The sequence below is a fragment of the Cedecea selenatireducens genome, assembly GCF_042138895.1.
Classification (GTDB): domain Bacteria; phylum Pseudomonadota; class Gammaproteobacteria; order Enterobacterales; family Enterobacteriaceae; genus Cedecea; species Cedecea selenatireducens.
This window is the reverse complement of the sequence record NZ_JBHIKW010000020.1, coordinates 1-42,773: the sequence shown is the minus strand read 5'-3', so window position 1 is coordinate 42,773 and position 42,773 is coordinate 1. Positions and strand designations below refer to the sequence as shown.

Here is a 42,773-nt window from a genome sequence, read left to right as displayed (position 1 = left end):
AGAATTCAGGTTGCTATACCTGCCTAAAAGGGAGAGGGAGAATTCAGGTTGCTATACCTGCCTAAAAGGGAGAGGGAGAATTCAGGTTGCTATACCTGCCTAAAAGGGAGAGGGAGAATTCAGGTTGTTATACCTGCCTAAAAGGGAGAGGGAGAATTCGGGTTAGTCTCCCCGCCCCTTCGGGGAGAGTAAGAACACCGTTCTGGTTCCCTCTCCCCTTTGGGGAGAGTAAGAACACCGTTCTGGTTCCCTCTCCCCTTTGGGGAGAGGGGTAGGGTGAGGGGCTCTTACTGATAATCCCTGAAGCTATAAATCCCCGCCGCCAGCACCAGCTGCTGCGACACTTCATGAGCCTTCTCGCGGCTCACCAGCAGGTCGATAATCTTCAACGCAAAATCAATCGCGGTTCCCGGCCCCTGGCTGGTGAGCAGGTTGACGCGTGGATCCCAGACAACGCGTTTATCCTGCCATTGTCCTTCCGGGATGGTGTCTTTCAGGCCAGGAAAACCTGTCATGTTGCCTATCGGGAACAGCTCGTGCGGGACCAGCACCGTCCCCGCTGCCGCGCAAATCGCCGCCACAATACGGCCAGACAGATGAAACTGGCGTACGGTTTCGACCAGTAATGGGCTGTCGCGGAAGCATTCAGCGCCTTTAAGGCCGCCGGGCAGCACGATGATGTCGAAGTCACCGTCGGCAACCTCAACCAGCTGCGCATCCGCCAGCAGCTTCACGCCGCGTGAGCAAACAATTTTCAGGTCGCCGTCGGGGGCTACGCTTGCCGTCGTCACCTTGATTCCGGCCCGGACCAGCAGATCGATAGTCGTAACCGCTTCGGTCTCTTCAGTGCCAGGTGCCAGGCAGACCAGCGCTTGTGCGCTCATATTCATTCTCCTTACGTTTAACCTGCTCATAGAGGCGGGCGTTCACCGGCACAGGGATGCCGTGTGCTCTCGCTCTGCGCAGCAGGTAGCCGGTGATATAGTCAATTTCCGTGTGGCGCTCCAGGAGGATATCCTGCAGCATCGATGAGGTATTTTCTGAAGTACTATCAATGACCTGCCAGACGTAATCAAGAAGGCTTTCCTGCGAGGTATGGTGCCCCTCACGCTCCATCACCTGCGCCACTTCTTCACAGATGCTGGCAATTTCTTCTGCGTGGTTTTTCAGTTCGCCATTAGGGCAGTCGTACAGCGCGGTCAGGGGGTTGATCGCGCAGTTTACCGCAAGTTTGTTCCAGCTCGCCGGCTGGATATTATTGTGCCATGCGACGTCCGGCAGCGCGGCATGCAGCATATCTGCAAGGTAGCTGTAGTCGCTGGCTTTCGCGTTGCCTGGGCCGATGTGGGTGGTGCCTGTGGCCACATGAACAATCACATTGCCGTCTCTTTTGGCCGCCTGAGTCGTTAACCCGAGCAGCAAGGGCTGAGGCAAACCGCCTAGCTCATCCAGCGTCCCCATGCCGTTATGCAGCAGCAAAATAGGGCAGCTTGAAGGTAGCTGGGAGGCCAGCGTGCGCACGGCATCGGAAACCTGCCAGGCTTTAAGCGTCACTAATAAGAGATCGCTGGTGGCGAGAAATTCGGGATCGTTAGCCGTGAAGGACTCGTTAAAAACGCTACCGTTAGTATTATCAAGCAGATTGACGTGGCAGTACGGCTGCGGTACGCGCAGCCAGCCCTGAAGCTCATGGCCTTGTTTATGTAGTGCGGCCAGCCAAAGCTGACCCAGCGCACCGCAACCCAGCACGGTGATTTTCATCATTGCCTCCCCATTCGCCGACTTCGCGAATGCTAAACTTACTTTCTATTATAGCGTTATCGACTTTCCAGCTCTTTAACAGGTTGTTTTGCGCCGTCCAGCGGGTATTATGCAACGCAAACCAGAGAGGGAGAAAACACATGCCATCTTTTGATATCGTTTCTGAAATCGACCTGCAGGAAGTGAACAACGCGGTAGAAAACGCCGAGCGCGAGCTGGCCACCCGTTTTGACTTCCGCAACGTGCCGGCAAGCTTTGAGCTGAATGAAAAAAATCAGACCATTAAAGTCGCCAGCGAATCTGACTTCCAGGTAAACCAGCTGCTGGATATCCTGCGCGCCAAGCTGCTTAAGCGCGGCATCGAAGGCAGTTCTATTGATGTGCCTGAAGAGTTTGTTCACAGCGGCAAAACCTGGAGCGTGGAAGCTAAGCTGAAACAGGGTATTGAAGCAAGCGTTGCTAAGAAAATCATTAAGCTGATTAAAGATAGCAAGCTAAAGGTTCAGACCCAGATCCAGGGCGAAGAGATCCGCGTCACGGGTAAGGCTCGCGATGATTTACAGGCCGTAATGGCGCTGATTCGTGGCGGCAATCTGGGGCAGCCGTTCCAGTTTAAGAACTTCCGCGACTGACGGTTTGAGGGGCGTTTACGCCCCTTTCACCACCTGCTCAATCTCATACCTGTTCGTCAGCTTGCTGTCGATTTTCACGTACGCGCTGCGTTCTTCTGGAATGATATTCGCTTCGCTCACGCCCGGCTGAGCCAGCAGCCTTTCCCGCAAATTCTCGTCGTTCACGCTGCTTTCCGGTAGCTCAATACGCAGGCTACTGACGTACGGCGGTTCCTGCATCGTCCAACTGACGAATAGCCAGACCATTGCCAGCACCGCGCCCGCCAGGAAGACGGTTTGTGAATCAAACAGCCCGTTCAGCCAGCCGCCGAGCGACCCGCCGATAGCCACGCCGATAAACTGGCTGGTGGAGTAGATCCCCATCGCGGTGCCTTTATAGCCCGCCGGAGATTCTTTGCTGATAAGCGAGGGCAGAATAGCTTCCATCAGGTTGAACGCGAGGAAGAACAGCTGCACGCCAATCACCAAATCCCAGAAATGCGGGCCTGCGCCCCAAAGCACGATCTCGGCAATCAGCAGCACCGCCACGCAGCCAACAAACACGTGCTTCATGCGGCGTTTAACTTCGGCATAAATGATGAAAGGCACCACCGAAACAAACGAAATCAGCATGGTGCAAAGGTACACTTTCCAGTGCTGAGCTGCTGGAAAACCAGCCTGCTCGAGCTGGCCCGGCAGGGCGACAAAGGTGGACATCAGCATGATATGCAGGCACATGATGCCGAAATTCAGCTTTAACAGCTTCGGCTCCATCATCACTTTGCGGAAGCAGCCCTTAACCATCCCCGACTCGCGGTTTAGCACGTGCGTTTCGGTATTCGGCACCACCCAGAGAGTGATCAGAATGCCGCAGCTGGCCAGGACGGCAATCATCCAGAACAGCGCCTGCAGGCCAAGCGCCTGGGTAATGATCGGGCCGAGCACCATGGCGATAGCGAAGGTTACGCCGAAGCTGACGCCGATAAAGGCCATGGCTTTGGTGCGGTTCTGTTCGCGGGTTAAATCGGACAGCAGGGCCATCACCGCGGCGGCGATAGCGCCGGAGCCCTGGAGCGCACGGCCTAAAATCACGCCCCAGATGGAGTCGCTAAGGGCGGCAATAATGCTGCCGAGCACAAAGATTGCCAGCCCGCCGACGATCAGCGGTTTGCGCCCAATGCGGTCTGAGAGCAGGCCAAACGGGATCTGGAAGACGGCCTGCGCCAGGCCATAGATACCAATGGCAAGGCCAATAAGCGCTTCGCTTGCGCCCTGCAGCGCCATCCCCCAGGTGGTAAGAACCGGCAATACCATAAACATGCCCAGCATGCGCAGGGAAAAGACGGTGCCTAAACCCCACGTCGCTCGCAGCTCGACGGGCGTCATTTTGTAATCGTTCATTACCACCTCAGATAAAAAGTCGGCCTTAGTGTAGTGCGAGGGCAGGGGAGGGTAAATCGTTAGTTATTTAACAGATATTACAGCGCGGATGCTTTGATGATACTGATAAAAAAGGGCACCGAGGTGCCCTTTCAGAGCGTTGACAGAATTCTTTATGCCTAAAAGCATTTTTCGCCAACGACTATACAATAAAGGATTCAGTTTTCTGGCGTTAACCAAACAAGTCAAAACCACGTTTTTGGCTTGTTTGCTACCAAATTAAAAAGGGCACCGAGGTGCCCTTTTATGCTTTTCGTGACTTACCAGACGTAAGTCAGCAGATTATGTGAGTCTGGCACCATAAAGTCGACCGACATCATGACGCTGAGCGAGGTAATGGCCACGATAGAGAAGATGAACAGCTTGCGCGCCCAGACCTTATCGTCTTCCACCTTATAGCCTCGCAGCGCCATGCCCAGCCACCAGACGCTGACCGCCGCGGCGACGATCAGGTATTTGTATCCGGCATAGCCGCCCAGAGAGAGCATCAGCGTTGCCACCGCAAAAGCGATGATGTACAGCGTGATGTGGTTCTTGGCGACGGAAATGCCTTTTACCACCGGCAGAACCGGGATGTTGGCGGCCTGGTAATCTTTAAAGCGGAAGATGGCAATCGCGTACGAGTGCGGCATCTGCCACAGGCTAAAGATAGCCAGCAGGATAGCGGCGCCGGTGTCGAACTCGTTGGTTACGGCGCAGTAGCCAATAACCGGAGGAGCCGCGCCGGACAGGCTGCCAATCAACGTGCCGTAGACAGAGTGGCGTTTCATGTACAGGCTATAAACCCCGACATACACCACAAAGCCCATCACGGCCAGCCACATCGCCAGCGGATTAGCGCCAAACCACAGCAGCATGAAGCCAGCAATACCCAACAAGGTGGCGTACACCAGCGAAATTTTCGGTGAAATCAGGCCCTTAACCAGCACCCGATTCTTCGTTCTCTCCATCTTCTGGTCAATGTCGCGGTCGATAAAGTTGTTGTAAACACAACCCGATGCGACCACCAGTGACACGCCAACCAGCGTATAGAGGAACAGCGGGTAATTAATGCTGCCCTTCGAGGCCAGTAAAAATCCCCCAATGACAGAAATTAAATTACCGAAAATAATTCCTGGTTTCGTTACTTGCAGGTATTGCTTAATCATACATGCCGCTCTTAGTGAACCATCATGTTCAGGTTGAGGTTCCACATAATCCAGATCGAGCCGATCACCAGAATGGCAATAATCAGCACCGTAAAGGCGAAGGCCACCAGGTTCCAGCGCTCACTCGAAGAGGTGTTCAGATGCAGGAAGCACACGAGGTGCACCAGAATCTGGACGACTGCAGTCACCAGGATCACGGCAAGCATGGTGCCGTGAGAGGCCGTCCCTTCCATCACAATCCAGAACGGGATAGCCGTCAGGATGATGGACAGGATGAAGCCTGTCATGTAGGTCTTCACGCTACCGTGGTGGGCGCCGCTATGTTCAGTTGAATGACTCATTACATTGCCCCCATCAGATAGACTACGGAGAATACACAGATCCAAACCACGTCAAGGAAGTGCCAGAACAGGCTCAGGCACATCAGACGCGCACGGTTGGTGTTGGTCAGGCCGCGACGGGAAACATGAATCATCATGAATGCCATCCACACCAGACCGGAGGTGACGTGCAGACCGTGGGTCCCAACCAGCGCGAAGAACGCTGACAGGAAGCCGCTGCGATCCGGCCCGAAGCCTTCCTTGATCAGGTGATGGAATTCATAGATTTCCATCCCTACGAAGCCCGCACCGCACAGGAAGGTCAGCGCCAGCCAGGAGATAACCTGGCTTTTGTTGCCTTTGTTCATGGCGATGATCGCCATGCCGTAGGTGATGGAGCTGACCAGCAGCAGGGCAGTTTCGACCATCACGAACGGCAGTTCGAAGATGTCTTTCCCTGACGGGCCGCCTGCGGTGCCGTTCACCAGAACGGCATAGGTCGCGAACAAGCAACAGAACAGAATGCAGTCGCTCATCAGGTAGATCCAGAAACCAAAGACCTTATTGGTTCCGGCATCGTGGTGCCCGTGCTCCGCGGCGTGGGCGTTATTTACAGTCTCAGTTGCCATTTTTCAGCCCTGCTTTGGTGAGTTCTTCGAAATGCTGATTTTCCAGTTTTTCGACTTCAGCCACCGGAACATAGTAATCCACATCTTCGTCGAAGCTTTTCGCAATCCAGGTGATGATGATGCCGGCAAAGCCAACGATCGCCAGCCACCAGATGTGCCAGATCATGGCAAAGCCAAACACGGTGCTGAATGCAGCGATGATAATACCGGCAGCGCTGTTGCGCGGCATATGAATCTCTTCATAGTGCGCAGGCTGTTTGTACGCTTCGCCTTTCTCTTTCATCTCCCAGAATGCATCACGCTCGTGAACGTGCGGCAGATGGGCGAAGTTATAGAACGGAGGCGGAGAAGAGGTTGCCCACTCCAGCGTACGGCCACCCCATGGGTCACCGGTCAGATCGCGGTTCTGCTCGCGGTCACGGATAGAGACGTAGAACTGAATCAGCTGGCACAGAATGCCCAGAGCGATCAGCGCCGCACCACAGGCCGCAACAACCAGCAGGGTGTGGAACTGTGGATCGATCTGCTGGCTCAGACGACGGGTCATACCCATGAAGCCCAGCACGTACAGCGGCATAAACGCCACGAAGAAGCCGATAATCCAGAACCAGAAGGCGCGTTTGCCCCAGGTTTCGTTCAGCGTGAAGCCGAACGCTTTTGGCCACCAGTAGGTCAGACCTGCGAAGCAACCGAAGACTACGCCGCCGATGATAACGTTGTGGAAGTGTGCAATCAGGAACAGGCTGTTGTGCAGCACGAAGTCCGCACCCGGCACCGCCAGCAGAACACCGGTCATGCCACCGATAGAGAAGGTGACGATGAAGCCAATGGTCCACAGCATCGCGGAGTTAAAGACGATGCGGCCCTGATACATGGTGAACAGCCAGTTGAAGATCTTCACCCCGGTCGGGATGGCGATAATCATGGTGGCAATACCGAAGAAGGCGTTTACGTTCGCACCGCTGCCCATGGTGAAGAAGTGGTGCAGCCAAACGATGAACGACAGAACGGTAATCGCGATGGTCGCCCACACCAGAGAGGTGTAACCGAACAGACGCTTTTTAGAGAAGGTTGCAACCACCTCAGAGAACACGCCAAACACCGGCAGCACCAGGATGTAAACTTCCGGGTGGCCCCAGGCCCAGATGAGGTTGATGTACATCATCATGTTGCCACCCATATCGTTGGTAAAGAAATGGGTGCCAAGGTAGCGGTCGAGGGTCAGCAGCGCGACGGTCACGGTGAAGATTGGGAACGCGGCGATAATCAGTACGTTAGTACACAGCGAAGCCCAGGTGAACACCGGCATTTTGAACATAGTCATACCCGGGGTACGCATGTTCAGAATGGTCACGAAGAAGTTAATACCTGTCAGCGTAGTACCGATACCGGAGAGCTGGAGACTCCAGATCCAGTAGTCGACCCCGACGCCCGGACTGTACTCAATGCCCGAGAGCGGTGGATAAGCCACCCAGCCGGTCTGTGCGAATTCGCCCACGCCCAGTGACAGGTTAACCAGCACCACGCCGACAACGGTGAACCAGAAGCTCAGGTTGTTCAGGAACGGGAAGGCAACGTCACGTGCGCCAATCTGCAACGGCACAACCAGGTTCATCAGGCCGATAACAAAAGGCATCGCCACGAAGAAGATCATGATAACGCCGTGGGCGGTAAAGATCTGATCGTAGTGGTGAGGTGGCAGGAAGCCGGCTTCGCCCGCGGAGGCCAGCACCTGCTGGCTACGCATCATGACCGCATCGGCAAAGCCGCGCAGCAGCATGACGATAGCGACGATAACGTACATTACGCCAAGGCGTTTGTGGTCAACGGAAGTTAGCCACTCTTTCCATAAATATTCCCACTTACCGAAGTAAGTGATAGCCGCAAGCAGCGCCAGTCCCCCGACGATGATTGCCGCAACCGTAACCATGACAATTGGCTCATGGTACGGGATTGCATCCAGTGTAAGTTTTCCGAACATCGTATTATTCCTCGGCCCCTTAGTGAGAGGTTTCCGCGTGACTCATGTCCATGCCTTCCATACCTTCCATGCCTTTCATATCGTCATGGGAAGCCTGTTCACCTTCCGGCCTGGCCATGTGCATGCTCCCGTGTCCCATGAATTTGTTAATAACGTCTTTAAACAAATCAGGTTTAACACTGGAGAAGTATTCGACTTTGTTGTATTCGCTTGGCGCGGCCAGTTTCTCGTAGGTCGCCATATCGTTCATGACTTCTGGAGACTGTTTCGCTTTAGCCACCCATTGGTTAAAGGTGTCCATGTCCGGCGTGGCAATTGCCTTGAACTTCATGCCGGAGAAACCTTTACCGCTGTAGTTTGACGAAATACCGTCGTAGGTGCCGGCTTCATCAGCAATCAGGTGCAGTTTGGTCTGCATGCCTGCCATTGCGTAGATTTGGCTACCCAGGCGCGGGATAAAGAAGGAGTTCATCACCGAGTTAGAGGTGATTTTGAATTCCACTGGGGTGTTGGCCGGGAAGGCTATCTCATTCACCGTAGCGATACCCTGCTCCGGATAGATGAAGAACCATTTCCAGTCCATGGCGATAACTTCGATGGTCACCGGCTTCGCTTCATGTTCCAGCGGACGGCTAGGTTCAAGAGCGTGAGTGGTTTTCCAGGTCAGTACCGCGAGGAAGATAACGATAAGGATAGGAATCGTCCAGACGACAGCTTCAACCTTGTTCGAGTGCGACCAGTTTGGGCTGTATTTGGCGTCTTTGTTTGAAGCCCGATACTTCCAGGCAAAACCGATAGCCATTGCAATTGCAGGGATAACGACAATCAACATCAGGCCGATGGCCGTCAGTATCAATGAACGTTGTTCCAGTCCGATCTGTCCTTTGGGATCCAGGAGTGCAGAATCACAGCCACTAAGTAAAAATGCGCCTGCGATTAATGACAACCATCCCAAACTTTTATTGTATTTCCTGAGTCTCATTTAACGACCTCAATTCCGGGGAGCTCTATTGTCGTTTAAAGTGTGCCGGCATTTTACGGGAAGGTTACATTACTGTAAACATGAATGGCGCAGTGTCAGTAGGGTGTTACCGGGTTCTGCCGCCGATGTCACACAGAATGCAACAAACTGTAAAATCTAGCGTTGGCACGCGGGCCCTGAAGGTTATAACGAAAACCTATGTTTGCGGAAATAGACCGGGGAAATTGGTATAACCAATCAGTTTGAAATACATTTGGTTAACAATGCGGCAGCATTTGTCACATATTTCCAACAAATATTAATTTCGCACCGGGCTGAATCGTTAAGGATAATCTTTTAATGCTTATTGAACAAAGTAATTAAAGAAAACTGTATTTAATTACGATAAATAGTCCTCGACGGTAACACTTATAGACCTGAGTAATTAATAGACAATAAAAGTAACTACCCGGTATTAATTACTTCATCTTAATGAAAAACATCGATGAATACGGCGGGATTGAGGCCGCTGAATATCCATCACTCTTTACAGGGATAAGGCAATGACAGGACACGTATCACCCATTATTGGCATCGATCTCGGCACCTCCAATAGCGCAGTCTCCTGGTTCAGCGAGGGCGCAGCGACGCTGGCTTTAGGCCAAAAAGGTGAGCGCTTAACGCCTTCCGTTGTCGGGCTGGATGATGAAGGGCACCTGCTGGTGGGCGAGGCGGCAAAGGCTCGACTGGTTAGCCATCCTCATCTGACGGTTGCCAGTTTTAAGCGCTATATGGGCACCGAGAAAGTTTTCACCCTCGGCAAACAGTCATTTCGTGCCGAAGAGCTTTCCGCATTAGTGCTGCGAAAATTAAAAGCCGATGCCGAAGTTGCGCTTGGTTGTGAAGTCACGCGTGCGGCTATTACCGTTCCGGCTTATTTCAATGACTCCCAGCGCAAAGCAGTTAAAGCCGCAGGGCAAATGGCCGGGCTGGAGGTTGAACGCCTCTTAAACGAGCCTACTGCGGCAGCACTGGCCTACGGATTAGCCGACAGCCGCGAGCAAAAATTCCTGGTCTTCGACTTAGGCGGCGGTACATTTGATGTTTCCATCGTGGATATGTTCGAGGGCGTGATTGAAGTCCGCGCCAGCAGCGGCGATGCCTGGCTTGGCGGCGATGATTTTACCGAAGCCCTGCGCCAGTGGATGCTGAGCGGCTATCCCCAGCTGACGCTGGATAACCCAGAGCTGGCCGCAGACCTGACCCGCCAGGCCGAATCCCTGAAACAGCAGCTCAGCAGTCAGGACAGAGCCAGCGCGAAGCTGGTTTATGCAGGGGAAGAATTTAGCTGGGATCTCAACGAAGAGACTTTCCAGGCGTGCTGCAGCGCGCTGCTGTCCCGCCTGAAAAAACCGGTTGTTCAGGCGCTGCAGGATGCGCAGTTCGACGTTGCGCAACTCGATCACGTTATTCTGGTCGGCGGCGCAACGCGTATGCCTCTGGTACGCCAGCTGGTGACCCGAATGTTTGGTCGCTTCCCGCGTAATGAACTGAACCCCGACGAAGTCGTGGCGCTGGGGGCAGGCGTTCAGGCCGGACTGATTGCAGAAGACAAAGCTCTGGACGACGTGGTGCTTACCGACGTCATGCCTTATTCACTGGGCATTGCCGTATCGCGTCGAAACGGCGACAGGGTAGAAGAAGGCTTTTTCTCGCCGCTGATCGAGCGTAATGCTTTTGTGCCGGTAAGCGTAATGCAGACCTTCAGCACCATGAACGACAACCAGCGGCAGATAGATATTGAGGTCTACCAGGGGGAATCGCGCAAAGTCAGCGACAACCTGCTGCTGGACAGCATGTCGATTAAGATCCCGGCGCGAAAAGCGGGAGAGGTGAGCGTGGACGTACGCTTCACCTATACCCTCGACGGCATTCTGGAAGTGGAATGCAAGATTAGCGGCGAGCAAAGCGCCTCGACAATGGTGATTGAAAAAGCGCCGGGCACGCTCAGCGCCGAGGAAATTGCGAAGCGTTTAAAACAGCTTGATGCCCTTAAACAGCATCCTCGGGATGTGCCCGAAAACCGCCAGCTGACTGCCGAGGCGGCAAAACGCTATGAGCAGACGCTGGGAGAAAGACGCCAGATTATCGATCATTACGCCACGCAATTTGAACAAGCGCTGGAGCGCCAGGACCTGCGAATTATTGCCGCCGCGCGGGACGAACTGCGCCGGGTGTTAGACCAGCTTAACGACGGACTGTAAACATGGCGACGATATGGGATGTGCTGGGCATTGAGCCCACAACGGATGAACGTGAAATTCGTCGCGCTTATGCCCGCGAGTTAAAGCTGCGGCGGCCGGACAAAGATCCGCAGGGTTTTCAGGCCCTGCGCGAGGCGTTTGATAGCGCCAAACGCTATGCCAGTTCGGCGGTCGTCCTGTATGAAGACGCTGAAAGTCTGCCGGAGAAACCAGAACCTACGCCTATGGTGGATTATGTTCGGCAACTGATGCAGGAGCAGGCATCTTCGCCAGAAACGCCCTGGAGCAAAAATGAACTCTGGGAAAAAGCGCAGGCAATTTCGGCGCTTTTAATCAGGGATGAACTCGAAGGCTTGGGTGAGCTGCACCGCTATCTTGATAATGAGATCCCCGATGCGCTTGAGGCCAGGCATGCGTTTAGCCTGATGCTGGCCGAATCACTAAGCGAGCAGCGGTGGCTTTACCGCAGCCTGTTAAATGAAGTTTCTGCGGTAATGGACTGGCAAATTGATAACTACCGTTCATCTCAACTACCGGACTGGATAGTTCATGCTCTTGAGCAGCAGATTGCTATTACCGACCAGGAAAACTATTGGCAATATCTGGCCCGGCAGTACGGCGGCAGCCGTTATGGACAGTTGAAATGGCGTTTGCTGACGGAAAAGGGCACGGAGATTTCATGGTGGGTCAGGCTGATTCCGGATCTCCTCTCGCAGCTGGCGGGTCAGGTGGGGGAATTACGCCAGCAGTCCCCTGCATTGCTGGAGCGCCTTAATCCATCGCTTCTTGAGGTACTACAAAAACCAACTCTGGCGCTTAGCTGGGGAGCCATCATTGCCGTATTTTTCTGGGGATATACGGCCTGGTTGCCGGGCCATGAGTCACCGAAAATGGCGCTTCAGGCCGGCGTCATGCTGGCCGTAGTGGCGACTTTTCTCTGGGGATATCCATTTCTTGAGCGCCGGTTTGAATCCGGAGGCGCGGCAGGCAAATGCGTTCATGCTTTTTTCTGGCTGGCGTCGGGGCTGCTTCTGGCGATGGCTTTCTATAGCGCCTGGCGTGGGGCGAGCGCATGGCAGGGAAAAGATGCCATAACGATGCGGGCGCTGGTTATCATGATCTTCCTTATTGTCCCGGTCGGGTGGGCGCTTTGGCAGCGGCGCAGGGACTGGCGTAACTTGCCGATCAGAATTGTGGTGGTGGTCCTGATGTTCCCCGTTTTGTTTATCCGCCAGCTTCCTCCACTGGTGAATATCCTGGGCATGATATTGCTGCCGATGCTTTACGGCATCATTATCGAAATGGTCTATTTCATAAAATAAAAAAGCCCCCGGTATACGCCGGGGGCTTTCATGTCAAAAGCCGTGCATCAGAACATCAGCACCATCCACGGGTAGCTGATAAGCATCAGTGAACACAGGAAAATGGCGCCAAAGATGGTGCCCATTCGCCAGTAGTCTTTGGTTGGCAGATAGCCGCTACCGTAGTAAATCGGGCTTGGGCCGGTGCCGTACGGGGTGATGATCCCCATTACGCCGAGCGACGTGACCATCATCAGGCAGAAGACCGGCATATTAATCCCCGGAATAGACGCGGCAATGGTCAGGGTCGCTGGCAGCAGGGCGGTGGTGTGCGCCGTGGTGCTGGCAAACAGATAGTGCAGCAGGTAGAACGCAACCAGCAGCATCACCGCCGACACCTGCGGATCGAAGCCGTGCAGCAGCGCGGCACCTTCTTTCCCAAGCCAGGCGATAAAGCCCACGCGTGCCAGGCCATCGGCCAGCGCCACCAGGGTGGCAAACCAGGCGAAGGTATTCCAGGCTGGTTTATTGCTGATAATGTCGTTCCAGTTCAGTACCCCGGTCCACAGCATCAGGATAATCACCAGCAGGGCAGCCATCGCTGGTTCAATCCACGCGGCAGCGAAAATCCACATTAGCAGGGCGCTACACACGAACAGCAGCAGCAGGATTTCGTTGCGAGACAGTTTGCCCAGTTTTTCCAGCTCAGCGGCAGCCCATTTCGGCACTTCGTCATTGACCTTCACTTCAGGTGGATAGAACCAGTAGGCCAGCAGCGGCATCGTCAGGATCAGCAGCACGCCCAGCGGCAGGAAGGCCAGGAACCACATCCCCCAGGAGATCTCGAAGCCGATGATGCTTTTCACCAACGCCAGCGCCAGCAGGTTAGGCGCCAGCGCGGAGAGGAACATCGAGCTGGTGATACAGGCGGCGCTGATTGCGACCCACATCAGGTAAGAGCCAATTCTGCGCGAGCTTGGATCGTTCGGCAGAGAGCCATAAAGCGGCGGCAGGTTGGCAATAATCGGGTAGATGGTGCCCCCGCTGCGCGCGGTGTTAGACGGCGTGAACGGCGCAAGGAGCAGGTCGGCGAAGGTAATCGCGTAGCCCAGCGTCAGGCTGCGGCGGCCCAGATACTTCACCAGAATCAGCGCCAGTCGACGGCCAAACTGCGTCTTGTCGTAGCCGGCGGCAAACATAAAGGCGCCGAAAATCAGCCAAACGGTGGAGTTGCTAAAGCCGCTGACTGCCCACTGGAACGACTGGCTGGCCAGTTTGAACTTAGGATCCGCCAGTTCCGCCGGGCTGAACAGCAGCCACTGGCTAAACAGCGCAATCACCACGACGCCCGTTAGCCCGATCACCGCCCCCGGGAGCGGCTCGAAGATCAAGCCGACAATCACGCCAACGAAGACGGCGAAGAAGTGCCACGCATACGGCTCTAATCCTGCGGGAACCGGAAGCAGTAATATAATTATGCTGATCAGGATCGGTAAAAATAGCAATATAAAGCGCTTTTTATTCCCCGCGTTTGGGGGCGGGGATTTCGCCGTCTCGCTTATTGTTGAGGTGTTAGTCATAGCCTGTGCCTTAAAGTTATCATGATGAATTCGATTAATATTCCCTGCGAAACCTGTTTCCTGACTTTTATTTCTACCTAATCTTTTATAGGCAGAATTTGATGCATTCATGATAGTTTTTTTTAATCGGTGCAAATCTAACCGCTCATCGCACCAGATTCCAGCCTCCCTTTAACCTCATATTTAATGTGTGATCACCTGCTGTTTCTTGATTTCGTCATCATACTGAAACAACAGGTGATTATCCCTTATTCTACGCATTGCTAAACCTTGTCAGGTATTTGATTTTGGTTTTTGTTAAGCAAAAAACCAACGTTTTTATTTAACTAAAAAAATTGCTCTGTTTATATCCATAGTCTTTACGCGGTTAAAGATCAAATCGTAAGCTGATGTCAATCTACCGCTTCGCTTACGGCCAGGCCGTATTCAGCCAAAGTGGCTTCATATAAAACCTTTTATTATTTATGGTTATTATTTGTATTTGCTTTTTTTAAGGCGTTGACTAACATTCGAAAAATATATTCCGCGAAATAGCCGTTTCTGTTCACTAATTCAAATTACGTTACTCCCTGATAATTGTGTTGCCTGCCGGGGCTATTCACCGAGTGCCGGACAATGTCGACCTCACCTGCTGGAATGATAAAGAATGAACTCCAAAACCCCGATCCTGAAGCCGCTAACCTTGCCCAACGGCGCGGTGCTGAAAAACCGCCTGATCATGGCGCCAATGACCACCTGTACCGGTTTTTACGACGGCAGCGTGCCGAGTGACCTGGTTGAATATTATCGTGAACGCGCCGGCACCATCGGCACCGTTATCGTCGAATGCTGCTTTATCGACCCTAAAGGTCCCGCTTTCCCCGGTGCTCTGGCCATCGACAGCGATAACAAAATCCCCGGCCTTGCGCGCATTGCCAGCGCGATTAAATCCCAGGGATCGAAAGCGATTCTGCAGATTTACCACGGCGGCAGGATGGTTGAGCCTGAGCTGATTGGCGGCAGGAAGCCCGTTGCGCCGAGTGCTATCGCCGCGCCGCGTGAGGGAGCCACCACGCCTGAAGCGTTAACCGCGGAAGAAGTTGACGTGATGATCACCAAATTTGGTGACGCCGTGAACCGTGCCATTAAAGCCGGGTTTGACGGCGTGGAGATCCACGGCGCGAACACCTACCTGATCCAGCAGTTCTACTCGCCAAACTCGAACCAGCGTGACGATAAGTGGGGCGGCAGCCGTGAAAACCGCGCCCGCTTCCCGCTGGAAGTGCTCGAGATCACCCATAAAATGGCGAGCCGCTTCGCAGATGCTTCCTTTATTATCGGCTACCGCTTCTCGCCGGAAGAGATTGAGGTGCCGGGCATTCGCTTTGATGACACCATGTACCTGCTGGAAAAGCTGGCTGAAAGAGGTGTGGATTACCTGCACTTCTCCGTGGGCTACTTCAAGCGCGCCTCAATAGTTGATACCAAAGACCCAACGATGCTGATCGACAAATACCAGGCGATGCGCTCAGAAACGCTGGCGAAAGTACCCGTTATCGGCGTAGGCGGCGTGGTTAATCGCAGCGACGCCGAAGAGGCGCTGGGCTTAGGCTATGACCTGATTGCCGTCGGCAAGGCCTGCATCGCTTATCCGGACTGGGCCGATCGCATCCTGAAAAATGAAACGCTCGATCTGTTCATCGACAGCACCAGGCGTGAAGAGCTGCTGATCCCTGAGCCGCTGTGGCGCTTCTCGCTGGTCGACGCCATGATCCGCGACGCCAGTACTTCTGGCCGTAAATACAAGGCCGGGGTCTTCCAGGAAAAAGTGGAGGCCGAAGCGCTCAAGCTTAAAATCAGCGTCACCCTCGACACCGACCGTATCACCGACATTACGCTGGTGCAGGACGATTCAGTGGATGTCGATTTCACCCCAAGCTTTGAGATCCTGCGTTCTCGCATGCTGGTGGCCAACAGCCCGTATGTTGATGCGGTGACCGGGGCTACGGCGCAAAGTGAGGCCTTGAAGAAAGCGGTATCCCGCGCGATGACCACCTCCAGCAAAGAGCACGTTATTGAAGAAGGCGGCAACCCGGATGCGCCGCAAAGCTACGATGTGGCGGTAATCGGCAGCGGCGGCGCAGGACTTGCGGCGGCTATTCGTGCTTCTGACGCCGGCGCTCGCGTGGTGATTATTGAGAAGATGCCAACCATCGGCGGGAACACCATCAAAGCCTCCGTGGGCATGAACGCCGCAGAAACTCGCTTCCAGGCGATGAAGGGCATCAAAGACAGCAAAGAGCTGTTCTACGATGAGACGCTGAAAGGCGGCAAGTTCAGAAACAATACCGAGCTGCTGAAAGAGTTCGTCGAGCGCGCGCCCGGCGCCATCGACTGGCTGGCAAGCCTGGATATTGTGCTGAACGACATCACCATCACCGGCGGGATGAGCATCGATCGTACCCACCGCCCTGCAGATCGTTCGGCGGTCGGCGGCTTCTTAATCAGCGGCCTGGTGAACAACGTTAACCAGCGCAGCATTGACGTTCTGCTGGATACCACCGTGGAAGATATCCTGCATGAAAACGGCGTGGTAACCGGGGTTAAGATCGCCAACGAATATAATGAACACCATGTTCTGCTGGCGAAAAGCGTAGTTGTCGCCACCGGCGGATTTAGCGCCAACCGTAAAATGGTGGTGCATTATCGCCCTGAGCTGAAAGGCTTTGTGACCACCAACCATAAAGGGGCGACCGGCAGCGGCATCGCTCTGCTGGAAAAAATCGGGGCGGGCACGGTGGATATGGATCAGATCCAGATTCACCCAACCGTGGAACAAACTACCTCTTACCTGATTTCCGAGTCCATCCGCGGGGGCGGGGCTATCCTGGTGAGCCAGGAAGGGCAGCGTTTCTACAATGAGCTGGAAACCCGCGACAAGGTGTCCGCCGAAATCATCGCCCTGCCGGAAAAGAGCGCCTGGATTGTGTTCGACGAGCAGGTGCGCCAGAACAACAAAGCGGCCGACGAGTACATTGCCCGTGGCTTTGTCCTCAGTGCCCCAACGCCGGAAGAGCTGGCCCTGAAGCTGAACATGGACGGTCACGCACTGCAGCAAACGCTGGATCGTTATAACGGCTTCGTGGCGCAGAAAAAAGACGAAGACTTCGGGCGTACTACCGGCATGCGTTTCCCTCTGAATACCGGGCCTTACTATGCAATCCGCATTGCGCCAGGGGTTCACCACACGATGGGCGGGGTGACCATTAACACCAGCGCAGAAGTGGTGACTGAGCAGCAACAGGTTATTCAGGGCATCTGGGCTGCGGGTGAAGTGGTGGGGGGTATTCACGGCGCTAACCGCATCGGCGGTAACGCGGTGGCCGATATCATCATCTTCGGCACGCTCGCCGGGCAAAATGCGGCGGCACACGCGCTGGCTTAAGGCCTTAAAAAAGCCGGAAAGGATCTCCTCTCCGGCTTTCTCAGACCGGGCGGTAATCTGCCCGGTTTTTTATTCTTTTAGATAAGCGCCGTTTTGCGCAGGGCCAGGAAGTCCAGCACGCCGCCAAACAAAATGCCGCCGATGGCAAACAGCGCGCCCCATTCCAGAAGCTGCAAACCAAACGTCCACTCGGTAAGCCCCAGCGCATTACAAATAATCACCACCAGCCATGCCGCCAGCAGCAGGCAACCAAAGCTCAGAATACGCAGCGCCAGGCGATAGGCCGGAGCAAATTCACTGCGAGACATAAAGGTTTCGGTTTGCTGGGTAAATTCCAGCGTGCTTTTACACACCAGCAGTAAAAGGATCCCCGGCACCGCCGCAACGACCGAAAACAGGTAGAAGGTTGGCCAGCCGTGCGCCTCAACAAACCAGCCGGCAATCGGGCCGACATAGACGCGCCCCACGGCGGACAGCGCAGAAAGCAGCGCAAACTGGGTTGCAGAGAAGGATTTATTGCACAGGGTCATCAGCAGCGCCACAAACGCCGCGGTGCCCATGCCGCCGCACAGATTTTCAAAGAACACCGCGCTCGCCATGGTGAGCATGTCTTTGTCCGTCACCGACAGCAGCCAATAGCCGGCGTTAGACACGCCCTGCAAAATGCCAAAAATTAGCAGCGCGCGGAACAGCGTCAGCTTTTGCATCAGCATCCCGCCGAGCAGCGCCCCGATAATGGTGGCACACAGCCCAAGGGTTTTATTCACCATGCCCACTTCACCGGCATCAAAGCCGACGCCGCGGATCAGAAACGTGGTGGTCAGGCTCATGGCAAAGGCATCGCCCAGCTTATAAAGCACGATCAGCAGCAAAATCAGCCAGGCGTTGTTGCGGCCAAAGAAGTCGCGCAGCGGCTCAACGACGGCGCGTTCCAGGCTTTTAGGCACCGGGATTGCGTCCGTTGGCTCAGGCGCTAAAAAGGTCGCAATAATACAAGGTATTAGCAGGGCTGCCATCAGCCAGTAGGTTGCCTGCCAGCCTAAATAGCGGTCCGCAATCCACAGCGCAAGGCCGCCGGAAACCAGCATCGCCAGGCGGTAGCCCAGCACGCTGATGGCGGCGCCGGTGCCGCGCTCTTCGGCAGACAGAACGTCGGTCTTCCAGGCATCAAAAACGATATCCTGAGAGGCAGAACAGAAGGCGATGATTACCGCCAGAGCCGCCATCCAGCGCAGCTGGGAGGACGGTTCAAGGAATCCCATGGCGGCAATAGCCACCAACAACAGAATTTGCGTAATTAACAGCCAGCCACGGCGACGGCCGAGCAGCGGCGGCGTGTAGCGGTCCATCACCGGCGACCAAAGAAACTTAAAGACGTAGGCCTGGCCCACGAGCGAAAAGAAACCGATGGTTTTCAGGTCGATATTTTCGACGGTCATCCAGGCCTGTAGCGTGCCGGAAGTCAGGGCCAGGGGGAGGCCGGATGCAAAGCCCAGAATCAGCAAAATGGCTGATTTCGGCTGCTGAAAGATGCGCAGATAATGATTGGACATAGGGGAATTGTGCAAACTCTGTTGTTGGCCCGCGCGAGCAGGCCAACGGGGTAAAAATTAACGAGCGTTCTGTTTGATGAAGTCGTGAACGCTGGTGTCCTGAGCCATATCCGCAATGGTATCGGTCAGTACGGAGTTAACCGCGTTAGCGATATTCTTGTTGGTGGCCTGGAACGCGCCTTCAACGTTGTAGTTGGAGCGGTAGTTCTTGGTCATCTTGTTGCCGTTCTTCGCGGTAGCAATGATGGAGATATCTGCTTTGGTGGCGATGTTGTAGCGCACGTTGCCCTGGGAAACGTCGGCGTACAGCTGGTTAACGATGATCTGCAGGTCAACCGGGCTGTTCGGCCCAATCATATAACCGCGCGCGGTCATCTGCTTCTCCAGCACTTCCTGCAGCAGGAAGCGCAGATCGCGTGATGGCGTCAGCGTGACCAACTGGTTATCACGGGTCACTTTCGCCAGCGCCTGGTCGGTACGCTGATCGGCACCGTTGATGCTGAGCGTAACGCCCATCAGGCTTGGATCCTGCTGTGGCAGAGTGATTTTTGGCGCAACTTCAATGGTGGTTGGCGGTGTTGCACAGCTGGCCAGCATAAACATGGCAACCAGCGGGAAAAGTAATTTTTTTAACATGTTCGCTTTCTCAATGTACTCAAAGGGCAGGCTGATAAAAAATCACGCCATCATAACACTGCGGCTGTCCAGGGGAAGTGCCTGACGCACGGAATTTCATCGCGTTGCCTTTTTTCTGGGCCGCAGCAAAACCTTCTGACAGTTTTATGCCGGTTTAGTGCCTTAACTGCATGAGACTTCAGGCAACTGGGTAAAGAACGGCCGCCGAAAGCTAAATTTTTGTTGTGTTTAGCGTAAAAGCTGGCTAAAAGCGGCTAATATTTAAAGGGATGAGTGGCATCTCTACGTTGTCGAGGAGAAAGTTCATGCTGATACGCGAGCAGATAGAAGAGAAGTTAAAAGCAGGCTTTACCCCCGCGTACCTGGAAGTCGTGGATGAAAGCTATCGTCACAATGTCCCGGCGGGCTCAGAAAGCCATTTCAAGGTTGTGCTGGTCAGCGATCGTTTTACCGGCGAACGTTTTTTAAACCGCCATCGCATGATTTATGGCACATTGAGCGAAGAACTGGCCGGCCCTGTGCACGCTCTGGCGCTGCATACCTATACCATTAAAGAGTGGGAAGGGTTGCAGGATACGGTGTTCGCTTCACCGAACTGCCGTGGCGCGGGCAGTATCGCCTGATTTACCGCTAAGCGTTTGCAACTAAGGGAACTTTTCCGTTATGTTGCGGTATGTATACTGCGTTTTCAAAAACGGCCTGCGGGCCGTTTTGTTTTGTCTGGCTCTTCCAGGGAGGCGGGCAAAGAAAGAATAAATGACAGAGAAGTGTGAAAAAGGCCGCAGCCGTGCGCTATTGCCGTTCTCGACTCACCCCAGCGATGCCGCTATAATGCTGCGTCTTATTTTTCGGAATGTCTTCGGGATGATTCTGACGACAAGGAATGTGTTTCTGTTTCAGAGAACATCCTGGTTCTGTGAAGCCACCGGGCTTCCGGAGTTGACCGAGCACTGTGATTTTTTGAGGTAACAAGATGCAAGTTTCAGTTGAAACCACTCAGGGCCTTGGCCGCCGTCTCACGATTACTATCGCTGCAGACAGCATCGAAACCGCTGTAAAAAGCGAGCTGGTCAACGTGGCAAAAAAAGTTCGTATTGACGGCTTCCGTAAAGGCAAAGTGCCGATGACCGTCGTTGAGCAGCGCTACGGTGCTTCCGTTCGTCAGGACGTGCTGGGCGAGCTGATGAGCCGCAACTTTATTGATGCGATCATCAAAGAGAAGATCAATCCAGCTGGCGCACCTAACTACGTGCCGGGCGAATACAAACTGGGCGAAGACTTCACCTACGCGGTAGAGTTTGAAGTTTACCCAGAAGTTGAGCTGCAGGGTCTGGACGCTATCGAAGTTGAAAAACCGGTTGTTGATGTGACCGACGAAGACGTTGACGCGATGCTGGACACCCTGCGTAAGCAGCAGGCGACCTGGAAAGACAGCGACGCTGCAGCGACTGCAGAAGATCGCGTCACCATCGATTTCACCGGTTCCGTTGACGGCGAAGTGTTCGAAGGCGGCAAAGCCTCTGACTTCGTACTGGCAATGGGCCAGGGCCGCATGATTCCGGGCTTTGAAGACGGTATCGTTGGCCACAAAGCGGGCGAAGAGTTCACTATCGAAGTGACCTTCCCTGAAGAATACCACGCTGAAAACCTGAAAGGGAAAGCGGCTAAGTTCGACATCGTGCTGAAGAAAGTTGAAGCGCGTGAACTGCCGGAATTCACCGAAGAGTTCATCAAACGTTTCGGCGTTGAAGATGGCTCCGTTGCAGGTCTGCGTACCGAAGTCCGCAAAAACATGGATCGTGAACTGAAAGGCGCAGTGCGTAACCGCATCAAGTCTCAGGCAATCGACGGTCTGGTTAACGCGAACGACATCGACGTGCCGGCTGCGCTGATCGACGGCGAAATCGACGTTCTGCGTCGTCAGGCTGCACAGCGCTTCGGCGGTAACGAGAAGCAAGCTCTGGAACTGCCACGTGAGCTGTTCGAAGAGCAGGCTAAACGCCGCGTTGTTGTTGGTCTGCTGCTGGGCGAAGTGATTCGTACCCACGAGCTGAAAGCTGACGAAGAGCGTGTTAAAGGTCTGATCGAAGAAATGGCTTCTGCCTACGAAGATCCGACTGAAGTCATCGAGTTCTACGGTAAAAACAAAGAGCTGATGGACAACATGCGCAACGTTGCTCTGGAAGAGCAGGCTGTTGAAGCCGTTCTGGCTAAAGCGAAAGTGTCTGAAAAAGCGACCACTTTCAGCGAGCTGATGAACCAGCAGGCGTAAGTGCTTTTTGGCTAACAGGCCAAAAACAGCTGCATCAGGCCCGTCACCTTCCGGTGGCGGGCTTTTTTTATTGCTAAATCACACGATAAGCCATCAATAAATCCCCTTTTCAGGGTTAGCGTATCAAGAAAAGGTTGTTATGCTTGAAACAGGGCAAATCATCCCCATTATTCGGGTGTGGTTCCATTAATAATCCCTGACTGACTCCGTCCAGAATCGGCGCAAGGAACATAGTCAATATCCTGCGTCTCAAGTAGAATCAGTACAGTAGGCTTAATTACTCCAGGAGACGGACATGTCATACAGTGGCGAACGAGATCAATTAGCACCCCATATGGCCCTGGTGCCGATGGTTGTTGAGCAAACATCCCGCGGCGAACGTTCATACGATATCTATTCCCGTCTGCTTAAGGAACGCGTCATCTTCCTGACCGGCCAGGTAGAAGATCATATGGCTAACCTGATTGTGGCGCAGATGCTGTTTCTGGAAGCAGAAAACCCGGAGAAAGATATCTATCTCTACATTAACTCTCCGGGTGGCGTAATTACGGCCGGGATGTCGATTTACGACACCATGAAATTTATCAAGCCGGACGTCAGCACCATTTGTATGGGGCAGGCTTGCTCGATGGGCGCCTTCCTGCTGACCGCAGGGGCGAAAGGTAAGCGTTTCTGCCTGCCTAACTCCCGCGTCATGATTCACCAGCCGCTGGGGGGTTATCAGGGGCAGGCGACGGATATTGAAATCCACGCTAAAGAGATCCTGAAAGTGAAAGCACGTATGAACGAGCTGATGGCAGAGCATACGGGCAAAACGCTTGAACAAATCGAGAAAGACACCGAGCGCGATCGTTTCCTCTCCGCAAGCGAAGCGGTAGAGTATGGTTTAGTTGATTCGATCCTGACTCACCGTAACTAATGCCCGAAGCTTTGGGCCGTTATACTATAGTAAATGTAGCGGCCTGACTTAACGCTTCACTATCGGCTGCGCCGTAGAATGGCACTTGTGCTGCCGGTGGTAGCACACAGAAACAGAGAAGAGGTTTTACTGATGACAGATAAGCGCAAAGACGGTTCAGGCAAACTGCTGTACTGCTCTTTTTGCGGCAAAAGCCAGCATGAAGTGCGTAAGCTGATTGCCGGGCCGTCAGTGTATATCTGCGATGAGTGTGTCGATTTATGTAACGACATCATTCGCGAAGAGATTAAAGAAGTGGCCCCGCACCGTGAACGCAGTGCGCTGCCAACGCCGCACGAAATCCGTAACCACCTTGACGATTATGTTATCGGGCAAGAGCAGGCTAAAAAAGTGCTGGCGGTTGCGGTTTACAACCACTACAAACGTCTGCGCAACAGCGACACGTCTAACGGCGTCGAGCTGGGTAAAAGCAACATCCTGCTGATCGGGCCAACCGGTAGCGGTAAAACGCTGCTGGCAGAAACGCTGGCTCGCCTGCTGGACGTTCCGTTCACCATGGCGGATGCAACCACGCTGACCGAAGCGGGCTACGTGGGCGAAGACGTTGAAAACATCATTCAGAAACTGCTGCAGAAATGCGACTACGACGTACAGAAGGCCCAGCGTGGCATCGTGTACATCGATGAGATTGACAAAATCTCCCGCAAATCTGACAACCCGTCGATCACCCGTGACGTTTCCGGTGAAGGCGTGCAGCAGGCGTTGCTGAAACTGATTGAAGGCACCGTGGCTGCCGTTCCACCTCAGGGTGGCCGTAAGCATCCGCAGCAGGAATTCCTGCAGGTTGATACCTCCAAGATCCTCTTTATCTGCGGCGGCGCGTTTGCTGGCCTGGATAAAGTTATCGCTAACCGCGTGGAAACGGGTTCTGGTATTGGCTTTGGTGCAACGGTAAAAGCGAAGTCTGAGAAAGCCAGCGAAGGCCAGCTGCTCGGCCAGGTAGAACCGGAAGATCTGATCAAATTTGGTCTGATCCCTGAGTTCATCGGTCGTCTGCCGGTAGTGGCTACGCTCAGCGAACTGAGTGAAGACGCGCTGATCCAAATCCTGAAAGAGCCGAAAAATGCCCTGACCAAACAGTATCAGGCATTGTTCAATCTGGAAGGCGTGGAGCTGGAGTTCCGTGATGAAGCGCTGGATGCGATTGCCAGGAAAGCGATGGCGCGTAAAACCGGTGCTCGTGGTCTGCGTTCCATCGTTGAAGGCGCGCTGCTGGATACCATGTACGATCTGCCTTCCATGGATGACGTGGAAAAAGTGGTGATTGACGAGTCCGTCATCGCTGGCCAGTCCAAACCGCTATTAATTTACGGTAAGCCGGAAGCGCAGCAAGCATCCGGTGAATAATTCGCCAGAATAACCAGTCAGTTAATACAAAAATGGGGGATTTTATCCCCCATTTATTTTTCCTGCATTCCCGCAGTTGAATGTCCGGGAAACAGCCCCATATACTGATTTACTTGTTGGTGGAGCGGAAGCGTTCACCAAATCACCTGGCGGACATTAAACTAAGAGAGAGCTCTATGAATCCTGAGCGTTCTGAACGCATTGAAATCCCCGTATTGCCGCTGCGCGATGTGGTGGTTTATCCGCACATGGTTATTCCACTGTTTGTCGGGCGCGAAAAATCCATTCGCTGCCTGGAAGCTGCAATGGACCATGATAAGAAAATCATGCTGGTGGCGCAGAAAGAAGCTTCGACGGATGAGCCAGGTGTTAACGACCTGTTCACAGTTGGGACCGTGGCTTCTATTTTGCAGATGCTGAAACTGCCGGACGGCACGGTAAAAGTGCTGGTTGAAGGCCTTCAGCGCGCACGCATCACCACGCTTTCTGACAACGGCGAGCATTTCTCAGCCCAGGCTGAGTACCTGGAATCGCCGGCGATTGAAGAGCGCGAGCAGGAAGTGCTGGTTCGCACCGCAATCAATCAGTTCGAAGGCTACATCAAGCTGAACAAAAAAATTCCTCCAGAAGTGCTGACGTCGCTGAACAGCATCGACGATCCTGCACGTCTGGCCGATACCATTGCCGCCCATATGCCGCTGAAGCTGTCGGACAAGCAGTCCGTGCTTGAGATGTCCGATATCAACGAGCGTCTTGAATATCTGATGGCGATGATGGAATCGGAAATCGATCTGCTGCAGGTTGAGAAACGCATTCGCAACCGCGTCAAAAAGCAGATGGAAAAAAGCCAGCGTGAGTACTATCTGAATGAGCAAATGAAAGCAATTCAGAAAGAACTTGGCGAAATGGACGACGCGCCTGACGAAAATGAAGCGCTGAAGCGCAAAATTGACGCGGCGAAAATGCCGAAAGAAGCGCGCGAGAAAACCGAAGCCGAGCTGCAAAAGCTGAAAATGATGTCGCCGATGTCTGCGGAAGCGACCGTGGTGCGCGGCTATATCGACTGGATGGTTCAGGTGCCGTGGAATGCCCGTAGCAAGGTCAAAAAAGATCTGCGTCAGGCTCAGGAAATCCTCGATACCGACCATTACGGCCTCGAACGTGTGAAAGATCGCATCCTGGAATATCTCGCAGTCCAGAGCCGTGTTAACAAGCTGAAAGGGCCAATTCTGTGCCTGGTTGGGCCGCCAGGGGTAGGTAAAACCTCTCTGGGCCAGTCCATCGCAAAAGCCACAGGCCGTAAATACGTGCGTATGGCTTTGGGTGGCGTGCGTGACGAAGCGGAAATCCGCGGTCACCGTCGGACTTACATCGGCTCCATGCCGGGTAAACTTATCCAGAAGATGGCAAAAGTCGGGGTGAAAAACCCGCTGTTCCTGCTGGATGAAATCGACAAAATGTCTTCCGACATGCGCGGCGACCCGGCTTCCGCTCTGCTGGAAGTCCTTGATCCAGAACAGAACGTGGCGTTTAACGACCACTATCTGGAAGTGGATTACGATCTCAGCGACGTAATGTTTGTGGCGACGTCTAACTCCATGAACATTCCGGCTCCGCTGCTTGACCGTATGGAAGTCATTCGCCTGTCCGGTTATACCGAAGACGAAAAGCTGAACATTGCCAAACAGCACCTGTTGCCGAAGCAAGTCGAGCGTAATGCCCTGAAAAAGAGCGAGATTAAAGTTGATGACAGCGCCATTGTGGGCATCATTCGCTACTACACTCGCGAAGCCGGGGTGCGTAGCCTGGAGCGTGAAATCTCCAAGCTGTGCCGTAAAGCGGTGAAGCAGCTGCTGCTGGATAAAACGCTCAAGCACATCGAAATCAACGGCGACAACCTGAAGGACTTCCTGGGGGTACAGCGCTTTGATTACGGTCGTGCCGACAGCGAAAACCGCGTAGGGCAGGTGACCGGGCTGGCGTGGACGGAAGTGGGCGGCGACCTGCTGACCATCGAAACCGCGTGTGTGCCGGGTAAAGGCAAGCTGACCTACACCGGCTCCCTCGGTGAGGTGATGCAGGAGTCTATCCAGGCTGCGCTGACCGTGGTACGCGCTCGTGCGGAGAAGTTGGGCATTAACGGCGACTTCTACGAAAAACGTGATATCCACGTGCACGTCCCGGAAGGGGCAACGCCGAAAGATGGCCCAAGCGCCGGTATCGCCATGTGTACCGCGCTGGTCTCTTGTCTGACCGGTAACCCGGTGCGTGCCGATGTGGCGATGACGGGGGAAATCACGCTTCGTGGTCTGGTCCTGCCAATCGGCGGCCTGAAAGAGAAGCTGCTTGCAGCTCACCGTGGCGGCATCAAAACCGTGCTGATCCCGGATGACAACAAGCGCGATCTGGAAGAGATTCCGGACAATGTGATTGCCGACCTGACTATTCATCCTGTGAAGCGTATTGAGGAAGTTTTGGCCCTCGCGCTGCAGAATGAGCCTCACGGCATGCAGGTAGTCACTGCAAAATAGTGACCTGACGCAAATACAGCCAATAAAATTAGGGCTGGTAGGTGAATTGTCACTTGCCAGCTTTTTTTTGTGTCGCTAATTTAGTTGCTGGCTGAGTTTATCGTCCACAACTCCTGTTGTAAGGGCATGACGAGCCTGTTATAACTGCTGCGCGGTCGCACTTGAGGGACATCAGGTGCGATATAAATTATAAAGAGAGGAAGAGAAGAGTGAATAAATCTCAACTGATAGACAAAATTGCCGCAGGTGCTGATATTTCTAAAGCCGCGGCTGGACGTGCGTTAGATGCTGTTATTGCTTCTGTTACTGAATCTCTGCAGTCCGGGGAAGACGTAGCACTGGTAGGTTTTGGTACCTTTGCTGTTAAAGAGCGTGCTGCCCGTACTGGCCGTAACCCTCAAACCGGTAAAGAAATCACCATCGCCGCAGCAAAAGTACCAGGCTTCCGTGCTGGTAAAGCGCTGAAAGACGCTGTTAACTGATTTATTAGCCCCGGCTGGTTGGGGTATAGGGTGTCAGGTATCGCAGGGGCGCATCGTTTGATGTGCCTTTTTTATTGCCTGAAGCTTAATTTTACGCAGGTGTTGATGATTTGCAGCGGGTTTCTTGTCACAATACCCCCTTGCGCGCAGCACGGGGCAGCTTGAGTTTCTAAGGATGCCAGCTTAGCACCTGCGCAGGTTTACCAAGTCATACTACAGCGGAGTGTTGTTACACCATGATGGACAATTTACGAGCGGCGGCTAACCACGTCGTGCTCAAGATCATTCTGGGTTTGATTATCTTGTCATTCGTTCTGACTGGCGTAGGTAGCTACCTGACTGGCGGTAACAATAATTATGCCGCAAAAGTAAATGGCCAGGAGATTGCGCGTGGCCAGTTTGAGAACGCGGTTGCTAACGAACGTAATCGCCAGCAGCAACAGCTGGGCGATCAGTTCTCCGTTCTCGCGGGTAACGAAGGCTACATGAAGCAGATGCGTCAGCAGGTGCTCAACCAGCTGATTGATGAGGCGCTGCTCGATCAGTACGCCAAACATCTCGGCCTCGGCATCAGCGACGAACAGATAAAAATGGCTATCTTCAGCCAGCCTGCCTTCCAGACTAACGGCAAATTTGATAACGCTCGCTACAACGCGATTATCGGCAATATGGGGCTGACGGCTGACCAGTATGCTCAGGCTCTGCGCAACCAGCTCACTACCGACCAGCTGATTAAGGCCGTTGTCGGCACCGACTTTATGCTCACCGGCGAAACCGACGAGCTGGCGGCGCTGGTTTCCCAGCAGCGCGTTGTGCGTGAAGCGACGATTAACGTGAAAGCGCTGGCCGCGAAGCAGGAAGCGTCCGAGCAGGAAATCAACGCCAACTACGAGCAGAACAAAAACCGCTACATCACGCCTGAGCAGTTTAAAGTCAGCTACATCAAGCTGGACGCGGCTTCCATGCAGGAAGAGGCAAGCGATGCGGACGTTCAAGCTTACTACGATCAGCACAAAGACGAGTTCACCCAGCCGCAGCGCAACCGCTACAGCGTGATTCAGACCAAAACCGAAGCTGAAGCGAAAGCGATTCTTGACGAGCTGAGCAAAGGCGGTGATTTTGCCGCGCTGGCTAAGGCGAAGTCTGCTGATATCATCTCTGCCCGTAACGGCGGCGACATGGGCTGGCTGGAAGCCTCCACCACGCCTGACGAGCTGAAAAATGCCGGCCTGAAAGAAAAAGGCCAGCTGTCCGGCGTCGTTAAATCCTCCGTTGGCTTCCTGATCGTTCGTCTGGACGATATCCAGCCTGCCGTTGAAAAACCGCTGGCGGAAGTCCGCGACGGCATCGTGGCTAAAGTGAAGCAGGAAAAAGCCGTTGACGCTTACTATGCTCTGCAGCAGAAAGTCAGCGATGCCGCGAGCAACGACAACGAATCTCTGGCAAGCGCCGAGAAAATTGCCGGCGTTAAAGCGGTGCAAACCGGCTGGTTCGGCCACGACAGCCTGCCTGAAGAACTGAACTTCAAACCGGTTGCCGACGCTATCTTCAGCGGCGGTCTGGTCGGTGAAAATGGTTCCCCTGGCAGCAACTCCGACATCATTACCGTTGATGGCGACCGTGCTTTCGTGCTGCGTGTCTCCGAGCATAAAGCCGAAGCGGTTAAACCGCTGGCAGAAGTCCGTGACCAGGTTATCGCCGCCGTGAAGCAACAGAAAGCGGAGCAGCAGGCGAAGCAGGATGCCGACAAGCTGCTGAACGCGTTGAAACTGGGCAAAGGCGCTGACGAAATGAAAGCGGCGGGCCTGAGCTTTGGTGAAGCGAAAACCCTGAGCCGCACCGGGCAGGATCCTATCAGCCAGGCTGCATTTGGGCTGCCTCTGCCGGCAAAAGACAAGCCGAGCTTTGGCGTTGCCAATGACATGCAGGGCAACGTCGTGCTGCTGTCGCTGGATGAAGTGAAAGCAGGCTCTATGCCGGACGAGCAGAAAAAAGCGATGGTGCAGGGGATTACCCAGAACAATGCCCAGATTGCTTTCGAAGCGCTGATGTCCAACCTGCGTAAAGAAGCGAAGATCAAACTGGGCGATATCATCGACCAGCAGCAGTAATCCTCGCAAATTTTTGCAACGCAGTGTAATCCCAGAAGGCCGCTTTCGCGGCCTTTTCCATATTTAAAAACCGGCGTTTGTTCCTGCTTTTGCACCCCGGTATGGTGGCCTCGCTGTCAACATACATGGAGGACACAGCATGACATCAGGCATCAAAGCGTTTTCACTTTCCCTCGTACTGGCCGGTTTACTCGGTTGCGCACCGGCGCATGCCGCCGCAGAAAAAACGGCTCCGGCCTCTGCTAAAACTACTGTTTCTTCGTCGCAGCCTAAGGCAGTACCTGCAAAAGGGGGTGAGCAAGGGGAGGCGCTGGTCAGCATTAACAATGCCCCGGCAGAGGAACTAGCCCAGAAGATGAACGGCGTAGGGCTGAAAAAGGCGCAGGCCATCGTGAGCTATCGCGATGAGTTTGGTCCTTTTAAAACGCTCGACCAGCTGCAGGAGGTGCCGGGAATCGGCGCATCGCTGGTAGAACGTAACCTGGCTCGCATAAAACTTTGAGTTTCCGTGCTCAGGCTTCTACCTGAAGAGAAAAGTTTGCTACGCTGAATGAGAGGTCATACCAGTTTCTGGGGTATGGCCTCGCTTACCTTCACCTGATGACAACAAAAACAGTACAAGGGTTTCGCGCTATGCAAACACATATCAAAGTTCGTGGATACCACATGGACGTCTACCAACATGTTAACAATGCCCGTTATCTCGAGTTTCTCGAGGAGGCCCGCTGGGAAGGGCTGGAAAAGACGACGGGCTTCCAGTGGATGACGGAACACAACATCGCTTTCATCGTGGTGAACATTAATATCAGCTATCGCCGCCCGGCGGTGCTTGGCGACCTGCTGCGTATTGACAGCAAACTTCAGCAGATTAACGGCAAAAGCGGCGTGCTTAGCCAGGTTGTGACGCTGGAGCCAGAAGGGGAAACCGTGGCCGATGCGCTGTTGACCTTCGTCTGCATTGATTTAAAAACGCAAAAGGCCGTTCCGCTGGAAGGCGAACTGCGCGAGAAGCTGGAACAGATGATGAACGCTTGAGGAGAGGGCGTGGTCGTCACCACGCCGTTATGACTTATTTCAGGCCAGTTTTTTGCTGCATGGTAGCCATCACTGCAGATTTGTTGGCCAGATAGTGGTTCAGGCCGTTAGCACGCAGGTTGCAGGCGGCACATTCCCCGCAGCCATCACCCTGAATGCCGTTGTAGCAGGTGAGCGTCTCGTGGCGGATAGTTTCCAGGTGCTGCCAGTAATCGGCCAGCGCCCAGGTTTCTGCTTTATCCAGCCACATCAACGGCGTTTCAAAACGAATATCTCTTGCCATTCCGAGGCTCACCGCGTGGTTCAGCGCTTTGACAAACTCATCGCGGCAGTCCGGGTAGCCGGAGAAATCTGTTTCGCAAACGCCGGTTATCACGGATTCAGCTTCAACCTGGTAGGCGTAGATCGCCGCCAGCGTCAGGAACAAAATATTGCGCCCCGGTACAAAAGTGCTTGGGAGACCGCTATCTTCAGGGTTGTAACCCGGCACCGGAATGCTGTCCCGCGTCAGGCTGCTGACCGCCAGTTCGTTCAGCAGGGTAACGTCCAGGACTTTATGCGCGCGGGCACCAAGCTTCAGCGACAGCTTTTGGGCTACGTCAATCTCTGCGCGGTGGCGCTGACCATAATCAAACGTCACGCAGTGCACTTCATCATATTGCTGTAAGGCCTGAATCAGGCAGGTGGTGGAGTCCTGCCCGCCGCTGAAAACCACGACTGTACGTTTCATTCTCTATCCTGTCGTTTACTGAAGTATCCGGAAAGGCGTTATGGTAACGCCCGGTTGCCACATGAACCAGCTTCTTCACGCCATACCCGGCGGCGGGAGCCAGGCCTCGCAAAAATCAAACCAGCCCCAGGCGTTCAGCTCAATGCCGTTGACGCCGGGTGGGGCGCTTATCTGGTAGCGATAATTAAACAGCGGCGTGACCACCGCATCCCGCATCAGGCCGTGAAATACCTCTTTCAGGCCTTCGTGGCGTTCATCGGGCGAGACATAAGCCTGCACCGCATCCAGCGTGGCCTGCAGGTGCGCATATTGCCCCGCGCTTAACAAATTAGGCCATAACACATCGCTGCGCAGCCATTGCTCAAGCGTGTATTCCGGCGCTTCACCGATAAGCCGATCCCCCATCACGATATCCGCTTCGGCAAGATGCTGGCAGCCGGCCCAGGTTTTGGCGTCGTGGAAAATAACCGTCAGTTCGCAGCCACGCTCTGCCAGGTAGTGCTTAAGCTGAAGCGCCATGGCGTGAAGCTCAACCGGTAAATGGTAAACCAGCGTGAGCTTTTTCGGCAATCTGACGGCCTGATGCCGATCCCAGCCGGGGATCTGCCAGCCGGGGATCATCTCGGTGTTCGGGGTAATAAGCTCGCTTTTGAGCGGCAGCGAGCCGATCATCTCAGGCTCCCGGACAATCTGCATAATTGTTCTTGCCTGCTCCGGGCTGAGCCGACCCTGAGGCCTGATCCCGAGGTAGCAAAACCCCAGGCTGATGCTGCTGCTTACCGGGCGCAGGTTCTCCAGCTCATCCTGCTGGCCGATGGCGATTTGCACCGGATGCAGGCAGCTGGTGCCTAGCGTGGTTTCGAAAAGCTGCGGCGTTATCCAGTATTCAACGGCTTTCAACAGCGGGTGTTTCAGGTGATAGCTTTCAAAGCTTTCCAGCCGCACCAGATTTGGCTTAAAGCTGGCGATGCGGAACGGGCCGCAGCCTGACTGTGTATCCATTGGATGGGCCAGGCGGCTACAGTAGCTCGCCAGGCGGTGTGCAAGCCAATAGTCAGGCCGATGCAAAATAAAGCGCAGGCACTGTGCGTGCGGGATCTCGATGCGTTTGACGCTGATAAACAGCCGGCGCAAAGCGGGCAGCTCCAGCAACATCATCAGGCGCTGCTGGAGCTGGTGAGTTTCGACGGGTTCGCCGTTGTGCCAGTGAAGCGTTGAGCGAATAAAAAAGTCCCAGCACAGGCCCTTGTTTGAGATTTGCCAGTGGTGAGCGAGATCGGGCTGCGGCTGCGGGCTTTCCCGGCTAAAGCGGGTCAGGCCTGAAAAGATCTGCCCGGCCAGATGCTGCTCGGCGCGCCCCGGTAAAAAGCCAGGGCCAACGGGATCCAGAGGGCGGTAGTAAGGTATGCGTAGCGTAGGTACATCATTTTGCCACTGGCCGCCAAGAAACGGCTGCAGGAGCTGGCGCAGCTGTTCCGGCGCAAGCTGAGCCAGTTCCAGCGCGTTTTGATGCTGGCCCTTACCCAAAACCTGCTCCATCATGCCGGAACGGACGCTTTCCGGCGAAACCAGAAACGTCAGGTCACCGCGTTTGCCGCGTCCGGACTGCGCCCGCCAGCGAAGCCAGCCCGCGTCTTCCAGCTGATTAAGCAACGTCCTGACATGGCGATCGCTACAAAAGCAGCGCTCTGCCAGCTCGGCGACGGTCACCTGCTGCGGTTCCCCGCCGGAAGGCTGCCATAAACGCTGAAATTGATTGAGTCGATTCAGAAGTCGCATAAGAAACCCGGAACATTTTTCCCCAAGTATTCACTATTAGTTCCGTATATTCCAGGAGATACTTTTGCCCGTCACGTAACTTCTGGAGTAACCATGGCTCGTCTGGCTGCATTTGATATGGACGGCACGCTGCTGCTGCCCGACCATCACCTTGGGGACGCAACCCTGAACACGCTGAAGCGCCTGCGTGAAGAGCGCCAGATAACCCTGGCTTTTGCGACCGGTCGTCACGAGCTGGAGATGCGCCATATTCTGGGCAAGCTCGATCTTGAAGCCTTCCTGATCACCGGCAACGGCACCCGAATCCACAGCACGAACGGCGAGCTAATGCACCGTAACGATCTCTCGCCGTGGGCGGTAGAGACGGTGCTTCACGGGCATTGGGATACCGAAGCCAGCATGCATGCCTTTAACGATACAGGTTGGCTCACCAGCCATGAAATCCCGGAAATGCTTCATGCCCATGTGTACAGCGGCTTCCGCCCTCATATCGTCGATCTCCGTACGTTACCGGCTCATGAAGTGACGAAGATCTGTTTTTGCGGCGATCATGACGATCTGTGCCGCCTGCGCATTCAGCTTAATGAAGCGCTGGGCGATCGGGCATTTATTTGCTTCTCGGCAATGGACTGTCTGGAAGTGCTGCCGATTGGCAGCAACAAGGGCGCGGCGCTCGGCGTTCTGAGCGAACACTTAGGTTTCACCCTGCAGGATTGCATGGCATTTGGCGACGCGATGAACGACCGCGAAATGCTCTCGGCGGTAGGGCACGGCCTGATCATGGGCAACGCTATGCCGCAGCTTAAAGCGGATTTACCTCATCTGCCGGTTATCGGCCACTGCCGTAACCAGGCGGTCTCGCACTATTTGACGCACTGGCTGGACACTCCACATCTCACCTATTCCCCCGAATATTGAGACCTTACAGCACCGGGCATCTAGCCCGGTTTTTTATACCCGCCTATACTCGTCATACTTCAAGCCGCAGGGGTGTTGGCTGAACTCGCGTTATCCTTGTATGGATATGATTCGGGCAATCTCAGCCTTAAACGGTGAGAGATCCCCAATATGCTCGTTGACCCAGGCCGGATTATAGTAGGACTCAAGATAGCGCTCGCCGCTGTCACAAAGCAGCGTCACGATAGAGCCGGTGCGGCCTTCCTCGCGCATTCTGACCGCCAGCTGCAGTACGCCCCACATATTGGTGCCGGTTGAGGCGCCCACCTTGCGGCCAAGCTGAGATTCCAGCCATTGCATGGTCGCCACGCTCGCTGCGTCCGGGACGCGCATCATTTCGTCAATCACATCAGGAATAAACGAAGGTTCACAGCGCGGGCGGCCAATGCCTTCGATTTTGCTGCCGACTTCGCTTTTCAGGCTGCAGTCGCGGTGCTGCCAGTAATCGAGAAAAACCGAGTTCTGTGGGTCAACGACCACCAGCTTAGTGTCATGGCCCTGGAAGCGAAGGTAGCGGCCAATAGTCGCTGAAGTGCCGCCGGTGCCGGCGCTCATCACAATATAATCCGGGACAGGGTGCGGCTCATGGCTCATCTGGCGGAAAATACTGTCGGCGATGTTGTTGTTACCGCGCCAGTCTGTAGCGCGTTCGGCATAGGTGAACTGATCCATATAATGGCCGTTCAGCTCGCGGGCAAGCATTTCCGAAGCGGGGTAGATTTCGCAGGCGCTGTCTACAAAATGGCAGCGGCCGCCGTAGAATTCAATTTGTTCAATTTTACGTTTTGCGGTGCTGGCGGGCATCACCGCGATAAACGGCAGGCCCAGCAGGCGAGCAAAATAGGCTTCAGATACTGCCGTCGAGCCAGAAGAGGCTTCGATAATCGTGGTGCCTTCTTTTATCCAGCCGTTACACAGCCCGTAAAGAAACAGCGAGCGCGCCAGGCGGTGCTTCAGGCTGCCGGTTGGGTGCGTGCTTTCGTCCTTTAGGTACAGCTGAATACCCGGAAAACCCGGTAACGCCAGGCGAATAAGATGCGTATCCGCAGAGCGTTGATAGTCGGCGTTGATCTCACTAATAGCGTTAGTCACCCAGGTGCTGGTCATGGAAAATTCTCGTTTGTTAATTTGTGCTTAGCGTAATTCAAAGTCGGGATAAAAAAGTTGCCATTTTGCCTTTTTAAGGCTTTCATTAGAGAAAATATTTCTCCCTGGTTGCCCCGTGATAGATAAAATTGACCGTAAGCTGCTCTCGATGCTGCAGCAGGACTGTACCCTGTCTTTGCAGGCGCTGGCGGATGCCGTTAATCTGACCACCACGCCGTGCTGGAAACGATTAAAACGCCTGGAAGATGAAGGCTATATTCGTGGCAAAGTCGCGCTGCTGGACCCGGAAAAACTCGGCCTTGGCCTCACGGCGTTTGTGCTGATTAAAACCCAGCAGCACAGCAGCGAGTGGTACTGCAAGTTTGTCTCGGTGGTGGAAGCCATGCCCGAGATATTAGGCTTCTGGCGTCTGGCAGGTGAGTACGACTACCTGATTCGGGTGCAGGTGGCAGACATGAAGCGTTACGACGATTTTTATAAGCGGCTGGTCAATGGCATTCCGGGATTAAGCGATGTCACTTCGAGTTTTGCCATGGAACAGATAAAATACACCACAGCATTACCTCTAACGTTATGATTCCGCTAATCGCGGAACGGTAGCCTTCACTCTTTAGCCCTGGCCGGCTGACAGCATTTCAGGACCTAAACTTCGTGCGATTATTTGCTCAATTAAGCTGGTACTTCACCCGCGAGTGGCGACGCTATCTCGGCGCGGTGGCATTGCTTATTATCATCGCTATTCTGCAGCTTGTGCCGCCAAAAGTGGTGGGCGTGATTGTGGATGGCGTCACGCAGCAGCGTCTCTCCGCTCAGCAGGTGCTGATGTGGATCGGCGTGATGCTGGTTATTGCCGTGGTGGTTTATCTGGTGCGCTACGTCTGGCGCGTTCTGCTGTTCGGGGCGTCTTATCAGCTTGCGGTCGAGCTGCGGGAAAACTATTACCGCCAGCTAAGCCGGCACCATCCTGAATTCTATCTCCGTCACCGTACCGGCGACCTGATGGCGCGCGCCACTAACGATGTGGATCGCGTGGTGTTTGCCGCCGGGGAAGGCGTGCTGACGCTGGTGGACTCGCTGGTCATGGGCCTGGCGGTACTTATCGTCATGTCGACCCAAATCAGCTGGCAGCTGACCCTGCTGGCGCTGCTGCCGATGCCGATTATGGCGGTCGTCATTAAGCGCGACGGCGCGCGACTGCATGACAGGTTCAAAGTCGCCCAGGCGGCGTTTTCCGCCCTGAACGATCGCACGCAGGAAAGCATGACCAGCATCCGCATGATCAAAGCTTTTGGCCTGGAGGATCGTCAGTCGGCGCTGTTTGCCTCCGAGGCGCAGGACGCCGGGGCGAAAAACATGCGTGTGGCACGTATTGATGCGCGTTTTGATCCCACGATTTATGTCGCAATCGGTGCCGCAAACCTGCTGGCCATCGGCGGCGGAAGCTGGATGGTTATCGACGGCACGCTTACCCTCGGGCAGCTCACCAGCTTTGTCATGTACCTTGGGCTGATGATCTGGCCGATGCTGGCCCTGGCATGGATGTTTAATATCGTCGAGCGTGGGAGCGCGGCCTACAGCCGTATTCGCGCCATGCTGGAAGAAGAGCCGGGCGTGGTTGACGGCGATAAAACGCTGCCGGAAGGGCGCGCTGAACTGGTAGCCTCGATTCGCGAGTTCCGCTATCCGCAGGCCGCTCAGCCCACGCTGCAGAACGTTAACTTCACCCTTAAGCCTGGGGAAATGCTCGGCCTGTGCGGGCCAACGGGCTCGGGGAAAAGCACCATTCTCTCCCTGATTCAGCGTCATTTTGACGTTCAGGAAGGGGATATTCGTTACCATGACCTTCCGCTCACGGCGTTGAAAATTGACGGCTGGCGCAGCCGCCTGGCTATCGTCAACCAGACGCCGTTCCTGTTCTCCGACACCGTTGCCAGCAACATTGCGCTGGGTAAGCCGAACGCCACCCAGCAGGAGATTGAGCATGTCGCCCGTCTGGCAAGCGTCCATGAAGACATTCTGCGGTTGCCTCAGGGTTATGACACCGAAGTGGGCGAGCGCGGCGTGATGCTTTCCGGTGGGCAAAAGCAGCGAATTTCCATCGCGCGCGCTCTGCTGCTGGATGCCGAGATCCTGATTCTGGACGACGCACTCTCTGCCGTTGACGGCCGTACCGAGCACCAGATTCTGCACAACCTGCGCCAGTGGGGCGAACACCGCACGGTCATTATTAGCGCCCATCGCCTGTCGGCCTTAACGGAAGCCAGCGAAATTCTGGTCATGCAGCACGGGCATATCGCCCAGCGCGGCAGCCACGAAGGCCTGGCGTCTAAGCCCGGCTGGTACCGTGATATGTACCGTTATCAGCAGCTGGAGGCCGCGCTGGACGAGGCGCCGGAGCAGGAAGACCTCAGGGAGAGCGCCGATGAGTCGTAAACAACAGTGGCCTACCATTAAACGCCTGCTGGCTTACGGGTCACCGTGGCGCAAACCGCTAGGCGGAGCGATGCTGATGCTTTGGGTGGCGGCCGCGGCGGAAGTCTGTGGGCCGGTGCTGGTCAGCTACTTCATCGATAACATGGTCGCTAAAAACCAGATGCCGCTCGGCCTCGCCGCCGGGCTGGCCGTGGCCTACATTCTGCTGTCGATAAGCGCCGCAGGGCTGCACTATCTCCAGGCGCTGCTGTTTAACAAAGCGGCCGTGGGCGTGGTACAAAAACTGCGTACCGACGTCATGGATGCCGCATTGCGCCAGCCGTTAAGCGCATTCGATACCCAGCCCGTTGGGCAACTTATCTCCCGCGTGACGAACGACACCGAAGTGATTCGCGACCTGTATGTCACCGTCGTGGCGACGGTGCTGCGCAGCGCGGCGTTAATTGGTGCCATGCTGGTGGCGATGTTTACGCTCGACTGGCGAATGGCGCTGGTGGCGATAACCATTTTCCCGGCGGTGATCGTCGTGATGTTTATCTACCAGCGCTACAGCACGCCGATTGTGCGCCGCGTCCGCAGCTACCTGGCGGACATTAACGACGGATTTAACGAAGTCATCAACGGCATGAGCGTGATTCAGCAGTTCCGTCAGCAGGCTCGCTTCGGCGAGCGCATGGGGCAGGCGAGTCGCTCTCACTATTTAGCGCGCATGCAAACGCTGCGGCTCGACGGCTGGCTTCTGCGCCCGCTGCTGAGCCTGTTTTCGGCGATGATCCTGTGCGGCCTGCTGATGCTGTTTGGCTTCACTTCCCGGGGCACCATTGAAGTCGGCGTGCTGTATGCCTTTATTAACTACCTTGGCCGCCTGAACGAACCGCTGATCGAACTGACGACTCAGCAGTCGATCCTGCAGCAGGCGGTGGTTGCCGGCGAGCGCGTGTTTGAGCTGATGGACGGTAAACGCCAGGATTACGGCAACGATAACCGGCCGCTCGCCAGCGGCGCTATTTCCGTCGACAACGTATCGTTTGCCTACCGTGGCGATCGTCTGGTGCTGCAGGACATTAGCCTGGAAGTACCTTCGCGCAGCTTTATTGCGCTGGTCGGGCATACCGGCAGCGGCAAAAGCACCCTGGCTAACCTGATGATGGGCTATTACCCGCTCACAAAAGGGGAAATTCGCCTTGATGGGCGGCCGCTGGACTCGCTCAGCCATGAAACGCTGCGCCGCGGCGTGGCGATGGTGCAGCAGGATCCGGTGGTGATGGCTGATTCGTTCTTCGCCAACGTGACTCTGGGGCGAGATATCAGCGAAGAGGCGGTCTGGCAGGCGCTGGAAACGGTACAGCTGGCCGAACTGGCTCGTGCACTACCGGAAGGCATTCATACCCGTCTGGGCGAGCAGGGCAATAACCTCTCCGTCGGCCAGAAGCAGCTGCTTGCGCTGGCGCGCGTGCTGGTTGAAGCGCCGCAGATCCTGATCCTCGATGAGGCCACGGCGAACATCGACTCCGGTACCGAGCAGGCTATCCAGCGTGCGCTGGCGGTGGTTCGTCAGCACACGACGCTGGTGGTGATTGCCCACCGTCTGTCTACCATTACCGACGCGGACACCATTCTGGTGCTGCATCGCGGTCAGGCCGTGGAGCGCGGCACCCACAGTGAACTGCTGGCGCAGCAGGGCCGCTACTGGCAGATGTATCAGCTGCAGCTGGCGGGTGAAGAGCTTGCCGCCGCCGCGCAGGAAGAATCGCTGACCGCCTGATGCACCACAAGCAGGCAATAAGCCGCTAAATAACCAATGCCTCTCCGCGTTGGTGCAACACGAAAACGCATCCTGCACCGCAGTGGTGCGTTTTTTCTTTTCAGACTAATCCCGCCCGACCTCACTCCTTATCCCGGCTTTCCGGTAAGCCGCCTGAAGCCTGAAAACGTGCTGAATCACGCTGGTTTTTTATTCCTGGCATGGGCTTTGCTTTGCTCTCTACGTGCAGGTAACGACCTAATTCTGAGTGGAGAGGATTTATGAAGCTGGTAACCGTGGTAATCAAACCGTTCAAGCTTGAAGACGTGCGTGAAGCGCTCTCTTCAATCGGTATTCAAGGGCTTACCGTGACCGAAGTTAAAGGTTTCGGCCGCCAGAAAGGCCATGCGGAGCTTTACCGTGGTGCCGAGTACAGCGTCAACTTCCTGCCCAAAGTAAAAATTGATGTCGCTATTGCTGACGACCAGCTCGATGAAGTTATCGACGTGATCAGCAAAGCCGCCTACACCGGCAAAATCGGTGACGGGAAAATCTTCGTTGCAGAACTGCAACGCGTTATTCGTATTCGTACCGGCGAAGCCGACGAAGCCGCTCTGTAACTGCTGGCAAGCCTTGATTGGGATGGGAAAAATGAAAAAACTAGCTGCACTCCTTGGTTTAGGCGGACTGGCATTACTGCCGACGCTCGCCTTCGCTGCGGACGCGCCTGCGGTCGCGGACAAAGCTGACAACGCCTTTATGATGATATGCACCGCGATGGTGCTGTTTATGACCATCCCCGGGCTGGCGCTGTTCTATGGCGGCCTGATTCGCTCCAAAAACGTGCTGTCGATGCTGACGCAAATCTCCGTTACCTTCGCGCTGGTTTGCGTGCTGTGGGTGCTTTACGGCTACAGCCTGGCGTTCGGTACCGGGAATAACTTCTTCGGTAACTTCGACTGGGTAATGCTGAAAAACATCGAGCTGAAAGCGCTGATGGGCACTTTCTATCAGTATATTCACGTCGCCTTCCAGGGCTCCTTCGCCTGTATCACCGTCGGGCTGGTCGTCGGCTCTCTCTCCGAGCGCGTACGTTTTTCTGCGGTAGTCATTTTTGCGGCCGTTTGGCTGACGCTTTCCTATGTGCCGATTGCGCACATGGTGTGGGGCGGCGGTATCCTGGCCACGCACGGCGCGCTGGACTTTGCGGGCGGTACCGTGGTGCACATTAACGCCGCTGTGGCTGGCCTGGTGGGCGCTTACCTGGTGGGTAAACGCGTTGGTTTCGGCAAAGAAGCTTTCAAGCCGCACAACCTGCCAATGGTGTTTATCGGCACCGCAATCCTCTACTTCGGCTGGTTTGGCTTTAACGCCGGCTCCGCAAGTGCGGCAAACGAAATCGCTGCGCTGGCGTTCGTGAACACCGTCGTAGCAACGGCCGGGGCGATTCTCTCCTGGGTCTTTGGCGAGTGGGCGCTGCGCGGTAAACCTTCTCTGCTGGGGGCCTGTTCCGGCGCTATCGCAGGCCTGGTCGGCATCACTCCGGCATGTGGTTACGTTGGCGTGGGCGGTGCGTTACTGATTGGTCTGGTTGTAGGTCTGGCGGGCCTGTGGGGCGTGACTACGCTGAAAAAATGGCTCAACGTTGATGACCCATGTGATGTGTTCGGCGTGCACGGCGTCTGCGGCATCATCGGCTGCATCATGACCGGCATCTTCGCGGCAACTTCTCTGGGTGGCGTAGGCTATGCCGAAGGCGTGACCATGGGGCATCAGGTTCTGGTTCAGCTGGAAAGCGTGGCGATTACTATCGTCTGGTCAGGCGTTGTCGCGTTCATCGCGTTCAAGATTGCTGACCTGACCGTAGGGCTGCGTGTGCCAGAAGAGCAGGAGCGCGAAGGCCTGGACGTCAACAGCCACGGCGAAAACGCTTACAACAACTAATCCGTTATGAATATTAAGAACCTCGCCTGGTCGGCGAGGTTTTTTTTTATTTCAGCGTCAACTATCCGCGATGGCGCATGACGCCTTCCTGAACCGTAGACGCCACTAACACCCCATCCTGAGTATAAAACTCCCCGCGCACAAAGCCGCGAGCGCTCGAAGCCGACGTACTTTCAACGCTATAAAGCAGCCAGTCGTTCATGTCGAACGGACGGTGGAACCACATAGAGTGATCGATGGTGGCGACCTGCATGCCAGGCTCCAGGAACCCTACGCCATGCGGCTGTAAGGCAACCGGCAGGAAGTTAAAGTCTGACGCATAGCCGAGCAGATACTGATGCACACGCAGATCCTGCGGCATGCTGCCGTTAGCGCGGATCCAGACCTGGCGGGAAGGCTGATCGACGTGACCTTTCAGCGGGTTATGGAAGACCACCGGGCGAATCTCCAGCGGCTTCTCGCTAAGGAACTTCTCTTTCGCGTGCGGCGGCAGGAATTTCTCCAGAGAGCGGGCGATGTCTGTTTCAGACACCAGGCCGTCCGGCTTCGGCGCTGGCGGCATCTCCTTCTGGTGCTCATAGCCGGATTCAGGCGCCTGGAATGACGCGGTCATGTAAAAGATCGGCTTTCCGTTCTGCACCGCAGCGACGCGACGAGCGCTAAAGCTGTTGCCGTCGCGCAGGGTTTCTACGTCATAAACAATCGGTTTTTGGCTGTCGCCAGGGCGTAAAAAATAGCTGTGGAAAGAGTGAACGAGACGGTCTTCCGGCACGGTTTCTTTTGCCGCGTAAAGCGCCTGGCCGACAACTTGCCCGCCGAATACCTGGCGTAAGCCTAAATCCTCGCTTTGGCCACGAAACAGTCCCTCTTCAATTTTTTCCAGGTTAAGTAACGCCAATAAATTGCTGAGCGGCTGACTCATAAAATGTCCTCAATAAGGGGGAATGTGGCAAATTTCCGTGATTATAACATGCCCACAAACTATGCATTTGACGAGTCGCGGTTGGGAACATTCCTGGTTTTGGGCAGAATTCAGTGATCTGTGCCACACTTAAGCCGTTAAGCGTGTTTTTCAACGGGGTTCGTCCCCGGCGCTACATTGATAATAAGGAGAAAAAATCAATGAAACTTGTGCCTATGTTAAGTGCTTTGGCTATCGCGGTTGCTGTTGCAGGTTGTGCACACAAAAGTGCTGATGTCCCAACGCCTGCGCCGAGCGCCTCCGCCGGGGCCGCATCTGCCCAGCAGGCCGACATCGCATTGCCTAACGTATCCGGTACGGTATGGATCCGTCAGCGGGTTGCTCTGCCGCCGGACGCGGTGCTTACTGTGACCGTCTCCGACGCTTCACTGGCCGATGCGCCGTCTAAAGTGATTGCGCAAAAAGTGGTGCGTACCGAAGGCAAACAGGCGCCTTTCAGCTTCGTGATACCGTTTAATCCGTCTGATATTCAGCCGAAGGCACGTATCCTGCTGAGCGCAGCAATTACCGTTAACGATAAGCTGATGTTTATCACCGATACCTTCCAGCCGATCATCAATGAAGGCGGGACGAAGGCGGATCTGACGCTGGTGCCGGTACAGAATACCGCTATCCCGCTTCAGCAGAGCGGTGGGGCGGCAAGCACCGTGCCGTCAACCTCGCCAACTCAGGTAACGCCATCATCGGCGGTGCCTGCGCCAACGACTTACTAAAGCTAAACGCCTCCGAAT

At 54.9% G+C, this 42,773-nt stretch carries 35 protein-coding genes; 20 read left to right on the top strand and 15 right to left on the bottom strand.

What is annotated here, in order from left to right; translation table 11 throughout:
* Nucleotides 1-287: 287 nt before the first annotated feature.
* Together yajL and panE are read right to left on the bottom strand one after the other, a co-directional pair.
* A complete protein-coding gene (gene yajL / locus ACE38U_RS21080) occupies nucleotides 288-884 on the bottom strand; it encodes a protein deglycase YajL (protein WP_038475097.1) in 597 nt (198 codons plus the stop codon).
* The gene (gene panE / locus ACE38U_RS21075) at nucleotides 844-1,761 is read right to left on the bottom strand and encodes a 2-dehydropantoate 2-reductase (protein ID WP_375530481.1); all 918 of its coding nucleotides are present in this window, start codon (nucleotides 1,759-1,761) and stop codon (nucleotides 844-846) included. Before panE ends, yajL begins: the two co-directional genes overlap by 41 nt.
* A gap of 140 nt (nucleotides 1,762-1,901) precedes the next feature.
* Here panE and ACE38U_RS21070 point away from each other — a divergent pair, with 140 nt between their 5' ends.
* Nucleotides 1,902-2,393: a YajQ family cyclic di-GMP-binding protein gene (locus ACE38U_RS21070; RefSeq protein WP_008454581.1), complete on the top strand. Its 492-nt coding sequence runs from the start codon at nucleotides 1,902-1,904 to the stop codon at nucleotides 2,391-2,393.
* Nucleotides 2,394-2,408: 15 nt separating this feature from the next.
* On the opposite strand, the gene ACE38U_RS21065 is transcribed toward ACE38U_RS21070, so the two are convergent.
* From ACE38U_RS21065 to cyoA, 6 genes are all read right to left on the bottom strand, one after another.
* Complete coding sequence (locus ACE38U_RS21065; protein WP_038475095.1) at nucleotides 2,409-3,773, bottom strand: MFS transporter; 1,365 nt, start codon at nucleotides 3,771-3,773, stop codon at nucleotides 2,409-2,411.
* A 299-nt stretch (nucleotides 3,774-4,072) separates the two neighbouring features.
* Nucleotides 4,073-4,960: a heme o synthase gene (cyoE, locus tag ACE38U_RS21060; RefSeq protein ID WP_038475093.1), complete on the bottom strand. Its 888-nt coding sequence runs from the start codon at nucleotides 4,958-4,960 to the stop codon at nucleotides 4,073-4,075.
* 11 nt (nucleotides 4,961-4,971) lie between these two features.
* Nucleotides 4,972-5,301 (bottom strand): cytochrome o ubiquinol oxidase subunit IV, encoded by a 330-nt coding sequence (locus tag ACE38U_RS21055; protein ID WP_008454594.1) that lies wholly within the window; start codon nucleotides 5,299-5,301, stop codon nucleotides 4,972-4,974.
* Nucleotides 5,301-5,909, bottom strand: a complete 609-nt coding sequence (locus ACE38U_RS21050; protein ID WP_038475089.1) for a cytochrome o ubiquinol oxidase subunit III — start codon at nucleotides 5,907-5,909, stop codon at nucleotides 5,301-5,303. Before ACE38U_RS21050 ends, ACE38U_RS21055 begins: the two co-directional genes overlap by 1 nt.
* On the bottom strand, nucleotides 5,899-7,890 hold the full coding sequence (cyoB, locus tag ACE38U_RS21045) for a cytochrome o ubiquinol oxidase subunit I (RefSeq protein WP_154185351.1): 1,992 nt from the start codon (nucleotides 7,888-7,890) through the stop codon (nucleotides 5,899-5,901). The genes ACE38U_RS21050 and cyoB overlap by 11 nt, the downstream gene beginning before the upstream one ends.
* Before the next feature lie 19 nt (nucleotides 7,891-7,909).
* On the bottom strand, nucleotides 7,910-8,872 hold the full coding sequence (cyoA, locus tag ACE38U_RS21040) for a cytochrome o ubiquinol oxidase subunit II (protein ID WP_176981841.1): 963 nt from the start codon (nucleotides 8,870-8,872) through the stop codon (nucleotides 7,910-7,912).
* A 542-nt stretch (nucleotides 8,873-9,414) separates the two neighbouring features.
* Here cyoA and ACE38U_RS21035 point away from each other — a divergent pair.
* Nucleotides 9,415-11,115 (top strand): molecular chaperone HscC, encoded by a 1,701-nt coding sequence (locus ACE38U_RS21035; protein ID WP_375530480.1) that lies wholly within the window; start codon nucleotides 9,415-9,417, stop codon nucleotides 11,113-11,115.
* A gap of 2 nt (nucleotides 11,116-11,117) precedes the next feature.
* Nucleotides 11,118-12,437, top strand: a complete 1,320-nt coding sequence (locus ACE38U_RS21030; RefSeq protein ID WP_375530479.1) for a J domain-containing protein — start codon at nucleotides 11,118-11,120, stop codon at nucleotides 12,435-12,437.
* A gap of 47 nt (nucleotides 12,438-12,484) precedes the next feature.
* On the opposite strand, the gene ACE38U_RS21025 is transcribed toward ACE38U_RS21030, so the two are convergent.
* A complete protein-coding gene (locus ACE38U_RS21025) occupies nucleotides 12,485-13,996 on the bottom strand; it encodes an anion permease (protein WP_176981838.1) in 1,512 nt (503 codons plus the stop codon).
* A 646-nt stretch (nucleotides 13,997-14,642) separates the two neighbouring features.
* Here ACE38U_RS21025 and ACE38U_RS21020 point away from each other — a divergent pair.
* Nucleotides 14,643-17,420, top strand: a complete 2,778-nt coding sequence (locus tag ACE38U_RS21020) for an NADH-dependent fumarate reductase (RefSeq protein ID WP_375530478.1) — start codon at nucleotides 14,643-14,645, stop codon at nucleotides 17,418-17,420.
* 77 nt (nucleotides 17,421-17,497) lie between these two features.
* Here the strand turns inward: ACE38U_RS21020 and ampG are convergent, their stop codons facing one another.
* Nucleotides 17,498-18,973 (bottom strand): muropeptide MFS transporter AmpG, encoded by a 1,476-nt coding sequence (gene ampG / locus ACE38U_RS21015; protein WP_375530477.1) that lies wholly within the window; start codon nucleotides 18,971-18,973, stop codon nucleotides 17,498-17,500.
* A gap of 57 nt (nucleotides 18,974-19,030) precedes the next feature.
* On the bottom strand, nucleotides 19,031-19,609 hold the full coding sequence (locus ACE38U_RS21010; RefSeq protein WP_038475068.1) for a lipoprotein: 579 nt from the start codon (nucleotides 19,607-19,609) through the stop codon (nucleotides 19,031-19,033).
* Nucleotides 19,610-19,914: 305 nt separating this feature from the next.
* Between ACE38U_RS21010 and bolA the strand changes: the two genes are divergently transcribed.
* The 9 genes from bolA to ACE38U_RS20965 all read left to right on the top strand — a co-directional run bounded on the left by bolA (nucleotide 19,915) and on the right by ACE38U_RS20965 (nucleotide 30,366).
* On the top strand, nucleotides 19,915-20,232 hold the full coding sequence (gene bolA / locus ACE38U_RS21005) for a transcriptional regulator BolA (RefSeq protein WP_038475066.1): 318 nt from the start codon (nucleotides 19,915-19,917) through the stop codon (nucleotides 20,230-20,232).
* 350 nt (nucleotides 20,233-20,582) lie between these two features.
* Nucleotides 20,583-21,881: a trigger factor gene (gene tig, locus ACE38U_RS21000; protein ID WP_038475062.1), complete on the top strand. Its 1,299-nt coding sequence runs from the start codon at nucleotides 20,583-20,585 to the stop codon at nucleotides 21,879-21,881.
* Between the two features lie 295 nt (nucleotides 21,882-22,176).
* On the top strand, nucleotides 22,177-22,800 hold the full coding sequence (clpP, locus tag ACE38U_RS20995; protein ID WP_038475060.1) for an ATP-dependent Clp endopeptidase proteolytic subunit ClpP: 624 nt from the start codon (nucleotides 22,177-22,179) through the stop codon (nucleotides 22,798-22,800).
* Between the two features lie 132 nt (nucleotides 22,801-22,932).
* A complete protein-coding gene (gene clpX / locus ACE38U_RS20990) occupies nucleotides 22,933-24,207 on the top strand; it encodes an ATP-dependent protease ATP-binding subunit ClpX (RefSeq protein WP_038475058.1) in 1,275 nt (424 codons plus the stop codon).
* A gap of 176 nt (nucleotides 24,208-24,383) precedes the next feature.
* Complete coding sequence (gene lon, locus ACE38U_RS20985; protein ID WP_052048985.1) at nucleotides 24,384-26,738, top strand: endopeptidase La; 2,355 nt, start codon at nucleotides 24,384-24,386, stop codon at nucleotides 26,736-26,738.
* Between the two features lie 209 nt (nucleotides 26,739-26,947).
* Nucleotides 26,948-27,220: a nucleoid-associated protein HU-beta gene (hupB, locus tag ACE38U_RS20980; RefSeq protein WP_008454620.1), complete on the top strand. Its 273-nt coding sequence runs from the start codon at nucleotides 26,948-26,950 to the stop codon at nucleotides 27,218-27,220.
* 236 nt (nucleotides 27,221-27,456) lie between these two features.
* Nucleotides 27,457-29,331: a peptidylprolyl isomerase gene (ppiD, locus tag ACE38U_RS20975; RefSeq protein ID WP_375530476.1), complete on the top strand. Its 1,875-nt coding sequence runs from the start codon at nucleotides 27,457-27,459 to the stop codon at nucleotides 29,329-29,331.
* Between the two features lie 139 nt (nucleotides 29,332-29,470).
* Nucleotides 29,471-29,833: a ComEA family DNA-binding protein gene (locus tag ACE38U_RS20970; RefSeq protein WP_176981834.1), complete on the top strand. Its 363-nt coding sequence runs from the start codon at nucleotides 29,471-29,473 to the stop codon at nucleotides 29,831-29,833.
* Between the two features lie 131 nt (nucleotides 29,834-29,964).
* Complete coding sequence (locus tag ACE38U_RS20965) at nucleotides 29,965-30,366, top strand: YbgC/FadM family acyl-CoA thioesterase (RefSeq protein WP_176981833.1); 402 nt, start codon at nucleotides 29,965-29,967, stop codon at nucleotides 30,364-30,366.
* A gap of 34 nt (nucleotides 30,367-30,400) precedes the next feature.
* Here the strand turns inward: ACE38U_RS20965 and queC are convergent, their stop codons facing one another.
* On the bottom strand, nucleotides 30,401-31,096 hold the full coding sequence (gene queC / locus ACE38U_RS20960; RefSeq protein ID WP_038475047.1) for a 7-cyano-7-deazaguanine synthase QueC: 696 nt from the start codon (nucleotides 31,094-31,096) through the stop codon (nucleotides 30,401-30,403).
* Nucleotides 31,097-31,171: 75 nt separating this feature from the next.
* Nucleotides 31,172-32,875, bottom strand: a complete 1,704-nt coding sequence (locus tag ACE38U_RS20955) for an SgrR family transcriptional regulator (protein ID WP_038475044.1) — start codon at nucleotides 32,873-32,875, stop codon at nucleotides 31,172-31,174.
* A gap of 93 nt (nucleotides 32,876-32,968) precedes the next feature.
* Between ACE38U_RS20955 and cof the strand changes: the two genes are divergently transcribed.
* Nucleotides 32,969-33,793: an HMP-PP phosphatase gene (gene cof / locus ACE38U_RS20950; protein WP_375530475.1), complete on the top strand. Its 825-nt coding sequence runs from the start codon at nucleotides 32,969-32,971 to the stop codon at nucleotides 33,791-33,793.
* 90 nt (nucleotides 33,794-33,883) lie between these two features.
* On the opposite strand, the gene ACE38U_RS20945 is transcribed toward cof, so the two are convergent.
* Nucleotides 33,884-34,939, bottom strand: coding sequence for a PLP-dependent cysteine synthase family protein (locus ACE38U_RS20945; protein WP_375530474.1), 1,056 nt, complete (start codon nucleotides 34,937-34,939; stop codon nucleotides 33,884-33,886).
* 115 nt (nucleotides 34,940-35,054) lie between these two features.
* Here ACE38U_RS20945 and ACE38U_RS20940 point away from each other — a divergent pair, with 115 nt between their 5' ends.
* The 5 genes from ACE38U_RS20940 to amtB all read left to right on the top strand — a co-directional run bounded on the left by ACE38U_RS20940 (nucleotide 35,055) and on the right by amtB (nucleotide 41,060).
* The gene (locus ACE38U_RS20940) at nucleotides 35,055-35,516 is read left to right on the top strand and encodes an Lrp/AsnC family transcriptional regulator (RefSeq protein WP_038475037.1); all 462 of its coding nucleotides are present in this window, start codon (nucleotides 35,055-35,057) and stop codon (nucleotides 35,514-35,516) included.
* Nucleotides 35,517-35,590: 74 nt separating this feature from the next.
* Nucleotides 35,591-37,372: a SmdA family multidrug ABC transporter permease/ATP-binding protein gene (locus tag ACE38U_RS20935; protein WP_375530473.1), complete on the top strand. Its 1,782-nt coding sequence runs from the start codon at nucleotides 35,591-35,593 to the stop codon at nucleotides 37,370-37,372.
* The gene (locus tag ACE38U_RS20930) at nucleotides 37,362-39,137 is read left to right on the top strand and encodes a SmdB family multidrug efflux ABC transporter permease/ATP-binding protein (protein WP_154185335.1); all 1,776 of its coding nucleotides are present in this window, start codon (nucleotides 37,362-37,364) and stop codon (nucleotides 39,135-39,137) included. The genes ACE38U_RS20935 and ACE38U_RS20930 overlap by 11 nt, the downstream gene beginning before the upstream one ends.
* Before the next feature lie 260 nt (nucleotides 39,138-39,397).
* Nucleotides 39,398-39,736 carry a P-II family nitrogen regulator gene (gene glnK / locus ACE38U_RS20925; protein WP_002891893.1) on the top strand — a complete coding sequence of 113 codons (339 nt, stop codon included), beginning with the start codon at nucleotides 39,398-39,400 and terminating at the stop codon, nucleotides 39,734-39,736.
* Nucleotides 39,737-39,767: 31 nt separating this feature from the next.
* On the top strand, nucleotides 39,768-41,060 hold the full coding sequence (gene amtB / locus ACE38U_RS20920; RefSeq protein ID WP_038482900.1) for an ammonium transporter AmtB: 1,293 nt from the start codon (nucleotides 39,768-39,770) through the stop codon (nucleotides 41,058-41,060).
* Between the two features lie 61 nt (nucleotides 41,061-41,121).
* Here amtB and tesB read toward each other — a convergent pair whose 3' ends face one another.
* Complete coding sequence (gene tesB, locus ACE38U_RS20915) at nucleotides 41,122-41,982, bottom strand: acyl-CoA thioesterase II (protein ID WP_375530472.1); 861 nt, start codon at nucleotides 41,980-41,982, stop codon at nucleotides 41,122-41,124.
* Nucleotides 41,983-42,182: 200 nt separating this feature from the next.
* On the opposite strand from tesB, the gene ACE38U_RS20910 reads away from it, so the two are divergent.
* A complete protein-coding gene (locus ACE38U_RS20910; protein ID WP_038475027.1) occupies nucleotides 42,183-42,755 on the top strand; it encodes a YbaY family lipoprotein in 573 nt (190 codons plus the stop codon).
* The last annotated feature ends 18 nt before the right edge of the window (nucleotides 42,756-42,773 follow it).

What these genes read in the sequence shown, in the direction of transcription:
- yajL (WP_038475097.1), bottom strand. Translation starts at nt 884, where the DNA reads ATGAGCGCACAAGCGCTGGTCTGCCTGGCACCTGGCACTGAAGAGACC.
- panE (WP_375530481.1), bottom strand. Translation starts at nt 1,761, where the DNA reads ATGAAAATCACCGTGCTGGGTTGCGGTGCGCTGGGTCAGCTTTGGCTG.
- ACE38U_RS21070 (WP_008454581.1), top strand. Translation starts at nt 1,902, where the DNA reads ATGCCATCTTTTGATATCGTTTCTGAAATCGACCTGCAGGAAGTGAAC.
- ACE38U_RS21065 (WP_038475095.1), bottom strand. Translation starts at nt 3,773, where the DNA reads ATGAACGATTACAAAATGACGCCCGTCGAGCTGCGAGCGACGTGGGGT.
- cyoE (WP_038475093.1), bottom strand. Translation starts at nt 4,960, where the DNA reads ATGATTAAGCAATACCTGCAAGTAACGAAACCAGGAATTATTTTCGGT.
- ACE38U_RS21055 (WP_008454594.1), bottom strand. Translation starts at nt 5,301, where the DNA reads ATGAGTCATTCAACTGAACATAGCGGCGCCCACCACGGTAGCGTGAAG.
- ACE38U_RS21050 (WP_038475089.1), bottom strand. Translation starts at nt 5,909, where the DNA reads ATGGCAACTGAGACTGTAAATAACGCCCACGCCGCGGAGCACGGGCAC.
- cyoB (WP_154185351.1), bottom strand. Translation starts at nt 7,890, where the DNA reads ATGTTCGGAAAACTTACACTGGATGCAATCCCGTACCATGAGCCAATT.
- cyoA (WP_176981841.1), bottom strand. Translation starts at nt 8,872, where the DNA reads ATGAGACTCAGGAAATACAATAAAAGTTTGGGATGGTTGTCATTAATC.
- ACE38U_RS21035 (WP_375530480.1), top strand. Translation starts at nt 9,415, where the DNA reads ATGACAGGACACGTATCACCCATTATTGGCATCGATCTCGGCACCTCC.
- ACE38U_RS21030 (WP_375530479.1), top strand. Translation starts at nt 11,118, where the DNA reads ATGGCGACGATATGGGATGTGCTGGGCATTGAGCCCACAACGGATGAA.
- ACE38U_RS21025 (WP_176981838.1), bottom strand. Translation starts at nt 13,996, where the DNA reads ATGACTAACACCTCAACAATAAGCGAGACGGCGAAATCCCCGCCCCCA.
- ACE38U_RS21020 (WP_375530478.1), top strand. Translation starts at nt 14,643, where the DNA reads ATGAACTCCAAAACCCCGATCCTGAAGCCGCTAACCTTGCCCAACGGC.
- ampG (WP_375530477.1), bottom strand. Translation starts at nt 18,973, where the DNA reads ATGTCCAATCATTATCTGCGCATCTTTCAGCAGCCGAAATCAGCCATT.
- ACE38U_RS21010 (WP_038475068.1), bottom strand. Translation starts at nt 19,609, where the DNA reads ATGTTAAAAAAATTACTTTTCCCGCTGGTTGCCATGTTTATGCTGGCC.
- bolA (WP_038475066.1), top strand. Translation starts at nt 19,915, where the DNA reads ATGCTGATACGCGAGCAGATAGAAGAGAAGTTAAAAGCAGGCTTTACC.
- tig (WP_038475062.1), top strand. Translation starts at nt 20,583, where the DNA reads ATGCAAGTTTCAGTTGAAACCACTCAGGGCCTTGGCCGCCGTCTCACG.
- clpP (WP_038475060.1), top strand. Translation starts at nt 22,177, where the DNA reads ATGTCATACAGTGGCGAACGAGATCAATTAGCACCCCATATGGCCCTG.
- clpX (WP_038475058.1), top strand. Translation starts at nt 22,933, where the DNA reads ATGACAGATAAGCGCAAAGACGGTTCAGGCAAACTGCTGTACTGCTCT.
- lon (WP_052048985.1), top strand. Translation starts at nt 24,384, where the DNA reads ATGAATCCTGAGCGTTCTGAACGCATTGAAATCCCCGTATTGCCGCTG.
- ppiD (WP_375530476.1), top strand. Translation starts at nt 27,457, where the DNA reads ATGATGGACAATTTACGAGCGGCGGCTAACCACGTCGTGCTCAAGATC.
- ACE38U_RS20970 (WP_176981834.1), top strand. Translation starts at nt 29,471, where the DNA reads ATGACATCAGGCATCAAAGCGTTTTCACTTTCCCTCGTACTGGCCGGT.
- ACE38U_RS20965 (WP_176981833.1), top strand. Translation starts at nt 29,965, where the DNA reads ATGCAAACACATATCAAAGTTCGTGGATACCACATGGACGTCTACCAA.
- queC (WP_038475047.1), bottom strand. Translation starts at nt 31,096, where the DNA reads ATGAAACGTACAGTCGTGGTTTTCAGCGGCGGGCAGGACTCCACCACC.
- ACE38U_RS20955 (WP_038475044.1), bottom strand. Translation starts at nt 32,875, where the DNA reads ATGCGACTTCTGAATCGACTCAATCAATTTCAGCGTTTATGGCAGCCT.
- cof (WP_375530475.1), top strand. Translation starts at nt 32,969, where the DNA reads ATGGCTCGTCTGGCTGCATTTGATATGGACGGCACGCTGCTGCTGCCC.
- ACE38U_RS20945 (WP_375530474.1), bottom strand. Translation starts at nt 34,939, where the DNA reads ATGACCAGCACCTGGGTGACTAACGCTATTAGTGAGATCAACGCCGAC.
- ACE38U_RS20930 (WP_154185335.1), top strand. Translation starts at nt 37,362, where the DNA reads ATGAGTCGTAAACAACAGTGGCCTACCATTAAACGCCTGCTGGCTTAC.
- glnK (WP_002891893.1), top strand. Translation starts at nt 39,398, where the DNA reads ATGAAGCTGGTAACCGTGGTAATCAAACCGTTCAAGCTTGAAGACGTG.
- amtB (WP_038482900.1), top strand. Translation starts at nt 39,768, where the DNA reads ATGAAAAAACTAGCTGCACTCCTTGGTTTAGGCGGACTGGCATTACTG.
- tesB (WP_375530472.1), bottom strand. Translation starts at nt 41,982, where the DNA reads ATGAGTCAGCCGCTCAGCAATTTATTGGCGTTACTTAACCTGGAAAAA.
- ACE38U_RS20910 (WP_038475027.1), top strand. Translation starts at nt 42,183, where the DNA reads ATGAAACTTGTGCCTATGTTAAGTGCTTTGGCTATCGCGGTTGCTGTT.